We start from the raw sequence: 57,671 nt of genomic DNA on the forward strand, positions 1-57,671 counted from the left end.
CAGGTCTCATTTATACAAACAAAAAGCCCCACGCTCCACAGCCTGGGGCTTTTTGCTTATCATACTTGTATGATGCATACAATAAATTGGCGTTAGTGAAGTGGGGCGGAACGCACGTTGCAAGAGATACAGATGGTCTAGAACACCGATTCAGTAATCAGGATGAAGTAACAGACTGTTCAGTAGTAGGTGTAAAAATTTTGGCTCTTGACATGAAGATTATGGACGACGGCAGTACGGCGAAGGTCAAATAAATTTTTGCGAGAACCAATGTAACGAGCTTGATCTCCTTGCCATCGACCAATATGAGATCAAGAATGCTCCACAGCAACGCGTTCTCGGAGTTTGGCACGACCAGCAGGAGTTAATTGACGTTGTTTTAACGTGAGTTCGACAGAACTAAAAAATGGCAGGAGGTAGTGCAGGCAAATCTTTTGGGTAAATATCAATCGAAGGTTTTTTAGGCAAATAGGTATAAGCAGCTAAACCGGCCATCAGGTTAATCAAAAAGTTAAATGGACTACGATGACGGGAGTGTTCGATTTGACAGATGTTTTTCAGATGGTCATTAACCGACTCAATTACAGCACGTTTGCGTAATAGAATCTTATCAATCAGTTTTACCAAACGATTTTTCATTTTCTTCTTAGATTTAGTCACTAACTGCAACCCTCGTTCATATAGCTCCTCAAATAATTTTTGACCAGATTATCCTCTGTCACCAAACAGTTTATCAATCAAATCCTTAGTCATATCTGGGACTGGTTTTCGGTCGTCTACAAATGCTTGTGTTAGCGAAAACGCGAGTAATTCTCCACAATCATTAATAATTAAATGAAGCTTGAACCCAAAGTGCCAGCCTACAGAATTTTTGCCCCATTTAACTAATCCTTTAAACACTTTGTGAGAATGTGCCCTACAGTTATGACAAACATTAATTGGGGTGGAATCGATAAAGCTAATCCCAGTAATTTCTCAATAACGTGTATGTAAAAAGCAACATAACAGCCATTTTGCACCAGGGCATCAGTTCCACAAACCGAGTGTAGCTGACTAAATTAGGAAATGCTCCATGCCAACGAGTAAGCACATCCAGGGTATAGAATTCCTTGAAAGTCTTATATCCACTGCCATAAAATGCGATAACTATTGTCATCACAACTGAATGATGCATCCTTGACTTGCTGCGCCGTTCTCCTGCTGTCGATGGTCAATTGTGGTATTTGCTGCCTTCTTACTTTCCCATTGGTTACAGAAATCATCTACGTCGCAGAAAATTTGGGTGATGTGGAGGCGAGATACAATGGTAGACTAAGCCCTGACCCTTGTTTTTGTTAGATATTCTTAGTCTCGGCATTTTTTTGTGACTTTTTTGCTAGTTCTCAATCAATCGTAGCGATCGCCTTTTTGTATGCTCAGTTAAGCAAATTCATACATAGCAAGCTTTTTGCGCTTTTCTATCCGTCGAACTCACGTTGTTTTAATTCCTGGAACAATGGCTCATCAGCATGAATGGAAACACTTCGTCCAGTTCGGGAAGTAGTACAATGCTCCCGTTTACTCTATTTTCTCCTTCATTTTTTACTTCATTCTAGGCTGATTTTTCTTTTGTTCCTCGATTACTGAATCGGTGTTCTAGTTGTTGTAGTCAATAGCCAAGGTGTATTTGTTGGTACTCAATCCAGCGATGTTTCCAAATTTATTACAGCGAGTTCTGGAGTCGGCTTGTCGGGAACTGTTGAGATTAATTCCCCTGACAATAGTTCCATCCAAAATAGCTTCACCAAATTATCTCTAGTCATTGATACTAATGCACTCATCGCCATAGTTACATTTCACGCGGCATCAAGTGACAAGAAAACTCTTTTACTATTACAGGTTCTGGTGCTTTGATTACTAATCGTCTTGATTTGGTGTTTTAGTTTCTAGCTACAGTGACGTGAGGGGTGTCGAAACTACATCCTGTCGCTAGCGTCCGATTATCGAATCTACTGGTGTATATCGGCTGAATAATGGGCAGTTGCTATTAAGTCAAGAATGTTCTTAATTTTGGATAAAGTCGAGCTAAAATCATGACGGAAAGAAGCCCATAGCTTCTAAAATATGTGTCTCTATACAAGATGCATACATGGTTCATACAGATGATAAAATTTACAAATTTCAATAGTGCCGGTAAACTGACTGCTCTTTTGTTCCTGATAACTCTTTTCCTGACACCTTGTGTGATTGTAAATGCAGGAGAACGTGGTGTGTTAATGAAATTTGGTGAAGTACAAAACCAGATATTAGGTGAAGGACTTCACCTAATTATTCCTATAGTCAATACTGTGACAAAGTTGAGTATTAGAGTCCAAAAACAGGAAATCTCCACTGAGGCTTCTTCCAAAGATTTACAAAATGTTTTCGCTGATATAGCTCTCAATTGGCATATTATACCCCAGGAAGCAAATGCCATTTTTCAAGAAATCGGAGATGAACAAAATGTAGTTATTCGGATTATTAACCCAGCTGTTGAAGAAGTGCTAAAAGCAATAATAGCAAAGTATACTGCCGAAGAAATTATTACTAAACGAGGAGAAGTCAAAAGTGGAGTAGATGATGCATTGTCCACGCGACTGGGTAGCTATCACGTTGCAGTTGATGATATTTCTCTAGTTCATGTGCATTTTTCTGAACGATTTGGTGAGGCAGTGGAGGCAAAGCAGATTGCTGAACAAGAAGCAAAACGAGCAGACTTTATAGCATTGAAAGCAACAAAAGAGGCTGAAGCAAAAGTTAATTTAGCTAAAGGCGAAGCTGAGATGCACAGATTATTACGTGATGGTTTAACTCCAGAAATTCTGCAAAGGCAAGCAATAGAAAAATGGAATGGTAAGTTACCATTAATTGTAAGTAAGGAGGCTCCAAAATTGTTGAATTTAAGTGAATTTTTAAAATTTAATGAAAATTGATCTTCTTACTCCCTGATTGGCTCTCCACCAAGAGACTCAGAACCCCAATTTATGGAATTATGGAATAATTCAGGTTTTGTTTGTTCGTAGCTCTTCCAAACATTGCTATATCTACTACATATATATAGTATGGATGCACAGATGTGCACCCATGCTATCGATTCCTTTGTAGAAAGTGATAAACTAAATTAACTGTTGGAGAATAAAATAGGAGAATCAAGAATCTTCAACTGGATCAATAGCATAATCAACAGGGTATAAACTGTTGAAGAAATTAGACCTGTGAACAATTCTTTTTTGAGGTTATGCTCTTGAGGCTCTTTTTGAAAAATGTCCTTAGAACCGAATTGCATCAAGAGAATTCCCACAATGTTAGAGAGCCAGTATCCGATAATTGAACAAGGTAGAAGCAATTTTGGGGAAAGTAAACTACAGGCATACCCAAAAGCATAAGCTATTGGCAGATTGAATAGTAGGTCATTCCACCAACATAGTGGTGACAATAAATATCCGAGTATTAGAAAAAATCCACCTCTGAGTTTTTTGAAAATGTCTTTTTTGAACTCTACTGGAGTAGACTTTTGTAATTGCTCTAGTGCTGTGTCTGTTGTTCTATTCAACTCTTGACTAACGTTTTGGACGCTTTCCATAAAAACCCACTATTCCTATCGTCTTAATGTAGTTTAATATATAAACTAAATCAACGTCTAGTACAGGAGTGATGACATTTAGGTTTTTTGATGCTAAAGTTTTACCACTGCATAGTCTAGGCAAAATCGTAAAGAGCAAAATTGAGTTTAAATCAACTGCCACTTCACGATATCTGAATTTCTGCCAGAGACACATCAGTTAGTTCGCTTCTTGCAGAATTTTGGTTTTTCCTTTATTTATCAGATATCTATATATCTCTATATATCTCTAAATTAATACATATTTTGTTATATAGTAATCATACTTGAATCTTGCTAAGTATACTGAGCAACAAACCTTTGTATAACAAGCTTCTAGCCAATTTGATTTCTGAAAAATCAAATATGAGTCCTTATTTCCAAACTCACAAACAAGGGAGATAAAGCACAGCTTTATCAGGGTGAGGTTAAGCTGTATCTCATTCTTATTAGAAGGTATGGGCTAAACGCACCGCTACCGCTAACGGAACTCAGCACTCTTCATAGACTAGTAGAGTCTGTTTGGCCAAAGTCTGCAACGCACCCTACTAGTCTGTCAATGATATAATAGCCAACTAGCTATCTCCTTCCCTTTGCCAAAACTGCCGTAAAATCTCTCCTGGCTTTCTATCCCAGGTGTCGATATGCTCGTATATCAAATTATCTTGATTGAGTTTATACGTTGAATAGCCATTAAAAAGCAACCCTGCTTTCCAGGGAACGCGCAACACTCCCCGCACCGTCCACTTTGCTAAAATCGTGTCTTCGGCTGACTGATAAACTTCATGCACATCAAAGTAAATCTGAGTAAAAAATAGCCGAGCGTGAAATCGTAAAGTCCAAAATATAATTCGATAGTTAAATTTGTATTTGAATGTATTCACTGGGTCTTTAAAATAGATATTCCGTGTATAAATGTCATAAGAAATATCTTTTTGAAAAAGTGTCGGTAAATCTTCTTTTAAAGTATTAATTACCTTTTCCACTGGCAATTTATATTCCACGCGCCTTTTCCCTTAAAAAATCTTTTTTAACAAATTTTCCACTCGTGACCAAATAGAAGATGTCGTCTTGTGACTCACACCAACTGCACTCAAATCTGACAGAGTGGGAAATGATGCAGATTTAGCATAAGGCCCATTTCGCAAAACTTTAGCAAGGGTATTGTTATTCTCGCGCAAACCTTCGTAAAAAAAGAATACCTCTCCTTGAATGCCAAGTTGACGATTGTATTCAATTGCCTGCACCAGATATTCTGGACTAATACAGTAAGAGCCAAGCTTCATCAGTATTCCCGGTGCTAACTTGGGCAGTGTCCCATCTGTGAACTGCTGGTTTATCAGTTTATCAGCGATTGCCTGATAACTCCTAAAGTCACGGCGATAAATCTGCGGCTGAATCATATCGACTATTCCCCGCTTCAGCCATGCGGGCGAGTCTTGCAGATATTCCTGGAATGCCCAATCATGGATATTGGGTGCGATCGCTACTAATAAATTAGGATTCACCGCTTTCACCTCCTGGTAGAGACGCGCCAAAAACTCAGTCAGAATATCTGCACGCCACTGTAACCATTGTCTATCCTTGGGGTTCTGTGGGGGATTGCGATCGAATTCCTGGCGATAGCAGGTGACAGTTACCTCATCATAGCCACCTTCACAGGGTAATGCTGGCAAGCGATCGTCTCCTTGAACACCATCCACATCATAATTCTTTATAACTTCCAGCACCAAGCTCAACAAGAATTCTTGCACCTGTGCATCGAAGGCATTCAACCACTCAAAGCCGTTTTTCTTCAGTAAATTGCCGTTACAATCACGCGCAGCCCATTCCGGTTTTTTCTGTAAAAGTACACCACCATTCAAATTGTAGGAACTGGCAAAACCGTATTCAAACCAAGGAATGACTTTCAACCCAACTCGCCGCGCCTCAACTACCACCTCTTCTAAAGGGTCACGGCCTACAGACATAGGGTCAATTTCGACTCCAAAAGTCTGCTGCATTGTTTGACTAGGATATAAAGTTAGTGCCTTATTCCAAACAACTGGAAACACCACATTAAATCCCGTCTCGGCAAGCAAATCCATCGCCTCAGCAATGCGTTGCTTTGATCTGAGAACCTTACTATCAGTAGTGGTCAACCAGATACCACGAGTTTCTATTATTGCCATTTCTATAAATTGAAATTCTCGGCACTGCACCGTCTAAACATTGACTAGCCGACGATACCGCGCCTGTATTATTGTGTAAATCCCATAGGCAACCAAACCTAGTGCTACAATACCCAAAAGCCATGCTCCGTTAGGCTGTTGCGCTAGCGTCTGTAATACTTCATCCAAACCTTCTGCGGTAGCGGCGTCCGATTGCCTTGCGGCTTCAATTAAAAACCAACCGATAATACAAAATACTATACCCCGTGCTGCTAAACCAAATCTGGAAATCCTCATTACCCATTGGGCTTGTGTATTGCTTAATTCAGTTAAATTGAGTTCTTTACGAAATTTGCCACTAAAAGCTTGATAAAACTGATAGAAGCCTAGAGCAATTACAAACACCCCCACAGTTCCAACTAACCATTCACCAAAGGGTTGAGAAAGCAAACTTGCTGTCGAATCTTCAGTAGAATCACTACTATTTTTACCGCTGCCTGTACCCGTAACGATTTTCACCGCACTTAAGGCTAAACTTGCATAAATCAAGCCATTAACTGCGTACCCAATTCGTACTGCTAAACCTTTGGCATCATTACCTTTGTTTTCTGGATCTTTAATTGCCTGTACAAAACGCCAGATTACGTATCCAATCAAGCCGATTGCAACTAAAGCCAGCAACAATTTACCAAATGGCTGGTTAACGATTGTTTGGAGAGCGCCTTGGGTATCAGTTGTTTTACCACCACTGCCAAAAGCCGCCTGTGCTGCCAGTAGTCCAACGATACCGTAAACTACTCCTTTAGAAACATAGCCAAATCGTCCCAGTCGCTCAACCCACAATGAAGCATGGTTTGTCAACTGTTGTGTCATGGTAGTTGGAGAGAATTATGATATCTACCTTTTACCAAAATTTACCCACGATTTACATCTACCGTAAGGCAAATGGTCTAATCTTTTGGCAAAAATCATTATTGTAATACTGTCTTTTAATAGATGTAAGGCTGCTCGAAATAATATTAAATTTATTAAGTACAGTATTATTATTTAGTGTTATTTAATGCTGAATCTAGATTAATTATGTCTTTAATAGAAACTTCTTGGAAACACGAATATATCGCTACCAATGGGGTAAAGCTACACTACGTAACTCAAGGCGAAGGCCCTTTAATGTTGATGTTGCATGGCTTTCCTGAGTTTTGGTACTCTTGGCGGCATCAAATACCAGAATTTGCCCAAAATTTTAAAGTCGTCGCCCTTGACTTGCGTGGTTACAACGATAGTGACAAACCAAATGAGCAATCAGCTTATGTCATGGATGAATTTATCAAAGATATTGAGGGAGTAATTAAAGGATTAGGATACCAAAAATGTGTATTAGTTGGACATGATTGGGGAGGTGCGATCGCTTGGAATTTCGCATACACTCACCCCGAAAAGTTAGAACAATTAATTATTCTTAACCTGCCTCATCCTGCCAAATTTGCCCAAGGGTTACGCACTCCCCAACAGTTGCTACGTAGCAACTACGTATTCCTCTTTCAACTACCGTGGATACCAGAATTACTTTTACAATCTTCAGACTACCAAGCTATTGAAACAACTTTTAAAAGTATGGCAGTTAACAAGAGTGCTTTCACCAAAGCGGATATTGATGCTTATAAAAATGCTGCTGCAAAACGCGGTGCCCTCACAGCAATGTTGAACTACTACCGCAATATTTTTCAACAAAGAATGGTAAATCCAATTTGGGGCGTTCTGGAAGTACCAACACTGATGATTTGGGGAGAAAATGACCCTGCACTTGGCAAGGAACTAACCTACAACACCGCAGCTTATGTCAGGGATTTTCAAATCAAGTACATTCCTAATTGTGGCCATTGGGTGCAGCAAGAACAGCCGAAATTAGTTAATCAATATATGCGAGAATTTCTGAGGACTTAAGCTAAACCATCAATTAATAAGTATAAATACTTCTCTAACTAGCTATAGCAAGTAGCACCAGTTTTTGCTTTTAAAAAGATTTAATAGTGATTTAATACTGACATTTTTTCAGGAATTTTTGGTAAAAACTGCCATAAATCCGAAATTAATGGCATTTTTGACATCAGTTTTATCTGTGTTTCAGATCACAACTAACTTGTCAGGAGATAGATTGTCACAAGAGAGATTGACCTCACGAAGTTTAGTGAGATAATAGAGTTGTGAGGGACAGAACGGACGCAACTTGATTATTAAGGGGGAAAATTTATGAAACTCCAGCTATTAGTGGCCATTGCCTTAGCAACTCCCCTATTTTTCGCTAGCTCGGTTAAAGCCGAGAATCCACAGGATTTACAAAAGCTACTTTCAACTGGGGAATGTGTTAAGTGCGATCTATCAGGAGCTAACCTCAGTGGCGCTCATTTAATTGGTGCTGACTTGAGAGGCTCGAAGCTCCAAGGAGCTAACCTTGTAGGAGCTAACCTCGAAGGTGCGGACTTAACTGGTGCAAACTTGGCAGGTGCTAACCTAACATCCGCTTATGTAAGTAATGTGAATTTGAAGCAAGTTAATCTCAACGGAGTAAATTTTACTCGTGCTACGATTCACGATTCTAATGTGTATCAAGCATCAATGAACGATCTAAATCTTGATGGTGCGGAAATATTTAACACTGGAATCGGGATTGGTGGAGAAGACGCTGAAATTCCCGATTGGAAATAGGCCCAACTGATTACATAGGTTAAAATCAATACAACATAGGTTTTGGCGGGTTTTAAATCTAATAAACTAGTTTTATGCCAGAATTATCCTTAAAACCTGCCTCTACAAAAATATTAAGAAAAATGAAACCCCTCTGCGTTGTAATCACTTTACTATGAGAAAAGCAGAGGGGGTTTCTTATGGCAATACTGTTCTGTAGAGACTTGCACTGCAACGTCTCTACATTAGTTGTGAAAATATAGCGGTTCTCAATATCTTTGGCACGATTTTTATATAAGGTATTGTTACCTCTCCAAAGCTTACAAAATATCACTAAAGACTTATGCAACAACAGCGAAGACCAAGTAAGAAGAGTTTGCGATCGCTTGATTACTTGAATGTGTTTCTCGCGGATGTGCGCGATGGTGTTGGGCCATATTTGAGCATTTACCTGAAAGCTTCAGCAAATTGGAACCCTGTTCAGATTGGAATGGCAATGTCAGTTTCGACAATTGCCACAGTTATTGCCCAAACACCAGCTGGTGCATTGGTTGACAGGCTAAATCAGAAACGGATGTTGATTGTACTGGCTGCTGTGTTTGTTTCTATCGGCTGTATCGCTATGGGCTTGTTCCCCACCTTGCCTGTTGTCATCGGCTCTCAGATTATGATTGGGATTGCAGCAGCAATTTTCCCACCTGCTATTACTGCTATTACTCTGGGACTTGTAGGACATGAGAGATTAGATAGGCGGGTAGGTCGTAATGAAACATTTAACCATACAGGCAATCTGCTAGCTGCCACTCTCGCTGGTTTAGCAGGTTACTTTATTGCACGTAAGGCAATATTTTTTCTAGTTGCAGCTATGGCTGTAGGCAGTATTATTTCAGTGAGGATGATTCGTGAAAGAGAAATTGACCACGAACTAGCGCGTGGAGATGGAGAAGAAGGCGAGGAAGAAGACAAAGAAAAGCATCAACAGCGCTACGAAGGCATATTGGAATTATTAAGCGATCGCCAAATCTTATTCTTTACTGTTGCAGTAGTTCTGTTTCACTTTGCCAATGCTGCTATGTTACCGCTAGTTGGTCAAGAATTGGCACAGGGTAAAGGGACAAGTGACACAGTTTATATGTCTGCTTGTATCATTGTGGCTCAGTTAGTGATGATTCCAGTTTCTAACTTGGCTGGGCGTTTCGCACATACAGCCCGAAAACCTATATTTTTGCTAGGCTTTGCCGTCTTACCGATTCGAGGAGTGCTGTATACGCTTTCTGACAATCCTTATTTTCTCGTTTCTGTGCAAATTCTAGATGGTATTGGAGCTGGGATTTTTGGTGTACTTTCGGTGTTGATGGTAGCTGATTTGACTAAAGGCACTGGACGCTTTAATGTTACCCAAGGGATTCTCAACACTGCCATTGGCATTGGTGCGGGTTTGAGCAACGTGTTGGCTGGATTTGTGGTTAAAAGTGCTGGTTACAATGTTGGTTTTTTGATTCTAGCAGCGATCGCAGTTGTGGCTTTAGCAGTTTTTTGGTTCTGTGTACCTGAAACAAAAACAGGAGTTAATAGAAAGGCATCACGTCAAAAGCATCTAGCAAAATCATGATTGTTTTCAGATACATCATCATTGGGCTTACTTATATAGGTTTGGGTTTAGGATATCTCCCTGGTTTGCGGATGAACCGAGCCAGTATTGCTTTAGTGGGTGCAGCTTTGCTGATGGCATTCGGGGTATTAGACCTCAAAGAAGCATGGCAAGCGATAGACTATAAAACGCTGGTTTTCCTGTTTGGCATGATGGTAATCAGCACAAACTTAGCTTACGCTGGTTTTTTCCAACTAACCCTTGATACAGTTACACACTTTACCCGTAGCCCTTTGGGTTTGCTAATTGTTTTAACTTTCGGCAGTGGAATTCTCTCCGCTTTTTTTCTCAACGATACCATTGCTCTAATTTTGACTCCTTTGGTTCTCGGTTTAACCCAAACTTTGAACCTCAATCCTATTCCTTACTTACTTGCTTTGGCGGGAGCAACTAATCTGGGTTCAGTAGCTACATTAAGTGGCAATCCGCAAAATATTTTGATTGGTTCGTTCTCTGGTATCAGCTATCTTGATTTTGCAAAAGCATTGACTCCCATCGCATTAGTAAGTTTGTTGATCCAAATTGCGTTATTGTGGTGGCTTTATCCTGATGTCCGTTCTACTAAGTCTTGTCCGAGTGTAACCCCCGTGCGTTACCGCATATTTAAACCGTTACTTACTAAAAGCCTATTGATAACAGGAGGACTATTAATTGCATTCTTAATTGGAATACCCCCAGCCCAAGCAACATTCATAGCTGCCAGTTTACTTTTCATTACTAGACGAATCAAACCGCAACGAGTTTTAAATAAAGTAGATTGGGATTTATTGGTGATGTTTTCTGGACTATTTGTTGTGACTGCTGGAGTAGAAAAATTAGGAATATTGAATTTATTTAGCGGTTTAGTTTATAATCCCCTGAGCATATTAGGAATTACTGCTCTGCTTTCAAATTTAGTTTCTAATGTTCCCGCAGTATTATTACTACAACATTTACTTCCCCATCCAGATACAAAAACCTGGTTACTATTAGCAGCAGGATCTACCTTAGCAGGTAATCTAACTTTGTTAGGTTCAGTTGCTAATTTAATTGTTGCTGAGGCTGTCGCAAAACTTGGTTATCAGTTGTCATTCTGGGAGCATTTACGTTTTGGTTTACCATTGACTGTCCTGACTCTCATCCTGACTTATTTTTGGATTTAGTCATTGGTCAATTGGTCATTGGTCATTTGTCATTTGTCAAGAAGTCTACGGTACGCTGAACTAACATGGGTAGAGTATTCTGAATTCTGAATTCTGAATTCTGACTCCTGTTTTCTTTTTCGATATTCAGGTGGTTACTAAAAAATAAGGGTATTGGTTGTCAAGTTGCCAATACCCTCACGTAGATAAACTAAGTTATTACAGTAGCGTATAAGTCTAAGTTAGTGCCTGAGCAACTACTGCCGAAAGTGACTCATTCGCTGCTTGCTTCAACAATTCGGCTTTATCGGTCTGTTCCCAAGGCAAGTCTAAATCAGCCCGCCCAAAATGACCGTAAGCCGCGACGTCCTGATAAAAACGTCCGCCTCGTTCACTTGGTAAGTTGCGTAAATTGAAGGTATGGATAATCCCTGCTGGACGGAGTTCAAAGTGTTTGTTGATTAATTCCAGTAAGGTATCTTCATCCACTTTGCCAGTGCCAAAGGTATCCACTAAGATACTTGTTGGTCGTGCTACACCGATAGCATAAGATAGTTGGATTTCAACTTTTTCTGCCAACCCAGCGGCGACAATATTTTTCGCTACATAGCGAGCCGCATAAGCAGCAGAACGGTCTACCTTCGTGGGATCTTTGCCGGAAAAAGCGCCGCCACCATGTCGTGAATAGCCACCGTAGGTATCAACGATTATTTTCCGTCCTGTCAGACCAGAGTCTCCTTGAGGGCCACCAACGACAAATTTGCCAGTGGGGTTGACTAAAAAACGTGTTTCCTCATTAGGTTTAACGTCAATGTCGCCAAAAACAGGTTCGACCACTGCTGACCAGAGGTCTTGTTTAATTTTGGCTTGTACCGCCGCCTCATCCGTAATTTCCCCAATACTGGCTGTATGCTGGGTGGAAATTAGAATCGTATCAATACCTACGGGGCGTCCATCTTCGTAGACTACAGTTACTTGGGTTTTACCGTCAGGACGCAGGTATGACAATTCACCTGTTTTACGGACTGCTGCCAATCGGCGAGCAATGCGGTGGGCGAGACTGATGGGTAAAGGCATCAGTTCGGGTGTTTCGTTGCTGGCAAAGCCAAACATTATACCTTGATCGCCCGCGCCAATTTTGTCAAATTGTTCATCACTATCTTGTTCGCGGGTTTCTTGGGCGGTGTTAACGCCTTGGGCAATATCGGGTGATTGTTCGTCTAAAGCCAGCAGAACACTGGTGCTGTTAGCAGAAAAGCCATTGTCAGCATTGGTATAACCAATTTCGGCAATTTTTTTCCGGGCGAGATTGACGAAATTTACATTAGCTTTGGTGGTTATTTCACCAGTGATTAGCACCAAACCAGTATTAACTACGACTTCAGCGGCGACACGACTGCTAGGGTCTTGTGTCAATAGGGCATCCAGAATAGTATCAGAAATCTGATCGCAGATTTTATCTGGATGACCTTCTGTGACTGACTCAGAGGTAAATAAATATCGACGAGACAAAGGAAATTCCTCCATCGAGAGTTTTTTCGTTGACTAAATGTGGGCATTTAGTTCAACTACTAATTTATGAAATCATAACAATATTTATACTTGAGTCGTTAGTATCTTCTTGATATTGATAAAAACCATTAACTATAAGGTAAATATCCGTAAGCAAGATAAATGTATGCTAATTATTTTTTATTTAAAATGTATTTAATAACACAAAAAAAAAGGGGGTACCCGGAAGCGCCCCCATAAGCTTTGACACAAACACTGCTGCTTTAAACCTGAATCGCTAATTTTGCTTCCGTAGCTGTCAACCGCTCATAAGCAGCACGCATCTTCAAACCTGTAAGCACTTGGAAGAAACCAGTTCCATTATTGGAACCTGGATACTCGCGGTGCTGGAGTAACAAGTGAGTCAATTCACCCTGATATTTTGTGGATGTATTACTGAGATGGGTTTCGATGTAAATGACTTCTTCCAAGTTGTCAAATTGACCATCCACCTCTAGTACTGAGACATAGCGTCCGTAGTAAACATCTGAACCGTAGTACAGTTGCATACCAGGATAAGAACAGGTCAGCTTGCGTCCACAGGGAGTCCAATTGATTGTTGACCCTTCGTCAAATAGGTAGGTTGGATCAAAGCCTTCCTTACCTTCCCGTTGGAGCATACGTACCCGTAGGACTCTACGTTCGGTGTCGTTTTTGATCAAGTTTGTGGGCAATACCTGGAGAACCACATCGGCAAATTCTCTTTGCGGTTCGATAAACTTTTCAAAGTCAGGTTTGCGGGAATTGATTTGCGCTAACACATCTTCGTAGCGATGACCGCGTTCAGCCATATCTCGCTGGATTTTCCAGGCAATTTTGACCTCATCGCTAATGTCAAAATAAACACTGAAGTCGATTAGCGATCGCACCCGCTCATCATATAAAGGATGCAGCCCTTCAACAACTATAATGTGATTCGGCTCTATCCGCTCAGGCGGATCGATCAAGCCGGTTTCGTGGTTGTAAATCGGCTTATCAATCGCTTGACCACTTTTGAGCGCTTTAATTTGCTCATACATCAGGTCAAAATTGTTCGCCCTGGGGTCTAGTGCCGTTATCCCCGTTTCTTTGCGCTGTTTGCGATCCAAGGAGTGATAGTCATCCAAGCAGATGACTGTCATTAAATCTTCACCAAACAAATCTATCAAACGACGCAAAAACGTAGATTTACCGCAACCAGAGTCTCCGGCTACTCCAATCAGTACCACGCGTTCCGGCTTACTTGTCATAGATCTCCTCTAAAATACTAAAGTTGTGTCAATAATTTTTCACACAGCAGATTCTGAAGCCAGGAGTTTACCCCTTTGGTTTATCCTGCGTTCTTGCTACCTAGCACATCTATAAGACACCAAGCGGGTAGGCAACAAAGTAATCAGGAGGCAGCAAGCAGGAGGCAGCAACCAGGAGTAACCCACGTTTAAAAGCGTGGCACTTAAGCTGTAGATGCCTTGAATCTCGCGGCACTTTTCGCTCACTCAATACAATTCTTATTTTTAAACTGGGCTTTTGACCTAGAAATAAAAAAATTTCATTCATACTTCTTTCCTCCTGCCTTGTCTACGACACGCTGCGCGATCTGCCCTTTGCCTTCTGCCTACTCTTTTAAGTTGCTACTCGTCGGACTAGCCTGAATGTTGGTGCCGGTAAGTATTTAATCCTAGTGATATATTTGATTTTAACAGAAGGGGGTATCCCATACAAGATTGCTGTCAAGAAGAATTAGCGTGGTTCCTCAATCATTTTTTTGTTAATTTAGTTGTTAATTTAAAAATGGGGATCAGCACTGCCCATCAGCGTTGCACCTTTATCAGTCTGCTACTTGTGATTCTATAGAATCAAGACTATAACGTATAATTTATTATTGCCGCAAATTTTCTAATGTTCCTAAATTGTCATTCCTGCTCGACAATACTTAATATATTCAAAGCAAAAATCTATCCAACGAATGAGGAAACAACTTGCATTAGTCAAATTCTTGGCTGTAAATTTATGGATATGCTCATATAGAAGCGTTGACGTTATGGCAAAGTACTGATAAAAGGTTGACAGATTTTTCACATCAAGTGAAACTAATTAGAGTTGCTTGAATTACGATTCTCTATTTCGTGATGTTTGTAGCTGGAGTTGTCCTAGTTATGTAATTTTGCATTGACAGGTAATGAAGATAGCTAACAAGATTCCAAAAGAGTAGTAGATTTGGAGAAGTAAAACCAATCAGACAAAACCTTCCTCTCGTGGCATTCTCCGATTTAAACCCCTGGAGTAAGCAAGCACAAGGGCAGCTTTTAGAGGTAAACTGAGCGGTAGCTTCCACCGATCAAAGCAGCCCTTCAAAAATATCTGCTATTGTGAGTTGCTCATTGGTAATAAGGTAAAAAGCTATCTCCCTAATGGGGGTGGTAGTTAACGAAAAAAAGATTAAATTGATTCATTATTAACATTCTCCACAAGACTTATCCTTTACCTTAGAAGGTGAACAGGTGTGTTTTTTGCTATGCCTGCATGTCTTTGGTGAGTGTACTTAGCAAGGCATTAATTTAATGATGCCGTTTTTCCTTCAGGGCCAGTTTTGTGAAACGAAAATCCGGTAAACTAAAGCTGGCATGGGATGGGAATAGTTTTTTTTGAAAAACGGTTAAGTAAATTATCGGAGTGGTAGAACGAATGTACAATCAAGGTGCTGTTGAGGGTGCTGCCAACACAGAATTAGGTAGCCGCATCTTCCTTTATGAAGTAGTGGGTTTGCGTCAGAGTGAAGAAACCGATCAAACTAACTACCCAATTCGGAAAAGTGGCAGTGTGTTCATCAGAGTGCCTTACAACCGCATGAATCAAGAAATGCGACGTATCACTCGTCTAGGCGGCACAATTGTTAGCATCCAGCCTGTAACTGCGCTAGAGCCAGTTAATGGTAAAGCCTCATTTGGGAGTGCTACAAGCGTTGTCAGCGAGTTAGCTACATCTGGGGAAACTGCTAACAGTGAAGGGAATGGTAAAGCCACACCTGTAAATACTCATAGTGAAACCAAAGGTTTTACTAAACCACCAGCAGCTGAAGAACAGCTCAAGAACAAGGACAAGAAAGGCAACACCATGACTCAAGCGAAAGCCAAAAAAGACCACGGTGACGTTCCTGTTAACACTTACCGTCCCAATGCTCCGTTTATTGGCAAGGTAATATCTAACGAACCGCTAGTCAAAGAAGGTGGTATTGGTATTGTTCAACACCTTAAATTTGACCTTTCCGCCGGGGATTTGAAGTATATAGAAGGTCAAAGTATTGGGATTATTCCACCAGGATTAGACAAAAACGGTAAGCCAGAAAAACTTAGACTCTATTCCATCGCCTCAACTCGACATGGCGATGATGTAGATGATAAGACAGTATCACTGTGCGTCCGCCAATTAGAATATAAGCACCCAGAAACTGGCGAAACAGTCTACGGTGTTTGCTCTACACACCTGTGTTTCCTAGAACCAGGAGCAGATGTAAAAATTACAGGGCCTGTGGGTAAGGAAATGTTGTTACCCGATGACCCTGATGCTAATGTCATCATGATGGCAACCGGAACAGGTATTGCCCCCATGCGAGCTTATCTGTGGCGTCAGTTTAAAGATGCGGAAAGAGCAGCTAACCCAGAATACCAATTTAAAGGATTCTCTTGGCTAATATTTGGTGTGCCGACAACTCCAAACCTTTTATATAAGGAAGAACTGGAAGAAATTGAACAAAAATATCCTGATAACTTCCGCCTGACTGCTGCCATTAGTCGGGAACAAAAAAATCCTCAAGGCGGTAGAATGTACATCCAAGACCGCGTAGCAGAACATGCTGATGAACTGTGGCAGTTGATTAAAAATGAAAAAACCCACACTTACATCTGCGGTTTGCGAGGTATGGAAGAAGGTATTGATGCAGCCTTAACTACTGCTGCTGCTAAGGAAGGTGTAACCTGGAGTGATTACCAGAAGCAACTCAAGAAAGCTCATCGCTGGCACGTAGAAACTTATTAATTTGGTCATTAGTCATTAGTCATTAGTCATTAGTTTTAAACAAAGAACGAAGGGCAAAGGACAAATGACAAAGGAAGCAGGATAATCAGTAGGTAGGGCAAACGCTCTACCTACAATTGTTATTGGTGAAATTGGGTGCAAAATGGGTGTGAAACTAGGAATACTGGGATTAGGCACCGTGGGAACGGGAACAGTGCAGTTGTTGCAAGATAGCGCTGGGCGTCACCCATTGTTGCAAGAGATAGAAATTTATCGGGTGGGAGTGCGATCGCTAGATAAACCCCGTGCAGTAGAATTGTCTACGGAAGTTTTAACTACAGATTTAGAATCAATTGTCAACGATCCGGCGGTAGATATAGTTGTCGAGGTAATGGGTGGATTGGAGCCGGCGCGATCGCTTATTCTCAAAGCTTTAAGTAATGGTAAGCATGTAGTCACAGCCAATAAAGCAGCGATCGCCCGCTTCGGAGCAGAAATTTTCACAACTGCCAATCAAGCTGGCGTATACGTCATGCTAGAAGCCGCTGTAGGTGGTGGTATTCCAGTGATTCAACCCCTAAAACAATCTTTAAGTGTTAACCGAATTCATACTGTAACGGGTATTGTTAACGGTACAACAAACTACATCCTGACACGGATGCAAACAGAAGGCAGCAACTTCAATGATGTTTTAGCTGATGCCCAGCGCTTGGGTTATGCTGAGGGTGACCCGACAGCTGATGTGGATGGCTTAGACGCAGCTGATAAAATTGCCATCCTCGCATCATTAGGCTTTGGTGGACGCATCAACTTACAAGATGTTTATACTGAGGGGATTCGGCAAGTGAGCAAAACAGATATTGCCTACGCCGAAAAATTGGGATTTGTGATTAAATTATTAGCGATCGCTAAACGTGATACTCCCTCATCCCCGCTTTCGGTAAGAGTTCATCCTACTTTAGTGCCTCAAGCCCACCCTTTGGCTAGCATCAACGGCGTTTACAATGCCATTCTTGTCGAAGGAGAACCTATCGGGCAAGTAATGTTTTTTGGCCCCGGTGCTGGTGCTGGTGCAACCGCTAGTGCTGTCACGTCAGATATTTTGAATTTAGTTGCTATCCTCAAAACTAATACAGCAGTTACAAATCCATTATTAGCTTGTGGGCATCAGGAATACTGCCAAATTGCGCCGATGGCAGAATTGATAACTCGATTTTATGCCCGTTTCCTCACCAATGATCAACCCGGAGTTATCGGTAAATTGGGTACTTGCTTTGGCAACTATGGCGTTAGCTTAGAGTCAATTGTCCAAACAGGCTTTCAAGGGGAACTAGCAGAGATTGTGGTTGTTACCCATGATGTGCCAGAAGGCAATTTTAGGCAAGCTTTGGCAGAAATTCAGAATTTCTCAGCGATCGAAAGCATTCCCAGCTTACTGCGTGTACTTTGAGATTAGTCGGGAGTGAAGCTCGTCAACTTGCTTTGCTCCAATTTTTAATTACCTCAAAGGATTCTTAGCTGCGAGTAAAACTTGGTTAAGTACGCAAGCTAAACTAAAAAATAAACTTCACCCCAGCGCGAGGCTAGACTTATGACCTCTGCAACCGATCCATCCACCGCCCTCACTCCTTTCCCCGATCATACGCAGCTACCAGAGTCAGACGGTACATTTGTGAAAAATTGGCAAGAGCATCCCCAAAGCATTTTACTCACTGACTCAATTACACCTATCCTTAAACAATTGCATCCTGAAGGTGAATATTGTATAGGTCAGGACTTAGGTATTTACTGGCGCTTGACAGATCCGCCAGAACGAGGCGCAGAAGCACCAGATTGGTTTTATGTAGGAGATGTACCGCCTTTGCTCGATGGACAAACGCGGAGGTCTTATGTACTATGGCGAGAATTTATTGCCCCTTTAATTGCCTTGGAATTTGTTTCTGGGGATGGTAGTGAAGAACGAGATAAAACTCCTTGGCAGGGCAAATTTTGGATTTATGAGCAAGTAATTCATCCATCTTATTATGGCATTTATGAAGTGAATAAAGCCAACTTAGAAGTTTATGAATTAATTGGTGGACAATATCAGTTATTAGCAGCAAATGAACGCGGACATTATCCAATTACCCGCTTGGGAGTTGAGTTAGGTTTATGGCAAGGAGAATATCAAAACGCTCAATTGCCCTGGTTACGTTGGTGGGATTTGCAGGGTAATTTGTTGTTGACTGGTGAGGAAAGAGCCGATCGATTGGCTGCTCAATTGCGCTCGCTCGGCGTTGAGCCAGAGTTTTAAGTATTTGGTTTAAGGGTGCGATCGCTCTGATGTTATCAGAGCAATTGCACCAACTTTTGATTTCGCTGGGGAAAGTAAACAAGTAATACACTATTTACGTAGAGGCGCGAAATTTTGCGTCTCTGTCATTTTGCGAGATAGTAGGATTGAAGTACGCCAGTTAAAAAGCCCCATTTGCTGATGTAGTAACACCAAGCATCACTAATAACTGAGTGAACAAACAAGTGTTGATACTAAGGAGTAAGCGCTGTGACAGATTTGAGTAACTACAATGCAGAATTAGCTGATGAAGAAACTTTAGAAGAGGAATATCAAGAGGAAGAAGTTACTTTCCTGTATGATCCTGATAAAATTAATATTATAACTAGAGAACCTACAATAGAGTTATTGCTTAAAAGAATCAATGAAGAAGGACTTGATTTAGCACCTGATTTCCAACGTCATGCGAATATATGGAAAGAAGATGCTCAGAGTAGGCTAATAGAATCTATTATTATTCGTATCCCCATACCAGCATTTTATATAGATGCCACTAATGAAGATAAATGGGTAGTAGTCGATGGATTACAGCGCCTATTTGCACTAAGGCGCTTTATTCTCGACAAAGAACTCAAACTATCTGGATTAGAATATCTTACAAATCTAGAAGGTAAAACCTACGATGAAATCGATCGCAGATACCAACGTCGCCTTGAAGAAACTCAACTAACAGTATATTTGATCGAAAAAGGGACACCCCTAGAAATTAAATATAATATTTTTAAACGCATTAATACAGGAGGACTTCCTTTATATCCTCAAGAATTACGCCATGCTCTTAATCCTGGTAAGGGAACGAAGTTTTTGACTAAGCTTGCAGCATCTCCAGAATTTCAGCAAGTGGTTAAACTTGGTAATAATCGCAAAATGCGTATGGATGATCGGGAATTTATACTAGGGTTTATAGCTTTTACTTTAACTTCTTACCAAGAATATATAGACAAACGAGATACTTTTTTATCCAAAGCATTATCTAAAGCAAATAAACTTTCGGAGATAGAGTTAAATGAAATTGAAAATGATTTTAAAAGAACAATGATAGCTAGCAAGGATATCTTTGGTAAAGATGCGTTTCGTAAAATATCTAGTTATCAGAAAAAACAGTTTCCTGTAAATAAAGCTCTATTTGAATCTTGGTCAGTACTTCTGAATAAATTGAGTAATGAGCAAATCCAATTTTTGATAGATAGAAAAGAAAAATTAATCAATTTATTCAAGACATATATAGACAACGATAAATCTTTTTTAGAATCTATATCTCAGGCGACCGAGAAAGTACAGTATAGATTTAGTACTATAGAAAAAATAATTCAGGAAGTGCTTTCATGATTACTTCTCTTCGCCTGATCAACTTCAAACGTTTTGATAATCAGTTGCTTGAATTTAGACCTTTAACACTAATATCTGGACTTAACAGCACTGGAAAATCTTCTGTGCTTCAATCACTACTACTACTACGCCAATCTTATCAACAGGATTTATTGCCAAAAACTGGCTTGGCGCTAAATGGGGAATTAGTAAATATTGGTACAGCACAAGATGCCCTTTATGAGAGTGCAAAAGATAACCATATAAGCTTTGAGATTATCTGGGAAAAGCATGAAGGTATATGGGATTTTAATTACAACCCAGACAAGAAAGAAGAAGATGTTTTAAATGTAATTTCAGAACCAAATAAATCTGAAATCCGTCAATCATATATTTTTAGCAAATATTTTCACTACCTTCGTGCGGAACGAATCGGCCCACGTTCATTTAATGAAATGTCTGATTATCAAGTCAGAAGACTTAGACAAATTGGTACTCAAGGAGAATATACAGCCCATTTTCTTTACATTTATGGAGATGAACCAATTCCCATCTCTAATCTCAGCTATCCACAAGCAAAATCAATGAATCTGATAGATCAAGTGGAAGCATGGATGAGAGAGGTTAGTCCTGGTATACGTATCAAAATAGAAGCTAACTCAGCGATGGGTTTAGTGACTATCAAATATTTTTATGGAGATAGTAATCTTTACCGTGCAACCAACGTTGGTTTTGGAATTACCTACACTTTATCAATTATTGTAGCTATACTTTCATCTCCTCCTGGTACACTAATCCTAGTTGAAAACCCAGAGGCTCATCTTCATCCTAGAGGACAAGCCAAAATGGGAGAATTATTAGCACTCGCAGCTAGTTGTGATATTCAGGTTGTGATAGAAACTCATAGTGATCATGTTTTAAATGGGATTCGTCTTGCTGTTCATGGTGGTATTATTCCCCCGTATTATGTCCAGTTGCATTACTTTCAGCAACAAGACAAAGAAGGACAAGCTTTGACAGAAGTAATATCACCACGAATTAATCGCAGTGGAAGAATTGACAAATGGCCAGATGGTTTCTTTGATGAATGGGATAAGAGTTTGGAAGTTTTATTAGAACCAGTGGGAGAATAAAACGGTGGATTTAGAAATCGTTTTGAATGAACTCTCTTTACACACTTGTGCTTCTGATATTACTACAGCAAGACAATTGATGACGGAGTTAATCAACACAATATTTTCAATCAAGCCTCCCAGTGGAATGAAGAGAAAGCTTCGTACTAAAAGTGATTTTAATTACTCAGAACTTGCACCAGACTATAGAGTAGTACAGTGGCGTAATGATCCAGATGTAGATTTAGAAGCTCGAAGATTCCTTAAAACTCTTCAAGATAAAAACGATCTGCCTTTACCAGATATTCCAGATCCGGGAATTGAGGCAAGTTATCAAGGACAACAAGCTATTGGACTTTATTATGCTTTTGTGTTTAATTCCCTTGCAGTGAGCCTAAAATCTGAACCACTGTGGGATTGCAGTAGCTTGAAGTTACAGGTAACAACAGTAGATGAAGAAGAACAAGAAGAGCCATTGATTATCAGGTATGAAAATGTGTTACACGCCAGTTGTAGTAACCATGTGCAGCAACATCATGATTGGATTGACGGTTTTCAAGAGCGTATACGTCAAGGAGTTAGTGACGGCTTAGATTTATGGAACCGCAGAGGAGAATTATTCCCTTCTCTACTCTTTTGCGAAAGTGTTAGTAAGCAGATACAAAGCCTTTATACTGGAACGCCAATGCTCAGACAGGTTGTAAACAAGTTGTTTGAACTAGAAAACTACTGTAAAACTTGGACAGATGGAGCTTTTGATTTAGACCTTATTCCTAGCAAAGCGACTCCAGAAAGCGACTCTAGACTTCAAAAATTAAAGCCGAAATTAACCTTTAAGTGTCCTGATGATGTACATCGTATCTTCAGTTTGCACCTTAGAATGACTGGTGCAGGGGCTTGGCGGCTTCATTTTTCTGAAGAATTAGGGCCAGCTAAAATTCTCATTGGGTACATTGGGCCAAAAATCCAATAATCTTAAAGCTAATTAGAAAAAGCGATCGTCTACGCTTGCTAAACTAAAAAACAACCCTTACTTCTGCAAAGGTAGTCTTATGACCTCTGCAACCAATCAAGAGGGTTTTTATTTAAATTAGTCAAAGCCTTATTGGTATTTATCCCCGAAAATAGGGGATTTCAGAGATTTGCACAAGATCCATTTAGGCAAGGGTAAATTCTGAAGGGCTGAAGAGAGTGGGTGACGAGGGAATCGAACCCGCAACCAATAGATTAAGAGTCTACTGCTCTACCGTTGAGCTAGTCACCCACACGAATAATAATCGTAGCATAACCTCTGACAATTTAGCTAGTGCTATGCCCAAAAAAGGAATTAAAAGGGGAATTTGACAGTGAAGGTGGTTTGCCCTGCTGCACTCTCTACATAAATCGAGCCACCTAAATGTCTGACCATTTTCTGCACTAATGCCAATTCCAGCCCCGTGCCGCTATGTTTCCAAGGATCGTGTTTGGAAAGGTGATAGAAAGGTTCAAAAATCCGTGAGAGTTCATTGCTGGTAAGCTCTATTCCCGAATTGGTAATATTAAGCTCGACTGTATCCCCGATCAACTGAGCAGAGACTGCGATCGCTTCCCCGGCTGGGGTGTATTTGCAGGCATGGTTGAGCAGTTCGGTGACAATCCGCTCCAAATCAGTGATATCTGTCTCCAAAGGCGGCAGCGCCCGATCGACAGTCAGGTTTAACTGCTGTCGCTGGCAGATAGTGAGGTCTCGAAAAGACTCGATAATCGGGTGAAGCCAGCTTTGAAAGTCAATGGCAATCAAGGTTGGGGGATCGGGTTCGGCTTCGAGATATGTGAGTGTGAGTAGGTCGTTGATTAACTTGCTTTCTCGCCCACACTCGTTATGCAGAATCTGCAAGAGTTGCGGCACTATTTCTATTTCTGATATTTCTGCTGGTGTGAGGACACTTTCGAGAGTTTGGACTGCAAGGCTAATGCTGGTTATTGGTGTCCGCAGTTCTTGGGATAGGGTTCTGAGAAATTGGTTTTTGAGCCGATCGCTTTTTTCTAGTTCTTTTACCTGTGCCTGGTTTTGTTTGTAAAGCTGGGCTTGACGAATAGCGATCGCACATTCATTTGCTACCTGCTGCATTAGCTCAATTTCAAATTCGTCAAAAGCCTCTTGTGATGGTCTTGTCAACCAAATATTTCCCAAAATTCCTTGAGTATCAAAAATTGGACAAGCCATCTGGGACATAACTAGCAACTTTGGTTCCCATCCCGGTACAATTTCCAAAAATTGCAATGGTTGTTTTTGCAACAGCGGCTGATAAACTTCAAGATGGTCTGCAATCTGTTTGGTTAATCCTTGACACTGGGGCAAATTAATACTGTATTCGTAAGCAATAGTAACTAGAGTTTGGCAGATACTGTAGAGTTCAATTTGGCAACGCTCAAGGTTCAGTAACTTTGCTAATTCCTGGGTAAGTGTCTGCAATACCTGAGTTTGATCCAGACTGTCGCGGATTTGTTCTGTCATGCGTCGCACCAAGGCTTCAAAGTTTCGCACTTGCTGCAACTGACTGATGTGCTTCTGCTTCTGTAACTCCATCTTGGCTTTGAGATCCTGGAGTTGCTGATGCAGTTCTGCCTGTTGAACTGCAACGCCGATTTGAGTTGCCAACTGCTTGAGCAAGTCAGTTTCTGTTTGCTGCCATTGACGCGATTCACTGCAATGCTGGGCAATCAATAGCCCCCACATATCTTGCTCTTGGAAAATCGGCACTACGATATTGGCTCTTATCTGCAAAGATGTCAGGAAATCTATATGGCAAGGATGCAAGTCGGCTGCATAAATATCTTCAACAACTTGAATGCAACCTCGTCCGTAGTGTTCTGGATGTTTGCCACTCAAGCAGGGATCAGTGATGTTTTTGCCCAACAGGGGATCGCTTGTAGCTACAGTTGATTCGGCAATGATTACTCCACTGCCATCAGCCTCGAAACGATAAATCAACACGCGATCGCAATTCAAAAATTGCCGCAGTTCAATTGTAGTTTGATGCAGAATTGTCTCTAATTCTACAGATTGGTGAATCCGTCCAGCGATCGCTTCTAGCAGTTGCTCTCGTTCAACCTGGAGTCCAACTGCTTGTTCTGCTTGCTTCACAGAGGTAATATTGCTACTAGTACCAATCAATCGATAAACCTTGGAGTTAGCATCCTTTAGTGGGGTGAGAGTCGTACTCCACCAAGTGGGAACTCCTTGGAATTGCAAACATTGTTCGTAAGAAATAGTTGTGCCAAATTGCACGCAGTCCACATAATGTTGACGCACCTTTGCAGCATCAATAGCAGAGAGGATATCCTCTGGCTTTTTGCCCCGGAGATCGTCTGAGCGAATACCTATCCACCTTTCATGAGTGGGATTAAGGGCCACATATTCAAAATCTCCATCCTCCAAAACATCAACTACAAATATTGATGCCTGTACAGAATCATACATGCTGAGTAGAAACTGCTCGCTACTACTTTTTTCATTTACTTCTGTGCCAAAAAGAATTTGAGGTGGTGATAATTTTGTCAACTCCATAGTTGATTCCACTGGATTTATATTCATGCGAGAGTCCCACTCTTGTATTACTGACTCTTCTAGGCGCTCTCTTGTCGTTAAGCTTGTAGTAGATGCACTTTAGCGCCTATAGCAAAGTATTGTCAGCTGTTGCTCATCGAAATTTTGATCTTTCTCTACTTCTTGTCAGAAATCTAGGAAAGCTAATAGGAGTCAGCTTAACAAAATCCTGCTTTTTGAAGGTGAAAATACATTTGCAGGTTAGGGCAAACTTACTGAAATTTTTTAACAGTTTTTCAAGATTTTTGCATATATCTAAGTGCAAACTTCAGTATATATCAATTAATTTTATAATTCTTAATAAAAATGCGATCGCTCGCGTCTGTGGCAACTTACAATCGCAATTTGTAAGCATTGATTCCTGTGAGGATACCAACCAGTAGCCAAGTGATGCCTAATCCGATGACTTCACCTAGAAATAACTGGCTTAAGTAGCGCCAGATTGTTCCCACAGCAGAACCCACGGGGACAGCAACCGCCCAACTTGCCGCAGAGACAAATATCCATCGCCACGCTACAGGTTGGGGAATTGCTAACCATTGTGCTAATCCAATCCCAAAGCCGCCAAATGCTCCATAAACCGCCCCTGACAGGATTCTCAGGGGAAAAGTCTGAGTGCTAGGTACAATCCAACCCACAGCACCAATACCGATCGCAGTAATAATACTCCAACCCAAAAGACTTGACAAAATCCACCTGATACAAAATATAGGTTGTTTGAGTAGACAACCTTGAGGAAGTGCGATCGCAAATCCGCCAATAGTGGCCTCTACCACCCCAACATCTGGCTTTTCGCCGACTTCAATTAAGAGTAAACTCAATAAAAATCCGCCAAAAGTAGCTAAAGTCCACAACAATGTAAAGCCAAATCTAGTATTATTAGGCGCGAAGGGCATCAAAGTTTCTTTGTTTGTAATAGTCTGACAGTTTTTGCATTAAACATCTCAAAAAAACCTTTGCGTCGCTGTTGGGGTGATTCAGGTACGATGTAACCCCACAGACTCTCCCAGTAAAAAAAGGAGATACCATCAAAATTGCGATCGCGCACTACCTGAACCTGTTCTCTAACTTGTGCCATTTTTACCGGATTACCTACCGTTCCTGTTGATATCCCAATACCTACAGGAATTAGACTTTGAGCCAATTTTATCGATGGTAGTTCTAGTTGAGCGATAAAAGACTTTTTGTCATTTCGATACACCTGCAAAATTAACTCATTAACTAAACCTTTTTTTACCCAATTTTCCCAATCTTGCAAATAGTATTTATAAGCAAAAGCTTGATAGTTGGGAGACAGAGATATTTTGATTTTGGGCTTAACTGCCTTCACAGCTTGATAGATTTCTGCCATAAAATCAGTAATTTTATCTGCCCGCCACCGCATCCATTCTGGGTTAAAAGGGTCATTAGGGGGACTTTTACCTTTATGTTCTTGCTGGTAGAGTTCAATAGTGAAGCGATCGTAGCCGAACTGTACAGGCATCCCAAAATGGTCGTCAAGCTGAATACCATCCACATCATAATCCCTGACTACTTCTAAAATTAACCCTTGGATAAACTCTTGTACTTGTGGATGTAAGGGATTCAACCAAGCTTGTTTAGTTATTAAAAGATTGTCGATTTCTTCTGGTGGGGCATCTTGAATAGAATTTATACCTTCTTGCCCAATTGTCAACCAGTCAGGATAACGCCTTGCTAATTGTGAATAATGCGGCGTCATGAACCCGTATTCAAACCAGGGAATGACTCTCAAATCTTTATTTTTGGCAAGTGTTACTATTTTTGCTAAAACATCCTGTCCACCGTGCATGAAGTTCAGCAAAGGTTGAGTTTCTGAACCTGTAGTTATTTTGGCTACAGCACTTTTGTAAAAAGTATGTCCTCGATTCCAGACTACAGGATAAATTGTATTAAAGTTGAGAGTCGATAATTGATTTATGGCACGGTTAATACCCCAAGGGACAAATAGTACACCACTAGCAACATTAGTAAGCCAGACGCCGCGAATTTCTGTAGTTAAAGGACTAGTTTTTTGGGAATAAACTGGCAGTGAAGAGGGTAAAAAACCTGTTAAAGCGACTACTAATCCCAAACACAGCAAGTAAGCAACACAACGGCGAGCAACCCGATTCATTTGTAAGCGTGACCTAGTGCGATCGGAATATATATATAACTACAAAATAAAGTTGTAATCCTCCGGATGATGTAAAGAAATGATGATTCAAAATTCAGAAGTCAGGAGTCAGAATAGTTGAAATAATACGGAGCTATTTTGGTCATGAATATACTTAACTATACTAAAACCTAATAAATTAGGAATTCAAACTCCTTAACTCCTAACTCAATACGGTTCCGTTAAGCGCTACTTGTACAAAATTGTGGGTTTTTGAGACGCGATAAATCGCCGTCTCTACAAGTGTTTTGGTTTTATCTTAACTGTATTGACTCCTGACTCCTGAATTCTTTCTTACTAAAATCTTTCCACACCTTCAAATTGCTTGAGTGCCGATGCATTTGCTGCTTCACCACAAGTCCGTGGTGTGGGGAATATCTTTTCAGGATTTGCTAACCCTTTAGGATTAAAAACTTGCCGCACCCATTGCATAGTTTCTAAATCAACTTGGCTAAACATCTTTGGCATATAGCACCTTTTCTCTGCACCGATGCCATGTTCACCAGAAATACTACCACCGACTTGAACACAAAGGGTAAGAATTTTTCCACCCATTTCTTCTACTTGCTCTAATGCACCAGACACAGAATTATCATAAAGAATTAGCGGATGAAGATTGCCATCTCCAGCATGAAATACATTAGCAACACGATAACCATATTGTTTACTTAATGCCTCAATCTCATGTAAAACATAAGGCAACTGAGTCCGGGGAATTACACCATCTTGTACATAATAATCTGGACTTAAATGCCCCGCCGCAGCAAAAGCCGCTTTACGTCCTTTCCATAATTTCAATCGGGTTTCTGGATCAGTAGCAGAAGTGACATTTCGCGCACCATTCTTTTTACAAATTTCAGTAACTCGCTGCTTATTCCCTGCAACTTCCACTTCTAAACCGTCAATTTCTATTAGCAAAATAGCAGTAGCATCGCGGGGATAACAATTAGTTGCGACAACATCTTCAACTGCATTAATGCTAAAGTTATCCATCATTTCCATACCACCAGGAATAATCCCGGCGCTGATGATGTCAGAAACAGTTGCTCCCGCAGCTTCAATACTTGTAAAATCTGCCAATAGTACACAAATTGATTCTGCACTTTTAAGAATTCGCAAAGTAATTTCTGTAGCAATCCCTAAAGTGCCTTCAGAACCAACAAAAACACCTGTTAAATCATAACCAGGCATTTCTGGAATTTGTCCACCTAAATCGATAATTTCCCCTTCTGGCGTGACAATTTTTAGTCCTAAAACGTGGTTAGTAGTAACACCGTATTTAAGACAATGTACGCCACCAGAATTTTCGGCAATGTTGCCTCCAATAGAGCAAATAATTTGACTGGAAGGATCAGGAGCGTAGTAAAATCCAGCACCACTAACGGCTTGTGTTACCCAACTATTAATCACCCCTGGTTGTACAACTGTCCGTTGATTTTCTAAATCAATGCTGAGTATTTGACGCATTAATGAAGTGACAATTAAAACAGAATGTTCTACTGGTAAAGCGCCGCCAGATAGACCAGTGCCAGAACCGCGTGCGATGAAGGGTATAGAATATTGGTTGCATATCTTTACCACTTGGGCAACTTGTTCTGTAGTTCTGGGTAAAACCACCAAAGCCGGACGTTGGCGATAACCAGTTAAACCATCGCATTCATAGGTAATAAGTTCTTCGCGGCGTTGCACCACACCATTTTTGCCAAGGACAGCCTCGAATGCTTTGAGAATGGGTTTCCAGTTGTATTGTTTCTTATCTTGGGTAAGCATAGTTTTTTCAAATTCAAGGTAGATGTTGCAGGCTGGTTAGTATAGCTGTAATTACTATTGTTGCAAGAATAGCAGTCAAAAGTGAGTAAAAGGCGATGTCTGACGACAAGCCGCTTTGCGTCTACGCATTTGATGTAGAGTAAGTGCGATCGCATGATTTTGTCTCTTAAGTATGTTAAACGATGCTAGAATCCAATATTTTATTAATTGTGCTGTTGAAAGTAACATAGAGTAAGATATTCAACAAGAGAGGGTAAAATGACTTTCCAAGTTGTAGATACCACTTCAAAATTAATTGCCAAGCTGCAAACCCTAGCACCCGAACAGCAACAAGAGGTGCTGGATTTTGTTGAATTTCTGTCACAAAAATATAATCAGCCCCAACAATCACCCCAGAAACGGGTACTAGGTTTAAACCAAGGTAAGATTTGGATAAGTGATGATTTTAATGAACCTTTACCTGATGAATTTATGGTTAGGTGAAAGTTAGGGATGAAACTGTTATTAGACACTCACGTAATTATTTGGTCAGCAGGAAACCCAGAAAAACTATCGCAAATAGTTAGAAATTTATTAATTGATAGTAAAAACTTTTGGGTAGTTAGCATGGCGAGTGTTTGGGAATTACAAATAAAATCTCAACTTGGTAAGCTAAATTTAAGCTCGTCGCTTCCTAATTTCATAGAAGCTTAACAGCGAGTGAATAATTTACAAATATTACCTATTGAATTGGCTCATATCTTCTATGCTTTAGAAGCTTTACCAAGTCATCACCGCGATCCTTTTGACCGAATTTTAATTGCTCAGGCAATAGTTGAAAAGATACCTTTATTAAGTGTAGATGTAATCTTTGATGTATATCCAGTTCAAAGGATATGGGAGTAAAAACAAAAATTCTATAGGCGGAAATAGCGATCGCATCCATTTTCAGCTAGCATCAAGTTCTGTAAGCCAATGGTGTCCAGGATGACACACTGTTATTGCTTGCTTAAGCCAAACTTGACGTTCTTCATCTAGTAACCTCCAACCTCCAATCAATTAACCTAGAAATAACGCTCTTAATACTGGATAAAATCATGGTTAATCAACTTTTAATCAATGATGATGATTACTATGTGCCAGATGCCAACCAGCTAGTAACTGAAAATGATACACCTGTGGACAATTTCGGGTCTGCCAAACAACAACGCCTTTTAGTCGGATCTCTTTACAGTTTTCTACAAAACCAAACTTTTTTAGCTGAAGCTAATGTAGGTATTTACTACACAGACCTTCAGCCCCCCATTGTCCCTGATGTCTTTCTCAGCTTAGATGTCCAAGTACCTGAAAAATGGTGGGAAAAACAAAATCGTTGTTATATGGTTTGGCGTTTTGGCAAACCTCCAGAGGTTGTTCTCGAAATTGTTTCTAACAAAGAAGGTGATGAACTGGGCAAAAAGCTGGAAATTTATGAACACATGCGGGCTAGTTACTACATCGTAATATGACCCAAACCAGCAATTAGGAGAAAAAGTCCTGCGCGTTTATGAGCTTAGAGGAAGGCGCTATTTTGAAACTTCAGAAAATTGGTTAGAACAGGTTGGTTTAGGCGTGACTTTGTGGGAAGGTAAATTTGAAGATAGACAAGATACTTGGTTACGCTGGTGCTACCAAGATGGAACTGTTTTACCAACTGGAGATGAACGCGCTTCCTTAGCCGAACAACGTGCCCAAATCCTAGCAGACAGGCTGCGTGCTATGGACATTGATCCCGAGACTCTCTAGAAGCTTCACGCAAAGATGTAAGAAGTTTGCATCTTTGTATGAGTAAAAAAGCATCAAGTACTTGTAGAATTAATAAACTCATTTATACGATACCAAACCTTCTCTAATAAATCAGGATCATTCGCATCAAACCATTCAATTTGTGGATATGCTCGAAACCAAGTACGTTGTCGCTTGGCAAATTGTCGTGTATGCAAAATTGTTAATTCTTTAGCTTCATCTAAGGAAATATCTCCAGCTAAATACTGCTTGATTTCTTGATAGCCCAAAGTATTCAACAAAGACAAATCAGCGCCATATTTTTGACAAAGATACTTCACCTCAGCAACCAAACCATTTGCTATCATTTGTTCAGTACGCTCTTTAATTCGAGCATCCAACTTTTCAACATCGCAATCTAAGCCAATTTGCAAAATTGGATAGTTCGGTGGATTCTCCCCTTGCTGTTCCGAAATTGGACGCCCAGTCACGTAAAATACTTCTAATGCTCGTAAAGTCCGCACTAAATCATTTCCATGAATCTTTTGTGCGGCAACTGGATCAACTTGTTGTAAAATTGCGTAGAGTTGTGGTTGTCCGAGAGATTCAAGTTGCGATCGCAATTCCATCTGTGGTGCAACTCTCGGAATTTTCATCCCTTGGACAATGGAACGGATGTATAAACCAGTACCACCGACGAGAAACAGTGGTGTAACACCGACAGAAGCAATTAAAGCTTGTGTTTGTTCCTGGTAGTCTGCTACTGTCATCGTGTCTGTTGGCTCGCAGATATCTATTAGATAGTGCGGCACAAATTTTTGTTCAGCCACAGTTGGTTTCGCCGTCCCAATATCAAATTCACGATAAACTTGACGAGAATCAGCACTAAGAATTACAGAACCTAACCGCATTGCCAAAGCCAAAGCCAAACCCGATTTCCCCGTTGCCGTCGCCCCACAAATCATAATTAATTTAGTCATTAGTCATTAGTCATTAGTCATTAGTTATGGGGCATTGGGAAAGAAGAGGCAGAAGGCAGAAGTTTTTAAATTTTGAATTGATTTCTCCCCCTGCTTCCCCTGCTCCCCCGCCCCTCTGCTCCTCTGCCCCCTCTTGCACGGTAGTGCAACCCCAGTATAAACTTCTCTAGAAAATGCCCTACAGACGCCAGCAAGGCTTTTGTGTTACAATTTTGGAGTGTTTTTACTTTTATTTGCCTTTAGGCGATTTTAACCCCACGCATCAGGAGAGTTTACATGACGAGCAGTTACAGTGCCGATCAGATTCAAGTTCTGGAAGGTCTGGAAGCCGTCCGCAAAAGACCAGGAATGTACATCGGTACCACTGGGCCGCGAGGACTCCACCATTTAGTTTACGAGGTGGTGGACAATTCAATCGATGAGGCTTTGGCGGGTTATTGCACTCATATAGAAGTGGATATCAACGCTGATGGTTCGGTGACTGTAACAGATGATGGTCGCGGTATTCCCGTCGATACTCACTCGCGCACCGGAAAATCGGCTTTGGAAACCGTAATGACAGTACTGCACGCCGGTGGTAAGTTTGGCGGCGGTGGTTACAAAGTTTCTGGAGGATTGCACGGGGTTGGTATTTCTGTTGTTAATGCCCTCTCTGAGGTTGTAGAAGTTACAGTTTGGCGAGATAAAAAGGTTCATCTCCAACGCTATGAACGGGGTATCCCAGTTAGTGAACTGCAAGTAAAGCCATACAAAGAAGCTAGAACTGGAACTTCTGTCACCTTTAAGCCAGATACCCAAATCTTTACAACTAGCATTGAGTTTGATTACATTACTTTATCAGGTCGCCTACGGGAATTGGCGTATCTGAATGCAGGTGTCAAAATTACCTTTACTGACCACCGTCTAGAACTACTAAAAAGCGATACACCGAAAGTAGAATCCTACAATTACAAGGGTGGTATTAAAGAATACATCGCTTACATGAACCGTGAAAAGCAGCCGCTGCATGAAGAAATTATCTATGTGCAGGGAGAACGCAACAATGTACAAGTGGAAGTTTCCTTGCAATGGTGTACTGATGCTTACACGGATAATGTACTAGGTTTTGCTAACAATATTCGCACGGTAGATGGTGGTACGCACTTAGAAGGGTTGAAAGCAGTTCTGACGCGGACTTTAAATGCGATCGCCCGCAAGCGCAATAAAATTAAGGAGAATGAACCTAACCTCAGTGGCGAACACGTCCGTGAAGGTTTGACAGCCGTAATTTCCGTTAAAGTCCCCGACCCAGAATTTGAAGGACAAACCAAGACTAAACTCGGTAACACCGAAGTACGGGGAATTGTGGATTCTTTAGTGGGAGAAGTCCTCACTGAGTATCTAGAATTTCATCCTGCGATCGCAGATTCAATTTTAGATAAAGCGATCCAAGCTTTCAAAGCCGCAGAAGCAGCGCGTCATGCACGGGAATTAGTTCGACGCAAATCCGTACTAGAATCTTCGCCATTACCTGGTAAGTTGGCAGATTGCAGTTCTCGTGACCCTAGCGAATCTGAGATATTCATCGTGGAAGGGGACTCAGCAGGTGGGAGTGCAAAACAAGGACGCGATCGCCGTACTCAAGCTATCTTGCCTCTACGCGGTAAAATTCTTAACATTGAAAAAACCGACGACGCTAAAATCTATAAAAATAACGAAGTTCAATCGTTAATTACAGCACTTGGTTTAGGTGTTAAAGGTGATGAATTCGATTCCACCCAACTGCGTTATCACCGCATAGTCATCATGACGGATGCTGACGTAGATGGAGCGCACATCCGGACTTTATTGTTAACATTCTTCTATCGATATCAACGAGCGCTCATCGAACAAGGCTTTATTTATATTGCTTGTCCGCCGCTGTTTAAAGTAGAACGGGGACGTAATCATGAGTATTGCTATAGCGATCGCGAAAAAAATCAAGCGATCGCCAAATTCCCTGCTAACGCCAACTACACCATCCAACGCTTCAAAGGTTTGGGTGAAATGATGCCACAACAACTCTGGGACACCACAATGAACCCAGAAACCCGCAAAATGAAGCAAGTCGAAATTGAGGATGCCGCCGAAGCCGATCGCATCTTTACAATTTTAATGGGCGATCGGGTTGCACCCAGACGAGAATTCATCGAAACCTATGGCTCTAAACTCAACTTCACCGATCTAGATATCTAATATCAGCAGTCCTAAATCATTCCTAAAAAACAAGATCCCCGATTTTTCAAAGAAGTTGGGGATCTTTAACTTTGAAATATTACTTGACATTCCTGCAAAAGATTTTGCTAAAGAATTTATATCCAAAATTTCTGTAAAAACTACCTCTTTTGGATGATGACAAGCTATGTAATTTATAAATTTATTGTATTAATATTTTTGATGCTACAAATTATGTCGTTAGAGTAAGTGACTATATCTACAAATTCATTAACTATTATTAATAATTCCTTATTTAACTGGATTCTACACAAAGCTATGAAAGCGAGCAAAGGCATAGTAGGAAAAGCATTGTTCAATATTATTGGCATCGGTAGCTTAGTTGCTCTGTCTGCCTGCGCTCAACCTGTTGCAGAAACTCCTACAGCAACTGTCCCTTCAACAACTGTCCCGCCGGTCACGCCAACTCCTACTGCCACTATTGCCACCCAAAATTTAGCAGAATTGGCAAAGTCAGCAGCTAGTCAAGGACAGTTCAAAACTCTCATCCAAGCAGTGCAAGCTGCCGGATTAACTGAACAATTGGCTGCACCAGGCCCTTATACAGTATTTGCACCTACTGACGCTGCGTTCTCTGCTTTACCAAAAGCTACTCTAGACCAACTCTTACAACCAGCAAACAAAAAACAATTAGTCAAGCTTCTGTCCTACCACGTCATACCTGGGGGAATTACCTCCCAGCAATTGCCATCTGGAGAAGTTAAAACAGTTGAGGGTAGTCCCGTTAAAATCACAGTCGATCGTGCCAGCAACTCAATCACAGTCAACAACGCTAAAGTGAGTCAGCCAGATATCCCAGCTAGCAACGGCATTGTGCATGTAGTTGACCAGGTACTTCTGCCACCTAATTTCTCTGCAAGTCTAAACACCACCCCAACACCACGGTAGTTCAGCAAAGTTCATAGTCTCCAGTTTTCAACTTTGAAAGCCACCGTGATTTTGAACTAGTTGCTAACAATCAATTAAAAATTTAAGTTGACTTATCACTTGTGTGACAAGTCAACACTACAAAAAATACAAATATTCCAAGTTTATCGCTTGATAAACCATATAATTTGCTGATTGTCAAGATTGTCGAAACAATCGAGCATTGATTGTTAGCAAAACTACCAACTTTATTGGAAAGTTAGTTCAGATAATACTCTTTGCTCTGACTCGCTGATTAATTTGAACCACCAGCTAGAAACACATTTGTTATGCTTTAAGAAAATAACTGAATATCATCTATCTAACAGCAATTAATAAGTACTTTGAGGATTTATCATCATAAGATGACAGAAACTTACCGAAATAAAAGTATTGAAAATTACAATTGATTTACGCAAAAAAGCTTTGTAGCTAAATCATCAGGTAATTTGCTGGGTTCTCTGTGTTCGAGGTAATAGCTGTTGGAAATACACACCATAAGCCTGAAAACTTGTTAATATCTTCATGTAGTGCCGTGGCGATTGCGATCGTATCGTATGTATCTAATGTACTTTTGCCTAAGATAAGATGAGATTGGCAAGTTCACAGGACAAATTGTTTTTGAATTGATTAAAATATCCTTGTATACAATAAGAAAAGTTTGTCAAGTTTCATAGGGCTGAAATCGCCACAGTGCGCTAACGTGTGAATAAGACCGAATTAGTAAACCTAAATTGATCTCCGATCAGGTCGATTCTGCCACCGCCTCGACTCCTCAGTTAAGGTAGTTAGTACGCAGAAGGTTAACTGCTTTTAGGCAAGCACCACCACCGTTGTTGTATTTACCCAAGGACAAGACCCGTTTTAGTCTAAGGGATGCTTAATTTATGAAGGAAATGTAAAAATGGGTAGGTTAAGACTAATAGTCTGAGTTAACATAAAATGCACTCTTTCTCAGTAATTAATGTTGTGTAACATACATGAGATTCCGCAGGAGCAAGCGTACTTACTTCCTAATGTAATAAGAGCGTCACTGCGATTCCGAAAAGTGGAGAAAAAATTTCAGGGTATAAATCCCGTTTTCAATGTCTTTTTGGTGAAAGTAGCTAAAAGTTACTTAATGAATTCATGATTAATACACAAAAAGAGTGCAATTTCTGTGAAACAGGCTACAATCGGAAGAGTCTTTATACGAAAATCTGCCAATAGTCTGAACTCATTTGTATAGAGTGGCAATTTTTTTGATAAAGGCAAGTATTTTTTTTGACCTAGTTAGTTGAAAGCAATATGTGATAGCAACACATATAACATTTACTAAAGTGAGCAAGTCACCTTTAGTATTTGCTTAAACTAAAGTAAAAACCCTCCTACGGAGGTGTAAAACGTCCGAAAATATCTCTGGCAAATCTGCCAAAAAACTTATTTTCGGTTGGCAATTGGCTCGTTTAAAAGAGCAGTAAACACATCTTGAGTAATTGATTCTGCAAGGAGCATGAGGAACGCGGCATGAACCAGGCTAACAACGTACTCGAAAGCATATATCAGCCTGACCTAGAAATAATGAATCAGCCTGAGCTCGAGTTAGAAGAACTCTTAATAGACGACGAAGAGGACTTGCTGATCATCGATGAAGGTGACGAGGAATTTTTAGAGCCTCAGTCTGATGAGGACGACGCAAAGTCTGGAAAAGCCGCTAAATCGCGTCGTCGGACACAAAGCAAGAAAAAGCACTATACCGAAGATTCAATTCGGCTTTACTTGCAAGAAATTGGTAGAATTCGTCTGTTGCGGGCAGACGAAGAAATTGAATTGGCTCGTAAAATAGCCGATTTGCTGGAATTAGAGAGAGTCCGCGAAAGACTTTGTGAGCAATTAGATCGCGATCCTCGAGATAGTGAATGGGCAGAAGCAGTACAACTGCCACTACCAGCCTTTCGTTATCGCCTCCATGTTGGTCGTCGGGCGAAAGACAAGATGGTGCAATCTAACCTCCGTCTTGTAGTTTCAATTGCTAAGAAGTACATGAATCGTGGTTTGTCGTTCCAGGACTTAATTCAGGAAGGCAGTCTCGGTTTGATTCGTGCCGCTGAAAAGTTTGACCACGAAAAAGGTTATAAGTTTTCTACATACGCTACATGGTGGATTCGTCAAGCAATTACCCGCGCGATCGCAGATCAATCCCGCACAATTCGTCTTCCAGTTCACCTTTACGAAACCATTTCTCGGATTAAGAAAACTACCAAGTTGCTATCTCAAGAAATGGGTCGCAAACCCACTGAAGAAGAAATCGCCACTCGGATGGAAATGACCATTGAGAAGTTGCGGTTCATTGCTAAATCTGCCCAGTTACCTATCTCATTAGAAACGCCTATTGGTAAAGAAGAAGATTCTCGATTGGGCGATTTTATTGAATCCGATGGTGAGACACCAGAAGACCAAGTTTCCAAAAATCTTCTGCGCGAAGACCTTGAAAAAGTCCTCGACAGTCTCAGCCCGCGCGAACGCGATGTTCTCAGACTACGTTACGGCTTGGATGATGGTCGGATGAAAACCCTTGAGGAAATCGGCCAGATTTTCAACGTCACCCGCGAACGGATTCGTCAAATTGAGGCGAAAGCACTTCGCAAGTTACGTCACCCAAATCGTAACAGCGTTCTCAAGGAATATATTCGGTAGTCAATTAGTCAATTAGTCAATAGTCATTAGTGAATAAACAACTTACAAATGACAACTGACAAATGACAAAAAAATAAAACCTGGTAGTGAATTAGCACTCCAGGTTTTTTTATTTATAGGTCATCTTGAATATTAAAACTTACAGGATGCCCCAAAAATGTAGGAAGCCTTGACCAGAAAAAACTTCAACCAAAACGGCAGCTGAAAAGCCAATCATTGCCAACCGACCGTTCCAAATTTCTGCTTGTGGGGTAAAGCCCCAACGCCAAGCGTTGCGATCTTCAATTACAGGAGTAGTGACTTTTGTTGTGCTTGCATTTGTCATGGTTAGAACTCCAAACTTAATTCTTAAGGTTTATTGCCTTATGTAAACTAATATAACAAATATTTTGAGAAAGGAAACATTTTTTATACTTTTGTTTCCATACCTTGACATGAATAAAAATAACTATTTATACAGATTAAAACATCAGCCTTCAGTGAGATTTACTGACGTAAAAGAAATGTTATTTAAACTTTTAGCTTTATAATCATCTCATACTGTTGAAATTAATTATCAACTATTTTAGCTAAACTGCTTGATTCTAAATATATTTTGCATTTAAAAATAAAAAACTACTGATAATTAAAGTCAATACCAAACAATTTCCATTTCTTTTGCAGTCGAGACAAAACTAAGCTTCTCGTAGACGCGTTTACCATCCTCAGTAGCGTGAAGCCAGAGGCGTTTTGCCTCAGTTGCTCTCACAAAGCTGATAATTTCCTTTAATAATGCTGTAGCAATTCCCTGTCCTCGCCACATCGGAATTGTATAAACGTTCATAAAGTAGGCTTCTAAGCCTGAGAGATTGCCATTGTAAGGGGGTCGTTGAAAAAATACCAAGCCGGTAGTGCCAACAATTTGACTATCCACTTCAGCTACCCAAGCTAAAAACTCACCCGACGGCATTTTTTCGCCAAGATATTTTCGAGTTGCTTCTACTAGGTTTGTGGTGTCAGAGTCTCCTTTAATCTCGCCAGCCTCCCGCAAGAGTTCGAGACGCAGCTCGATTAGCGCCTCTAAGTCCTGCAAGTTGGCTTGTCGCAAGTTAAACATCACCCTAATTTACGATCGCACTTCAGCAACCGTAATGATTTTTTCATCGCGGTTGAGTTGGAGGATGCTTTCACCTTTAACATCTCTACCTAAGAGCGGCACTGTTTCCACAGGTATTCGCACTACCCGCTCTTTATTCGTCACTAAAGCTACTTCGCCAGATGCGATCGCCATAACCATACCAGCTAAGTTGTCAGTTTTGCTGGCAAACTTCAGCGTTTGCGTCCCCAAATCACCGCGATTAGCCGCTCTCAACTGACTCGCAGCCATCCGCTTGGCATATCCTTCTTGAGTAACTAGCAGCAGTTGGTCATCTTTACCGACAGTGACACAGCCAACCATTTGCTGATTTTTCAATAAGCGAAATGCTTGTAAACCCATCGCTGTGCGACCCATGACCGGCAATTGTTCATCATTGACTGCAAAGCGCAACATTCGCCCACCAGAACTAGCTAAAATCAGATGCGCTCCTGGAGCGGTGAACTGGGTAAATGACAATTCATCATCGTCTTTAAGCTTCAAAATCGTGATGCCGCGCCGAGTCAGGTTAGTGAATTCTCCCAAAGACAGACGCTTGATTCGTCCTTGTTTTGTTAAGAGAATCATCTGTCTAGTTTCGAGATTTTCCGGTAGCAAAAAGCGGCTGACCACAGCTTCTTGAGCGCCTTGAGCAGTATTACTGAGCATGGTAATCAAAGGTTTTCCCCGTGGAGAACGCCCAGTAGTTGGGGGAATTTCTCCCACATTCACCGGATACACTTTGCCGCCACCAGTTAGTATTAGCAAGTCTTTCCCTGTGTCAGTTAAAACAGTTTGGATAATAAAGTCATTATCGTGTAGACCATTTTCAGCTTTTGACTTTCTCCCAGATGGCTGAGTGCGGCGGACATAACCCCGTTGGGTAAATTCTAAAATTGCTTCTTCTACTGGTTCCGAAGATTTAAATTCCTCCTCCTCTGCCCCTCTGCCCCTCTGCCCCTCTGCCCCTCTGCCCCTCTGCTCCTCTCCCTTAGACTTCTGCTCCTCTCCAATTTTCGTCCGCCGGGGATCGTTGTACTTGCGCTTGAGCGATCGCAAATCTTTTTTCAGCGCCTTGAGTAATTCGCGGCGATCGTTGAGTAATTGCTCCAATAAGCTAATTTGTCCACTGATCTGCTCAAATTCTTGCTGCAAATTTTGCTGTTCTAAACTAGTGAGGCGGCGCAACGGCATAGCTAGAATTGCATCTCCTTGTACCTCAGTCAAATCTAGTTGGCTACAAAGGTTAATTTTTGCTGTACTGCCATCGGGAGCTTGCCGCAAAATTTGAATTACCTCATCCAAATTAGACAGCGCTTTCAGCAAACCTTCTACCAAATGCACACGACTTTGGGCCTTAGCCAACTCGTAATTGTAGCGACGGTTCAGCGTCTCTTCTCGGAATTTCAAAAATTCCTGCAACAGTTGGCGCAAACTTAACTGGCGGGGTTGTCCATCCACGATTGCGAGGAGAATTGCCCCAAAAGTCATTTGTAAAGCAGTTTGGTGATATAAATGCTGGAGAACTTCTTGGGGATTGGTATCGCGTTTGAGTTCAATTACCACCCGCATCCCTTCGCGATCGCTCTCATCCCGAAGATCGGAAATTCCTTGCAAGCGTCCTTGATTTACTAAGTCCGCGACCTTCTCAATCCAGGCAGCCTTATTCACTTGATAAGGCAATTCTGTAATGATAATTGCCGTCCGGCGCTTGCTTCCCCTAGCGGCTGGAATTTCTTCCAGAGTTGCGACTCCCCGCAACAGAATTCCACCTTTACCTGTGGTGTATGCTTCCCGAATTCCCGCTTCACCAACTATTTCCCCACCAGTGGGAAAATCTGGCCCTGGAATTAGCTCAAATAATTTTTCATCTGGCAAATCTGGGTTGTCGATTAGGGCAATTAACCCATCGACAACTTCCCCCAAGTTGTGGGGTGGAACATTCGTCGCCATTCCCACGGCAATCCCAGAACAGCCATTGAGTAACAGAAACGGCAACTGAGCAGGTAAAACCGTTGGTTCTTGCTGGGAATTATCGAAGTTCCCGACAAATTCCACAGTTTCTTCACCAATTTCTGTCAGCATTCCCTCATGGCTGATGGGTGCAAGGCGCGTTTCTGTGTAGCGCATCGCCGCTGGCGGGTCATTATCGACACTGCCAAAGTTACCATGTCCTGCTAGCAAGGGATAGCGGCTAGAAAAATCCTGCACCAGCCTGACTAAAGCATCGTAAACTGATTGGTCGCCGTGGGGATGGTATTTACCCAACACATCACCCACTACACGGGCACATTTTCGATAGGGTCTATCTGGTACTAAACCGAGTTCGTGCATTGCATACAAAATGCGCCGATGCACTGGTTTTAAGCCATCACGCACGTCTGGTAGCGCTCGCCCGACAATCACGCTCATGGCATATTCTAGATAAGACCGTTGCATCTCGGTGTGCAGGGCTGTTGGAATTACCTGTCCCGTTGAGAGAAGGTTTAACTGTTTTGCCATGAGTTTTTTCCCTGAAATTTAACTACACAAAAGCCGATGGAACTCAACACTGCGGCAACCACAGCATAACGGATTAAATGATATTCATAACAAAATTTTGATAGTCACAGAAGAAAAAGCAGTAGTATCATCCTTGATGACGAAAATGCACATTGACTATTAAAAAGGATGCACACGAGTATAATCTACATAAACTTAGTAGCCATGATACTTACCATGATTGCAAATCTTTAATTTTGTATTCTGGAATTCTTGAATCTCCTCACCTCTATAACTAAAATTCTCATGAAAACTGTTTTAATTGTCGAAGACGATCTAATTAATGCTCGTGTTTTTTCCAAAATTTTGTCCAAGCGTGGTGGCTTGGGTGTAAAACACACTGAAAATGTCGAAGAAGTCATCAAAATTGCCCAATCAGGAGAAGCCGACCTGATTTTGATGGATGTTTCTCTTTCCAGAAGTGTTTACCAAGGCAAGTCCGTTGATGGAATCAAGATTACACAAATGTTAAAATCCGATCCAAAAACAGCAAACTTACCTGTGATTCTGGTGACGGCACATGCTATGGAAGGCGATCGCGAGAATTTTCTCAAGCAAAGCGGTGCTGATGGCTACATTTCTAAGCCAGTTGTTGACCATCAACAGTTCGTTGACCAAATCATCGCACTTCTACCCACAGACGAGAACTAAAAATTAACGACTATTTCAGGAATACTCGCCCGCCAATGTTTTTGGGCGACTAGTTCCTGCATTTATCTAGTATAGATGTACTACAAAAAGATACTATTAGGCAAGTGGCAATAAGAGAGTTAGGAGTTAGGAGTTATGAGTTGAAATATTTAACTCCCAACTCCTAACTTTTAACTCCTAACTCCCCACTCCTATTGAGTAGGCTGTTTTCTAGGCGTAGGCGCTGATGATGAGTTTTCTCGTTGCTGTATGGCTGCTTGAATACGTGGTAATTCTAGGAATTTTTTCGTATCAGACAGTAGACGATCGCCCCAGAGATTTTCTTTGAGGAAATTTAAATTAGCATAGCGCGAATCGATACGGAGTGCAGTTTCTCCCAAGGTTAATCCTTGTTGGCGATCGCCTTTAGTATACAGTGCCACGGCTAAGGCCAATAAAGGTTCTGCGGCTTGTTTATCAAGGGTTACAGCAGATTGCCATCGCTTAATCGCTTCGGGGATATTACCCTGTTCGTAATTGATTAAGCCAATATTGTTGAGTGCGGGCCAGAATTTTTTATCTTGGGAGACAGCTTTATCGTACTGTGCGATCGCATCTGGCAATTTACCCAGTAAAAAGTAAGCATTACCCAAATCAAATAAACCCTCTGGATCGTTGGGTTTTAATTTCAAACCATCTTGATAATTGACAACAGCAGCCTGGTAATTTTTCTGCTGAAAATTAGCTGAACCCAAAGCAAACAGAATATCACCATTTTTAGGGTTGATAGATTGTGCTTTTTTCAGACTAGCGATCGCTCCGTCAAACTCTTTCGTTTGCAGTTGCAATCCACCTAAGAGCAACCACACTTTATCATTCCCAGGAGCCAGTTGACTAGCCAGCCGCGCTCGTGGCAAAGCTAATTCAACCTGTTGAAACTGAGCTAGTTGAGCCGCCTCTTGTGCCAAGCTCAACCCCTGCTTCTCTAACTTTGTCGCATCTAGTTGCAGTGTATGGGGTATTAATGCCTGCGCGTTAGCGGCTTTTGGCATACTCCACAAACTACAGACCATTAAAAGAGAAATCAAACGAACATGTTTAGGCACATTACCGCCTTTAAGCCACTAATCAAAGAATCTTTCAGCTAGCTTAAACGATCTGCGCTCTTGACGGTAGCAAAATCTTACGTCATTAGTTCTTGACATACCCATAATCAAACCAATACATTAATAAGTAATCACTCACTTATTTATGGCTCGGATACCCAGAATCACCAATCAGCAAATCTTAGAAGCCGCTAGACAAGTTTTCCTACAACAAGGATTTGGTGCTTCAACATTAGAAATTGCTCACCAGGCTGGCATTTCTGAAGCTTCAATTTTCAAGCGATTCTCAACGAAAGAAGAATTATTTTTTGCAGCGATGGGAATTCCAGAAAAACCCCTCTGGGTGAGCGAGTTGGAATCTCTTTGTGGTAAAGGCGATCTCAAAGAAAACCTCATCAAGGTTTGTCTCCAGATTATGGAATTCCATCGTGAGGTGTTGCCTCTGATTGTAATGCTGCGATCGCGAGGGAATGCGCTCCCAGAATTTGGAGGTAAAGAACCAAGACCCATGCAAGATGTCAAAGCACTGACTGCTTTCCTAGAGCGTGAGATCAACCAAGATCGGCTTCGCCCTTGCGATCCCCAGACAGTGGCTCATATCTTACTAGGATCGCTGATGAACTACGTTTTTGTAGAGCAGATATTGTCTCAAGTCAGTATAGCAACTACCGAATTACCATTAATTTCTGGCGATCGTGCCACAGAAGCATCAACATTTGTCCAGAATATTGTGGATATTGTTTGGCAAGGAATTGCACCAAGCCAAGATTAAGTGGGGATGAGGGAGCAGGGGAGCAGAATTATTGATTAATTCCCAATGCCCAATGCCCAATACCCAATACTTCTCTACTAGATGCTACGCGTAGCTTGCTTCCCCGGAGGGGTACGCTCAGTACAAGTGCCCAATGCCCCATTCCCTATTCAAAAAACTTATGACTTTGGTCATACATCAGTCTGGAATTACTAATGACTTTGGTCATACATCGGTTTAGAGATTTTGAGCAATAATTGTAATGTATGAATTTATACGACGAGGTAAATATTAGACATCTTGATGCCAAAACAAAAGCAACTGTCTAAATTGCTGAATTTGAACCTAATCATAATAGAACTTTAATCTAAATAAGGAATCAATTCCATGTTGAAATCAAATCGTTTATCGATAGTTTTAGCTGCTACTGCTGCCCTGCTCGTTGTTCCCACTCTCTTGACTGCGCCTGCAAATGCTGAGACGAAAGCCCACGTTGTTGCTCAAAGCGATCAAGGTCGGGATCGCGACGGCAGATCCAACTATAGAGAAGACAGAAACGCTGGAGACAGGGGCAATTGGAACCGCGATGGCAGATCCAACAATACTGTAGAAATCAGAAATTCTAGAGACAGGGGCAATTGGAACCGCGACGGCAGATCCACCAATACTGTAGAAATCAGAAACCCTAGAGATCGCGATAATTGGAACCGCGATGGCAGATCCAACAATACTGTAGAAATCAGAAACCCTAGAGATCAGGATAATTGGAACCGTGACAACCAATCCTATAACAGAGTAGTCAGACTTGGTAATGGTGATATCAGATATCCCAATGGGCAAATTATTCCTGCTAGATCCATAGCCAGATTGCGTAATCAAGGTTACTTCCGACTTCCCAACGGGGATATTCTTCTTCCTAATCAGGAAATTGTTCCGGCTGGGAGATTAGTTAGAGTGCGTGATGATTACTTCAGACTTCCTAGTGGATTGGTACTGCAAATAAACCTTTAAAACACTAAAAACTCAAAATCATTGTCGGTATAAGGCTACCAGGCTATATTAGCCGTGAATAACTAGCTCGGTAGCCGTTCCTTATAGATAAAATGGATATGAAAATTGATACACCAAATGCCGTAGATTCCTCAGTTTTAGTTCCAGAGGTAAAGAAAAAAAAGGGCAGACGTAATTGGCTCTCTTGGCTAATTGCTTTTTGCCTTTTGGGTGGAATTGGCTATGCCGTTTATTACCAAGCAACGGTTGTTTCCCGTCAACAAGCTAGCCGTCGGGTGCTGACAAAGCCTGTAGAAAGACAGAGTTTAACAATCACAGTTTCAGCGAACGGAACGATAAAACCTGAGCGGTCAATTAACCTCAGCCCGAAAAATTCCGGCATCTTGAAAAGCCTGCTGGCGAAAGAAGGAGATATCGTCAAACAAGGACAGATTGTCGCTTACATGGATGATTCCAACCTGCGGGGGCAACTCACCTCTGCTCAAGGACAATTAGCACAAGCCGAGGCGAATTTGCAAAAAGCGATCGCAGGCAATCGTCCTCAAGATATTGCTCAAGCACAAGGAGTATTAGACGAAGCCCAGGCGAATTTACAAAAGGTACAAGCAGGTAATCGCTCTCAAGATATTGCCCAAGCACAGGCACGTTTGCAAAGCGCTCAAGCCGCCCTTCGCCAAGCAGAAGATGATTTTGTTCGCAATCAGCAACTTTACAATGCAGGCGGTATTTCCCTTCAGACTCTTAACCAAAACCGTTCTAATCGTGACAGCGCCCAAGCTAACGTAAATGAAGCACAGCAAGCACTGGGGTTGCAAAAAGCTGGGTCACGTCCAGAAGACATCGAGCAAGCACAAGCTGTAGTGAAGCAGAGACAGCAAGCTTTGGCACTTCTGAAAGCCGGAACGCGCCAAGAAGATATTAATGCAGCCCGCGCCCAGGTAACATCGGCTCGTGGTTCGCTGCAAAACATCCAAGCCGAAATCAATGACACGATCATTCGCGCACCCTTTGATGGGGTAGTGACAAAGAAATTTGCCGATCCCGGCGCTTTTGTGACACCTACAACTGCTAGTAGTGAAGTAGCTTCTTCTTCTTCTTCTTCAATCTTGTCTTTAGCTTCCACAAATGAAGTCGTTGCCAATTTAGCGGAAACAAATATTTCCAAAATCAGCCTTGGTCAAAAAGTCTCGATTAAAGCAGATGCCTACCCAGGAAAGACCTTTGAAGGTAAAGTCAGCCAAATTGCTGCCCAAGCAATAGTAGAGCAAAACGTCACCAGTTTTGAAGTGAGAGTATCACTTTCAGATCCTCAAAGACTACTGCGGTCTGGGATGAATGCAGAAGTAGATTTTCAAGTCGGTCAAGTTCAAAATGTTCTAGTAGTGCCAACAGCCTCAGTGGTGCGCCAACAAAATGCCACAGGTGTATATGTGGCTGGAGCAGATAACAAACCTATCTTTACTCGCATTGAGACTGGCGTTACCGCGAATAACTTTACTGAAGTTAAGTCTGGATTGACAGGAAACGAGAGAGTATTGCTCAGTTTCCCACCAGGATCGCGCCCGCAATCAACACCACGAGGAGGAGTTCTGCCTGGTCTTGGAGGAGGCGGTGGCGGTGGCGGTGGTCGTTCAGGCGGTGGTCGTTCAGGCGGTGGTGGCGGTGGTGGCGGTGGTGGTAGTCGTTCAGGCGGTGGTTCCCCTTAAAGTGAGTTTTAACAATAAAAAATTCAGGAGTCAGGAGTCAGAATTCAGCATGAATTCAAGTTTGACTGGCGGGTAAATATGTGGGTTTAATTCCTCCACTAATTGATTCTGAATTCTGGATTCTGAATTCTGCATTCTTCTTTAAATAAAACATTATGTTTAAGAGATTTAAGGGCTTTTACAAAGCTAAGAATACCCGCACAGTACCATTGCTGGAAATCTTGACAATGGCGGCAGAGACTTTGTGGAGTAACAAATTACGCACAGGTCTAACTATGTTGGGTGTGATTATTGGGATTTCTTCAGTCATTGCCATTACTTCTGTCGGTCAGGGAGTGCAAAAGGGTGTAGAGCAACAGATACAAGCATTGGGTACAGATGTGATCCAAATCTTGGCCGGTGCGGCAAGAAGCGGGAATGTCCGTCAAGGAGTAGGTTCTAGCAGTACCTTAACTTGGGAAGATGCTAAGGCGATCGCTACACAAGCGCCATCAGCACAGATGGTTTCTGCTTATCTCCAACGGACTGCTCAAGTTGTCTATGCAGGACAAAACACCTCAACAACTATTTATGGCACTGATTTGAACTACCCAGAAGTCAGAAATACTCACCCCCAACAAGGGAGATATTTTACCCAAGAAGAACTAGATACTGCCGCACAGCTTGCCATTCTTGGCCCTACAGTTCAAAAAACACTCTTTGCACAGGGTGTAAATCCGATCGGTGAGAAAATTCGGATTCAGGGAGAGGCTTATGAAGTAATTGGGGTGATGGAACCTAAAGGCGCTCAGGGACCGATGGATCGAGATGACCAGATTTTTATTCCTCTAACTAGTATGTCGAAGAGACTTGTTGGGAATAATGCTTTGGTGGGCGTTTCTGTAAGTGGAATTTTAGTCAAAGGCGCTAATCAGGAGCAGTTAGAAGCCGCTCAGTTTCAAGTTACCAATCTCTTACGGTTGCGTCATAACATTTATCCGCCACAAGCTGATGATTTTCGACTGACCAATCAAGCTGATATTGTTAGTACCTTTACTAGTATTGTGGGTTTATTTACAGTAATGGTGGTAGCGATCGCAGGAATTTCCTTAGTGGTTGGTGGAATCGGTATTGCTAACATTATGCTAGTTTCCGTGGTTGAGCGGACGCGAGAAATTGGGATTCGCAAAGCCGTAGGAGCCACCAATTCGGCAATACTTAATCAATTTTTAGCCGAAGCGATCGTGATTTCCATTGTTGGCGGATGTATTGGGATGGCAACTGGCGTTTTATTAGCCTTTATAGCTGCAAACAGTTTCAAATTTCCCTTTGTAATTTCTTTCTGGTCGATCATTGCTGGCTTTGGACTTTCATTGAGCGTTGGCTTAGTCGCTGGGGTGATTCCAGCACGGAATGCATCTAAATTAGATCCAATCAACGCTTTAAGAAGCGACTAAATAATTCATAATTCGTAATTCCTAACTCTTATGCCAACAATGATTTGGATGGAATCTATTACTAAAACCTACTACTTAGGAGAAGTTAGTGTTCCGATCCTCAAGGGAATTGAACTCTCTATTGAGGAAGGGGAATATGTCTCAATTATGGGTGCGTCAGGTTCAGGTAAATCCACGCTGATGAATATTTTGGGATGTCTGGATCGTCCGACAACTGGAGACTATATTTTTGAAGGTAGAAACCTGACGACTTTTGATGATGATGAATTAGCCTATATCCGTAACCAAAGGATTGGTTTTGTTTTCCAACAATTTAACCTATTGGCGCGGGCAACAGCGTTGGAAAACGTCATGTTGCCAATGGTTTACGCTAACTTGCCCAAGCCAAAACGCCGGGAAAGGGCATTAGAAGCCTTAGAAAAGGTGGGATTAGGGGGACGCATCGCTAACCGTCCCAGTCAACTCTCTGGCGGACAACAACAACGGGTTGCGATCGCTCGTGCTTTGGTCAACCGACCTGCATTAGTTTTGGCAGATGAGCCAACAGGAGCTTTAGATACTGAAACCTCCCATGAGGTAATGAATTTACTGACTGAACTTAATGACCAAGGGATCACAATTGTGATTGTCACTCATGAACCTGATATTGCTGCTCAAACCCAAAGGATTATCCGAGTTCAGGATGGTTTGATTGTCGGCTAATTTGTTAAGATCAACCCTTGGAGGAGTAATTTAAGATTAAAATCTCTGTAGGTCAATCAGGATGAAAACTTTTGACTCGACTTTATCCATTTTTGTCGTAACGTGATCGCTTAAGCTGAAACCTTTGTAGGGCAGTAGTTTTACTTTTTTAACTTCATCTATAATCTGTGACGTGGAAAAAGTATTTGCCAAAAAGCTAGGGTTTTTGCCGGATAAAGAAAGCGAGTTCTTAATTTTGGATAAAGTCGAGCTTTTGATTATATCCTCAAAAAAACCTAATTAATTACTATATCTAGATTATGAATTTCAGCTTATTCTTCGTGCATTTTACCTGGGTTACTGTCGCGTTCGCGATTCTTTTTCCAAATGCAGCAAGTGCAGCAACTCCGCTAAAAACACAGAATTCCTCAAGCTCTGTACAAGTTCCCGATCGCCTCAACCCCAGCCCCAATCCTCTGCAATTTCCGACTAAACCGGAGGAAGTAAGGATTCAGGGAACTGTACCAATCAGTTTGGCACAAGCTTTGGAACTCGCAAAACGCAATAATCGAGACTTACAGGTAGCTATATTACAGCTAGAACGCACTCGCTCGGCGCTACGGGAGTCTCAAGCTGCCTTATATCCTACTCTTGGTATTAACAGTAGTGTGACTAATAGTGGTAATGGTTTTAGTAACAATTCATCTCAAGGCAGCACCTCTTTTAATGGTTCAGCACAACTGAATTATAATCTCTATACTTCTGGGAACACAGTAGCGGCTATCAGAGCCGCAGAGGAACAGCTACGGATAGATGAATTAAATGTTGAAAGTCAGTCTTTGATAATTAGGTTGAATGCCACTACTCAATACTACGATTTGCAACAAGCAGATGAGCAAGTCAGAATTAATCGATCTGCTGTGCAAAATGCCCAGGCTAGTTTGCGGGATACTCAAGCTAGAGAACAGGCTGGAGTGGGGACACGGTTCGATGTGCTGCAAGCTCAGGTGAATTTAGCAAACGCCCAACAACTACTTACTAATGCGATCTCACAACAGCAAATTGCCCGTCGTCAGCTTGCCACGTTGTTAAGTTTATCGCAGTCAGCTGAGATCAGTGCCTCAGATCCCGTACAATTAGCGGGTCTTTGGCAGCAGACGGTAGAACAAAGTATTGTCCAAGCGTTTCAAAATCGTCCAGAGTTGCAACAGTATTTGGGACAACGTAATATTTACGAGCAACAGCGACGGCAGGCACTTTCACAGCTAGGGCCGCAAGTTAGTTTGGCAGCCAACTACAACCTGTCAGATCGGTATAATGATGGGATCAGCATTACTGATGGCTATTCATTGGGACTTAACGGAAATCTGACTTTGTTTGATGGCGGAGCAGCAAGAGCAAGGGCGGCTCAGTCAAGAGCTAATATTGCGATCGCAGAGACTCAATTTGCTAACCAGCGCGACCTAATTCGCTTTGATGTAGAACAGTACTATGCTCAATTGCAATCCAATTTAAATAATGTGCAGACTTCTAGTGTGGCTTTAAATCAAGCCAGGGAAGCTCTGAATTTAGCAAGATTGAGGTTCCAAGCTGGTGTAGGCACTCAAACAGAGGTGATTGATGCTGAAAATGACCTGACAAGAGCAGAAGGTAATCGCGTCGCAGCTATTTTGGATTACAATCGCGCTCTAGCTAATTTGCAAAGATCGGTAACATCTAGGGCTTCGCGCTAAGACCAAATTATTAGACATCTGGTGAAATTAAATATGCATTATCCAGAACTTTTGTAGAGACATAGCACTGCTACGTCTCTACATTCTTTTTTGCAATGTCTATGAAATAAATGTATAGCTGTAGTTAGATATGTTAGGACAGTGTTGATTGCTCAAAACTTTAAAGCAACTGGGTTTATACTCAGAATTCAGCACTCATCACTCATCACTCAGCACTCATCACTCTTATGGCGCAGTAATTACTGCTACTGGGCAATGGGCTTTACTCAGAATTGCATCGACTCTATGACCGAAGAAAACGCGACCTGTAACCATGCGGATATTACTCCCTAGAATAATTAGGTCAACCTCCTGAGTTTTGGCAAACTTGAGGATTTCCCTTTCCGGGCTGGTTCCTTGAAGAATATAGGTTTTGACATCAGCACCCAGATTGCGGCCAATGGCTGCTTGCTGTTCAAGCATATCGTGAGCAATTTCCTTCACTGGAGCTAGCGATCGCTGTTCGTAAAGAATATACTCAACCTGTGGCAAATTAATCACGTTAACGATCATCACTAATGCCCCGGTTTGAGCTGCGATCGTACTTGCCATTTCTACGGCATTTTTACTATATTCTGTCCCCACCGTTGGCACCAAAATCTTTTTCAGCTGTTGTTGAGGAATTTTGCATATCTCGTCTTTCGGTTGGGGTAGATGCGACTTCACCACCATCGTTGCACAAGGCGCTTCTTGGACAACCCGATCGACAAGCAAATTAAACAATGCTTTCTGGGGGCGGATCTGTTCCGAAGCTCCCAGTACAATCAAGTCATAGTTTTTGTTTGCTTCATTCAAAATTACCTCCGCTTTATTACGCCCCGACTCCGTTTTTGTTTGCAAGGTGGTATCAGCAGGTAGCTGCATTTCCTCAGTGACAGCAGCTAGAGCTTGCTCGGCAGCAGTATCTTTAACCTGGGTTGCCTCCATCCGGCGTGCTTTGCTTTGAGGTTGCTTATCACTCAGGGCATATAGAGATGTAACTTCTATTGAGTTTTGGCGAGCCATGTAACCGACTAGTTGCGCCGCCAATTGGATGTTGGGTCCACCACTAGTAGGTATTAAGATACGGTGAATCTGCTTAATAAAGCTGCGGCTATCCTGTTCTTCTTGTTCCAAACGTCGAGCTTCCTCTTCACCCATAACCACTTTTGATAAAGTCCAGCGCAGCAGGGGTGGAGCCATTAGGGAAGTGACGATCGCTACCATGACAATAATCGAATACATCTGGGGATTCAGCACTCCCAAAGATAAACCAATGGTGGCAACGACGATTTCCATCGCCCCGCGAGCATTCATCCCGGAACCCATCGCCAAACCTTCCCAATGACTCAAGCCACCCGCACGAGAACCAAGGTAAGCACCTGTAAATTTACCAACACAAGCAACAGCGAGAACAATCAAGCCAAATATCAACGTTTGAGGGACTAACAGAGCTAGCAAATTAACTTTCAAGCCGGCTGAAGCAAAGAAAATTGGCGCTAGAAAGGCTGCTGTGAAGACTTCTAGCATGTGTCCAGCTTCATTGCTAAAGCGGCGGGATTGGCCTGCTAGAATCCCCATTACAAAAGCACCTAATGCCGCTTCTAGACCTAATCCGTGGGTAAGTGCTGCTGCCGAGAGCGCAAGAATCAGCACAACCGACATACTAGCGGCGATGCCGCCAACGTAGTCATCAACCCAGCGCAAAATCTGGTCTACAATGGTACGCCCAATTGTAAAGGCGATCGCTAAAAATAATATGGCCGCGCTTACAGAGTGGAAAATTGTCCCCAGGTCAAATTTGCCACTACTAGCTAAACCTGAAACCACAGAAAGTAAAATCCAGCCGATGGTGTCGTCAGTCATCCCAGCAGCTAAGGTAACTTGACCAATGTCACGGCGAATCAGGTTTAAGTCCATCAGCACCTTTGCAATTACTGGGACTGCCGAAATACTCATTGCTGTGGCGATAAACAGACTAAATACCAATCGCTTTTCTGGGTCGGCTAAAAAACTATCTGGTAATAGCCAGCCCAGCCCAAATCCAGTGATAAAGGGGATAATAATTCCGCCCAGTGAAATCAAAAGAGCCGTTTTACCCTTACGAAGAATCAGCTTGAGATCCGTCTCCAACCCAGTCACAATCAGCAAAAATAACACACCTAACCAAGAAATCACCGAAAGTAAATTAGACTGTTCTTGACTTTTGGGAAAGATGTGCGCCTGTAAGTCTGGAAGGAGCAAACCAAATAGAGAAGGGCCAAGCAGCACACCCGCCAGTAATTCTCCAACAACAGGCGGTAGGTTAATTCGGCGCATCAACTCACCTAATCCCCGCGCTACGAAAAGCAACAGTGACAGTTGTACTAGCACCAACAGCAGTTCATGATGACCGAGAGGTTTAATTACACCGTCACCTACTACTTTCTGTGCAGCGAGTACAGGCACTAATATCAGGGACAGGTTTTGCATATAAGCGTCCAAAGGTTGGATTACAAATTTTTTAAGAGGCTGTTTAAGTAAATCCTGAAAATATTTACTTCCACATCGGTCTAGAAGCTTAAACTGTGATTGTCATTATTAACCGCAAGATTATCATGCGCGATCGCCCGAAGCTGTCAGTTCAGGAACAAAGCTCATCAACTTATTTTCGAGCGCGAACAAAGAACTTTGTAGTGTCTATCCAAAGACCTCGATCGGTTGCTAGTTTCTCAATTTCTGCTTTGTACTCAACTTGCAATTGATTTAATTGTTCTGGTGATAATTTTGACAACAGAGGATTGCCTTTAAAATTTATATTAATTACTGTCATTGATAATCTGTTATCACTAAGAGGGTGATAACGTCCTGATGGTTCAATCTTAATTTCGATATCTCTAAAACCTGCCTGATTAAGCAATTTCCGACATTTTTCTGGAGTTCCCAGTGGTTCAAGGATATGTGGTAGCGATACACCCAAAACTCTAGCGCAGATCCTCTGCTGAAGAGATGCCATAATAGCAGTTTCGGGAGGACAGGTAAATGCCACATACCCTCCTGTTTTCAAGTAGCCGTACCACTTTTGCAAAGTAGCAAGGATATCAGGAAAAAGTACAATTGCCTCACAGCAAAAGACAACATCAAAACTACTATCACTAAAGTTGAAATATTCTGCATCTGCCTCAATCAACTCGATATTTTGTAATCTTGCTGCTGCAATCTTAAGTCTTGCTTGATGCAACATTCCAGGGGTCATATCAATCCCAATAACAGAGCCATCTGAACCAACTTTTTCAGCTGCGGGTATCGCAACTAAACCTGTTCCAGTCGCCACATCAAGGATTTTCTGTCCCGAATGTAGTGGAACAAATTCAAGTAGAAGCTTGGCTTCTAGAGGATGGCGAGTGTCTTTCTCATGGTCATAAGTCGTTCTACTACCATAAAATTCTTTTAGTTGCTGCTTATAACTATCTTGATCAGTCATAACCAAATGTCAAATTTTCTCCACTTTATAGTAACTCTTGTTGCGATCTTGAGTTGTTCGCTGCTGAACCCAACCCTGACAGCACAAGCCGCGTCTTCATCTACCACTGTTTACAAACAACGGATAATCCACAGTCCAGATGGTATTGGCAAATACTACATGGGGCGCGAAATCGCCCAAGTTATGGGATACACTGGCGCTGGCTGGCTAGAACGTCCCAGCCGAGAGGGAGAGGAACAGCCAAGTAAGGTAGTCAGCCTCCTCAATCTGAAACCTAATGATGTGGTGGCGGATATTGGCGCTGGTACAGGTTACTTAAGCTTTCGTATCGCGCCGTTATTAACAGCAGGTAAGGTGTTGGCTGTAGATGTTCAGCCTGAAATGTTGGAAATTATTGAGTTATTCAAAAAAGAGAAAAATATCACCAATGTTGAGCCGATTTTAGCCACTTTTACTGACCCCAACTTACCATCTGAAAGTATCGATTTGGCGTTGATGGTAGATGCTTATCATGAACTTGAGTATCCTCAAGAAGTAATGCAAGGAATTGTGAAAGCACTTAAACCAGGTGGTCGGGTGGTGCTGGTTGAGTATCGGGGTGAAAATCCCTTTATTATGATTAAAGGTCTGCACAAGATGACTCAAAAGCAAGTCCGTAAAGAAATGCAAGCTGTTGGTTTGGTTTGGCGGGAAACTAAAAACTTGTTACCTCAACAGCATTTAATGGTATTTGAGAAACTTGATTCTAGCGATTTATTAACAAAATGAGGCTTGGGTAGTATTTCCGTAGAAGAATATGTACCAAGCCATAATAAAGTAAGACTCTTTGCCAGAGCAGAAAATCATGGTCAACCTATCACTCAAGCAACGAATTCCTCCTTTAGAGAATGGCGATCGCCTCACTCGCTACGAATTTGAACGACGCTATCAGGCAATGTCCCATCATCAAAAGGCAGAATTAATTGAAGGAGTTGTATATTTGGCATCCCCATTACGCTTTGAAAGTCATGCTGAACCACATGGTCATCTAATAGGTTGGCTGGGAGTTTATGAAGCATTAACTCCTAGTGTGAAATTGGGAATTAAGCCAACAGTCCGATTAGATCGAGACAATGAACCGCAACCTGATGGAGTGCTATTAATCACACCAGCATCTCAAGGACAATCTCGTTTGAGCGATGATGATTATATAGAAGGTGCGCCAGAACTGGTAATAGAGATAGCAGCTAGCAGTGTTGCTATTGATTTACATGACAAGAAAAAAGTTTATGGTCGGAATGGGGTAAAAGAATATATTGTTTGGCAAATATTTGAAAACAAATTAGATTGGCTTCGCCTGCAACAAGGAGAATATATATCCTTAGAAGTAGACGAAGATGGAATTATCAAAAGTCAAGTTTTTCCTGGTTTGTGGTTATCAATGAGCGATTTACTTGCTGGCAATATGCAGCAAGTATTGGCTGTGTTGCAGTTGGGATTAAATTCGCCAGAACATCAAAGATTTGTGCAGCAGTTGTCTAGTTAGAATTCAGGAGTCAGAATGGGCTACGCCCCGCTGCGCTAACAGGAGTCAGAATAGTTAAAGAATCTGGAAAAGATTTGATGACTATTTTGGCATCAGTCTATTTTTTGGGGAATAAGACTGGCGCTTTTGGTTACACTATCCCAAACAATCCAGTTAAAAGAATTATCTAAATCATCAGGGCTGTTTGAAACTTTAAAATATAGCTTTTCTTCACGTTTTCTTTCAATGGCAAAGTCGGCATTTTGAGCATAAGCGACTATAAAACCTTTGTCTCGCAAACAATACATCGCCCAGGCTTTCAATGATTGCTTGTATGGTTCGTGTGGAATTGGCGGTTTTGCGATCGTGTCTTCAATTACTTTAAATATTTCCGTGGTTTTAGCGGCCATAGTTTTACTGACAAATAATTATTTAATGGACATCTGGATCGCAACGAATTTCAATCATAAAGCCATCTGGATCGTAAAAATACACTCCTCTACCAGTAGGACGAGTGACTGGGCCATGTGCGATCGCTATTTTATTTTCCCCGATCACTGTCACCGCGCGATCGAATAACTGCGGATCGATATCAAAGGCTAGATGGTACGCTCTGGTGAAGGTCTTTTCTGGGTCTGGATTTGGTGGTGATAATTCTGGTTCCCCAAATAAATCCAGGATTGTACCATCGGGGGTGATGAAGTTGGCTACTTTCCCAGATGCGACAAGTTCCACCAAAGTTGCGGGTACTTCGTCGCCTGTGAGTTCGTGCAAACCCAGGATTGTGCCATAAAAGTAGCGGGAAGCTTGCATATCCTTAACGTTGAGGGCAATGTGATGCACTTTACGCAGATTTCCTGGCGCAAGGACACTGTTCATGGATTGGGTGCTAGATAGCATAATCAAATAAATCTCAATACTTAGATAGAAGTTGAACTTTTTTTTAAAGTTTACTATTCCTAATAAAAATCTATCATGGCTTTTGATTATTCTTTAGACTTTAAAATTATTGATTTTCGCCAACATGCTGAACTCTATCGTGTTGGGAAGGGTGAGCAGGGTGTACTTTTGGTTGAACCATACAAATCAGAAATCCTTCCCTACTGGCGATTCAAAACTCCTGAGATTGCTAGAGAGTCGAGTGAAAAAATCTATGAGATGTTTCTTGATTATTTAGATAAAGATGATTTTGTCGGCGCAGATATGGCACGAAAGTTTATCCAAATGGGCTATACTCGCTCTCGCCGTTATGCTAATCATAAAAGCGGCAGGAAGTATAAACAAAATTCAGAAGATTCAGGTTCCAAAAAAGAGATTCTTCCCTATGAAGTAGATCCAGTTAAAGCGGAATCGGCAGCAATATTTAAAGCCAAGTGGGTACAAGCAAAGACAAATGAGAAATATCAAGAGCTTTTAGCCAAGCATAAGCAGATGTACGAAGTAGACTAGCTGTCTGTCAAGTTGAAGTTATTTTTGTGAGAATCTCCGTGTTGCTCTTGAAGACTCTTGAAGACTTGTGAATGAGCCTTTGAACTCCTTTAATGAGTTTTTGAACTCCTTTAATGAGCCTTTGATCTCCTTTAACGAGTATTTGAACTCCTTTAATGAGTATTTGAACTCCTTTAATGAGTATTTGAACTCCTTTAATGAGTATTTGATACTCGTGAACGTGTTATTGTTGCCAATTAATTTTAGATTAACGCGATCGCATTTCCCCACTTAGCAATCCAATAATAATCATAGTTGCCTAAGCGATCGCATTTCCCCTTCACCAAGCCAACAAAAATCATACTGTGCAACAATAGCTGTAGCTTAGTGGGAGTACAAACTATGGACTGGAAACAGTACATTCATTCAGACCCCAAAATTCTGCTGAGTAAGCCGACTGTGAATGTGAAAGGAACTCGTTTATCTGTAGAGTTCTTATTGGGTTTGTTTGCTGCGGGATGGACAGAACAACAAGTGCTAGAAAATTATCCTACTTTCACCTCAGAAGCACTAAGAGCGGTGTTCGCTTTTACAGCAGAGTGTATGCGTGAAGAATCTTTGTACACTCTACCGCTTTTGTCTAAGGCGGGATGATGCGGTTTCTAGCAAATGAAAACTTTCCTCTGATGAGCGTTAGATATTTGCGCTCTGCTGGTTACGATGTAGCCTATAGAAGTGAAGACGCGCCAGGTGCAGAAGATTCTGAGGTTCTGACGCGTGCAGTTCGTGAGGGGCGAATCATTCTGACATTTGACCGAGATTATGGCGAATTAATTTACCGCCTGCGGATGCCATCACCAGTTGGTGTTGTTTATTTTCGTTATTTTCCTGCTACACCAGAGGAGCCAGCTGAAGACTTGCTACGTCTGCTGAGTAT

General features: G+C 41.6%; 51 protein-coding genes, 1 tRNA gene and 3 pseudogenes (1 of these 55 running past the window's edge). 31 read left to right on the plus strand and 24 right to left on the minus strand.

Translation table 11 applies throughout. The features are described 5' to 3' along the window. Window positions 1-254, plus strand: a 254-nt coding sequence (locus HWQ43_RS14830) for a hypothetical protein (protein ID WP_292735086.1), incomplete at its 5' end; no start/stop codon positions are given. Here HWQ43_RS14830 and HWQ43_RS14835 read toward each other — a convergent pair. The 4 genes and pseudogenes from HWQ43_RS14835 to HWQ43_RS14850 form a co-directional block, all read right to left on the minus strand. Then, window positions 180-395, minus strand: a pseudogene (locus HWQ43_RS14835) (IS5/IS1182 family transposase); the annotation flags it as partial. The gene HWQ43_RS14830 and the pseudogene HWQ43_RS14835 sit on opposite strands and share 75 nt — an antisense overlap. Window positions 396-399: 4 nt before the next feature. Then, window positions 400-972, minus strand: a pseudogene (locus HWQ43_RS14840) (IS982 family transposase). Beyond that, window positions 959-1,174 (minus strand): hypothetical protein, encoded by a 216-nt coding sequence (locus HWQ43_RS14845; RefSeq protein ID WP_292734899.1) that lies wholly within the window; start codon window positions 1,172-1,174, stop codon window positions 959-961. The pseudogene HWQ43_RS14840 and the gene HWQ43_RS14845 overlap by 14 nt, the downstream one beginning before the upstream one ends. 502 nt (window positions 1,175-1,676) lie before the next feature. After that, window positions 1,677-1,820, minus strand: a complete 144-nt coding sequence (locus tag HWQ43_RS14850) for a hypothetical protein (protein ID WP_292734902.1) — start codon at window positions 1,818-1,820, stop codon at window positions 1,677-1,679. Between the two features lie 321 nt (window positions 1,821-2,141). On the opposite strand from HWQ43_RS14850, the gene HWQ43_RS14855 reads away from it, so the two are divergent. Continuing rightward, window positions 2,142-2,951: a prohibitin family protein gene (locus HWQ43_RS14855; protein WP_292734906.1), complete on the plus strand. Its 810-nt coding sequence runs from the start codon at window positions 2,142-2,144 to the stop codon at window positions 2,949-2,951. A 188-nt stretch (window positions 2,952-3,139) separates the two neighbouring features. Here the strand turns inward: HWQ43_RS14855 and HWQ43_RS14860 are convergent, their stop codons facing one another. The 4 genes from HWQ43_RS14860 to HWQ43_RS14875 form a co-directional block, all read right to left on the minus strand. After that, complete coding sequence (locus HWQ43_RS14860; protein ID WP_292734909.1) at window positions 3,140-3,601, minus strand: hypothetical protein; 462 nt, start codon at window positions 3,599-3,601, stop codon at window positions 3,140-3,142. 593 nt (window positions 3,602-4,194) lie between these two features. Next, complete coding sequence (locus HWQ43_RS14865; protein ID WP_292734911.1) at window positions 4,195-4,623, minus strand: DUF2358 domain-containing protein; 429 nt, start codon at window positions 4,621-4,623, stop codon at window positions 4,195-4,197. A 12-nt stretch (window positions 4,624-4,635) separates the two neighbouring features. Next, window positions 4,636-5,790, minus strand: coding sequence for a family 10 glycosylhydrolase (locus HWQ43_RS14870; RefSeq protein ID WP_292734914.1), 1,155 nt, complete (start codon window positions 5,788-5,790; stop codon window positions 4,636-4,638). Window positions 5,791-5,823: 33 nt separating this feature from the next. Beyond that, on the minus strand, window positions 5,824-6,642 hold the full coding sequence (locus HWQ43_RS14875; protein ID WP_292734917.1) for a DUF1206 domain-containing protein: 819 nt from the start codon (window positions 6,640-6,642) through the stop codon (window positions 5,824-5,826). Window positions 6,643-6,849: 207 nt separating this feature from the next. Between HWQ43_RS14875 and HWQ43_RS14880 the strand changes: the two genes are divergently transcribed. From HWQ43_RS14880 to HWQ43_RS14895, 4 genes are all read left to right on the plus strand, one after another. Further along, window positions 6,850-7,713, plus strand: a complete 864-nt coding sequence (locus tag HWQ43_RS14880) for an alpha/beta hydrolase (protein ID WP_292734920.1) — start codon at window positions 6,850-6,852, stop codon at window positions 7,711-7,713. 306 nt (window positions 7,714-8,019) lie between these two features. After that, window positions 8,020-8,475 (plus strand): pentapeptide repeat-containing protein, encoded by a 456-nt coding sequence (locus tag HWQ43_RS14885; protein ID WP_292734923.1) that lies wholly within the window; start codon window positions 8,020-8,022, stop codon window positions 8,473-8,475. A gap of 322 nt (window positions 8,476-8,797) precedes the next feature. Then, entirely contained in the window at window positions 8,798-10,066 is a 1,269-nt protein-coding gene (locus tag HWQ43_RS14890; RefSeq protein WP_292734926.1) for an MFS transporter, read from the plus strand. Continuing rightward, window positions 10,063-11,247 carry an anion transporter gene (locus HWQ43_RS14895; protein WP_292734929.1) on the plus strand — a complete coding sequence of 395 codons (1,185 nt, stop codon included), beginning with the start codon at window positions 10,063-10,065 and terminating at the stop codon, window positions 11,245-11,247. The genes HWQ43_RS14890 and HWQ43_RS14895 overlap by 4 nt, the downstream gene beginning before the upstream one ends. A gap of 216 nt (window positions 11,248-11,463) precedes the next feature. On the opposite strand, the gene metK is transcribed toward HWQ43_RS14895, so the two are convergent. Beyond that, window positions 11,464-12,738 (minus strand): methionine adenosyltransferase, encoded by a 1,275-nt coding sequence (metK, locus tag HWQ43_RS14900; protein WP_292734931.1) that lies wholly within the window; start codon window positions 12,736-12,738, stop codon window positions 11,464-11,466. A gap of 263 nt (window positions 12,739-13,001) precedes the next feature. After that, window positions 13,002-14,006, minus strand: a complete 1,005-nt coding sequence (locus HWQ43_RS14905; RefSeq protein WP_292734934.1) for a phosphoribulokinase — start codon at window positions 14,004-14,006, stop codon at window positions 13,002-13,004. A gap of 1,435 nt (window positions 14,007-15,441) precedes the next feature. On the opposite strand from HWQ43_RS14905, the gene petH reads away from it, so the two are divergent. From petH to HWQ43_RS14935, 6 genes are all read left to right on the plus strand, one after another. Further along, window positions 15,442-16,791, plus strand: coding sequence for a ferredoxin--NADP reductase (petH, locus tag HWQ43_RS14910; protein WP_292734939.1), 1,350 nt, complete (start codon window positions 15,442-15,444; stop codon window positions 16,789-16,791). Between the two features lie 142 nt (window positions 16,792-16,933). Next, complete coding sequence (locus HWQ43_RS14915) at window positions 16,934-18,220, plus strand: homoserine dehydrogenase (RefSeq protein WP_292734942.1); 1,287 nt, start codon at window positions 16,934-16,936, stop codon at window positions 18,218-18,220. Window positions 18,221-18,361: 141 nt separating this feature from the next. Further along, on the plus strand, window positions 18,362-19,063 hold the full coding sequence (locus HWQ43_RS14920) for a Uma2 family endonuclease (RefSeq protein ID WP_292734944.1): 702 nt from the start codon (window positions 18,362-18,364) through the stop codon (window positions 19,061-19,063). Between the two features lie 249 nt (window positions 19,064-19,312). Continuing rightward, window positions 19,313-20,431, plus strand: a complete 1,119-nt coding sequence (locus tag HWQ43_RS14925) for a DUF262 domain-containing protein (protein WP_292734947.1) — start codon at window positions 19,313-19,315, stop codon at window positions 20,429-20,431. Next, the gene (locus tag HWQ43_RS14930; RefSeq protein ID WP_292734950.1) at window positions 20,428-21,543 is read left to right on the plus strand and encodes a DUF3696 domain-containing protein; all 1,116 of its coding nucleotides are present in this window, start codon (window positions 20,428-20,430) and stop codon (window positions 21,541-21,543) included. The genes HWQ43_RS14925 and HWQ43_RS14930 overlap by 4 nt, the downstream gene beginning before the upstream one ends. 4 nt (window positions 21,544-21,547) lie before the next feature. Next, a complete protein-coding gene (locus tag HWQ43_RS14935; RefSeq protein WP_292734953.1) occupies window positions 21,548-22,495 on the plus strand; it encodes a hypothetical protein in 948 nt (315 codons plus the stop codon). 219 nt (window positions 22,496-22,714) lie between these two features. Here HWQ43_RS14935 and HWQ43_RS14940 read toward each other — a convergent pair. From HWQ43_RS14940 to glcD, 5 genes are all read right to left on the minus strand, one after another. After that, a tRNA-Lys gene (locus HWQ43_RS14940) sits at window positions 22,715-22,786 on the minus strand. A 63-nt stretch (window positions 22,787-22,849) separates the two neighbouring features. After that, window positions 22,850-25,099: a GAF domain-containing protein gene (locus HWQ43_RS14945; RefSeq protein ID WP_292734956.1), complete on the minus strand. Its 2,250-nt coding sequence runs from the start codon at window positions 25,097-25,099 to the stop codon at window positions 22,850-22,852. Window positions 25,100-25,443: 344 nt separating this feature from the next. Continuing rightward, window positions 25,444-26,007, minus strand: a complete 564-nt coding sequence (locus tag HWQ43_RS14950; protein WP_292734959.1) for a hypothetical protein — start codon at window positions 26,005-26,007, stop codon at window positions 25,444-25,446. Then, window positions 26,007-27,245 (minus strand): glycoside hydrolase family 10 protein, encoded by a 1,239-nt coding sequence (locus tag HWQ43_RS14955; protein ID WP_292734962.1) that lies wholly within the window; start codon window positions 27,243-27,245, stop codon window positions 26,007-26,009. Before HWQ43_RS14955 ends, HWQ43_RS14950 begins: the two co-directional genes overlap by 1 nt. 336 nt (window positions 27,246-27,581) lie before the next feature. Then, a complete protein-coding gene (gene glcD / locus HWQ43_RS14960) occupies window positions 27,582-29,054 on the minus strand; it encodes a glycolate oxidase subunit GlcD (protein WP_292734965.1) in 1,473 nt (490 codons plus the stop codon). Window positions 29,055-29,312: 258 nt separating this feature from the next. On the opposite strand from glcD, the gene HWQ43_RS14965 reads away from it, so the two are divergent. The 4 genes and pseudogenes from HWQ43_RS14965 to HWQ43_RS14980 all read left to right on the plus strand — a co-directional run bounded on the left by HWQ43_RS14965 (window position 29,313) and on the right by HWQ43_RS14980 (window position 30,818). Continuing rightward, window positions 29,313-29,537, plus strand: coding sequence for a DUF2281 domain-containing protein (locus HWQ43_RS14965; RefSeq protein WP_292734968.1), 225 nt, complete (start codon window positions 29,313-29,315; stop codon window positions 29,535-29,537). A gap of 9 nt (window positions 29,538-29,546) precedes the next feature. Further along, window positions 29,547-29,747, plus strand: a complete 201-nt coding sequence (locus HWQ43_RS14970; protein ID WP_292734971.1) for a type II toxin-antitoxin system VapC family toxin — start codon at window positions 29,547-29,549, stop codon at window positions 29,745-29,747. Between the two features lie 6 nt (window positions 29,748-29,753). Next, window positions 29,754-29,939 (plus strand): type II toxin-antitoxin system VapC family toxin, encoded by a 186-nt coding sequence (locus tag HWQ43_RS14975; RefSeq protein ID WP_292734974.1) that lies wholly within the window; start codon window positions 29,754-29,756, stop codon window positions 29,937-29,939. A 191-nt stretch (window positions 29,940-30,130) separates the two neighbouring features. Beyond that, window positions 30,131-30,818, plus strand: a pseudogene (locus HWQ43_RS14980) (Uma2 family endonuclease). Window positions 30,819-30,871: 53 nt separating this feature from the next. Here the strand turns inward: HWQ43_RS14980 and miaA are convergent. After that, window positions 30,872-31,777 (minus strand): tRNA (adenosine(37)-N6)-dimethylallyltransferase MiaA, encoded by a 906-nt coding sequence (gene miaA, locus HWQ43_RS14985; RefSeq protein WP_292734977.1) that lies wholly within the window; start codon window positions 31,775-31,777, stop codon window positions 30,872-30,874. 276 nt (window positions 31,778-32,053) lie between these two features. Here miaA and gyrB point away from each other — a divergent pair, with 276 nt between their 5' ends. The 3 genes from gyrB (at window position 32,054) to rpoD (ending at window position 37,612) form a co-directional block, all read left to right on the plus strand. After that, complete coding sequence (gene gyrB, locus HWQ43_RS14990) at window positions 32,054-33,991, plus strand: DNA topoisomerase (ATP-hydrolyzing) subunit B (protein ID WP_292734980.1); 1,938 nt, start codon at window positions 32,054-32,056, stop codon at window positions 33,989-33,991. A 297-nt stretch (window positions 33,992-34,288) separates the two neighbouring features. Beyond that, window positions 34,289-34,918 (plus strand): fasciclin domain-containing protein, encoded by a 630-nt coding sequence (locus tag HWQ43_RS14995; RefSeq protein WP_292734983.1) that lies wholly within the window; start codon window positions 34,289-34,291, stop codon window positions 34,916-34,918. 1,524 nt (window positions 34,919-36,442) lie between these two features. Next, complete coding sequence (rpoD, locus tag HWQ43_RS15000) at window positions 36,443-37,612, plus strand: RNA polymerase sigma factor RpoD (protein WP_094353188.1); 1,170 nt, start codon at window positions 36,443-36,445, stop codon at window positions 37,610-37,612. Between the two features lie 139 nt (window positions 37,613-37,751). Here rpoD and HWQ43_RS15005 read toward each other — a convergent pair whose 3' ends face one another. The 3 genes from HWQ43_RS15005 to gyrA form a co-directional block, all read right to left on the minus strand. Then, on the minus strand, window positions 37,752-37,937 hold the full coding sequence (locus HWQ43_RS15005; RefSeq protein WP_292734986.1) for a chlorophyll a/b-binding protein: 186 nt from the start codon (window positions 37,935-37,937) through the stop codon (window positions 37,752-37,754). Between the two features lie 306 nt (window positions 37,938-38,243). After that, on the minus strand, window positions 38,244-38,708 hold the full coding sequence (locus HWQ43_RS15010) for a GNAT family N-acetyltransferase (protein WP_292734989.1): 465 nt from the start codon (window positions 38,706-38,708) through the stop codon (window positions 38,244-38,246). Window positions 38,709-38,717: 9 nt separating this feature from the next. After that, the gene (gene gyrA, locus HWQ43_RS15015) at window positions 38,718-41,228 is read right to left on the minus strand and encodes a DNA gyrase subunit A (protein WP_292734993.1); all 2,511 of its coding nucleotides are present in this window, start codon (window positions 41,226-41,228) and stop codon (window positions 38,718-38,720) included. Between the two features lie 285 nt (window positions 41,229-41,513). Here gyrA and HWQ43_RS15020 point away from each other — a divergent pair, with 285 nt between their 5' ends. Next, window positions 41,514-41,918, plus strand: a complete 405-nt coding sequence (locus HWQ43_RS15020) for a response regulator (protein WP_289796406.1) — start codon at window positions 41,514-41,516, stop codon at window positions 41,916-41,918. Between the two features lie 191 nt (window positions 41,919-42,109). On the opposite strand, the gene HWQ43_RS15025 is transcribed toward HWQ43_RS15020, so the two are convergent. After that, a complete protein-coding gene (locus tag HWQ43_RS15025; RefSeq protein WP_292734998.1) occupies window positions 42,110-43,003 on the minus strand; it encodes a tetratricopeptide repeat protein in 894 nt (297 codons plus the stop codon). Window positions 43,004-43,148: 145 nt separating this feature from the next. Here HWQ43_RS15025 and HWQ43_RS15030 point away from each other — a divergent pair, with 145 nt between their 5' ends. The 6 genes from HWQ43_RS15030 (at window position 43,149) to HWQ43_RS15055 (ending at window position 50,321) form a co-directional block, all read left to right on the plus strand. Further along, complete coding sequence (locus tag HWQ43_RS15030) at window positions 43,149-43,775, plus strand: TetR/AcrR family transcriptional regulator (RefSeq protein WP_292735001.1); 627 nt, start codon at window positions 43,149-43,151, stop codon at window positions 43,773-43,775. A 366-nt stretch (window positions 43,776-44,141) separates the two neighbouring features. Continuing rightward, window positions 44,142-44,765: a hypothetical protein gene (locus tag HWQ43_RS15035; protein WP_292735004.1), complete on the plus strand. Its 624-nt coding sequence runs from the start codon at window positions 44,142-44,144 to the stop codon at window positions 44,763-44,765. 98 nt (window positions 44,766-44,863) lie between these two features. Then, complete coding sequence (locus HWQ43_RS15040) at window positions 44,864-46,471, plus strand: efflux RND transporter periplasmic adaptor subunit (RefSeq protein ID WP_292735007.1); 1,608 nt, start codon at window positions 44,864-44,866, stop codon at window positions 46,469-46,471. Between the two features lie 155 nt (window positions 46,472-46,626). Beyond that, a complete protein-coding gene (locus tag HWQ43_RS15045) occupies window positions 46,627-47,907 on the plus strand; it encodes an ABC transporter permease (RefSeq protein WP_292735009.1) in 1,281 nt (426 codons plus the stop codon). Between the two features lie 30 nt (window positions 47,908-47,937). Then, window positions 47,938-48,609 (plus strand): ABC transporter ATP-binding protein, encoded by a 672-nt coding sequence (locus HWQ43_RS15050; RefSeq protein WP_292735011.1) that lies wholly within the window; start codon window positions 47,938-47,940, stop codon window positions 48,607-48,609. A gap of 299 nt (window positions 48,610-48,908) precedes the next feature. Next, complete coding sequence (locus HWQ43_RS15055; protein ID WP_292735013.1) at window positions 48,909-50,321, plus strand: TolC family protein; 1,413 nt, start codon at window positions 48,909-48,911, stop codon at window positions 50,319-50,321. Window positions 50,322-50,546: 225 nt separating this feature from the next. Here HWQ43_RS15055 and HWQ43_RS15060 read toward each other — a convergent pair whose 3' ends face one another. Together HWQ43_RS15060 and HWQ43_RS15065 are read right to left on the minus strand one after the other, a co-directional pair. Continuing rightward, window positions 50,547-52,811: a cation:proton antiporter gene (locus tag HWQ43_RS15060; protein ID WP_292735015.1), complete on the minus strand. Its 2,265-nt coding sequence runs from the start codon at window positions 52,809-52,811 to the stop codon at window positions 50,547-50,549. Between the two features lie 172 nt (window positions 52,812-52,983). Then, complete coding sequence (locus HWQ43_RS15065; RefSeq protein WP_292735018.1) at window positions 52,984-53,802, minus strand: methyltransferase domain-containing protein; 819 nt, start codon at window positions 53,800-53,802, stop codon at window positions 52,984-52,986. A 6-nt stretch (window positions 53,803-53,808) separates the two neighbouring features. On the opposite strand from HWQ43_RS15065, the gene HWQ43_RS15070 reads away from it, so the two are divergent. Both HWQ43_RS15070 and HWQ43_RS15075 read left to right on the plus strand, forming a co-directional pair. Then, entirely contained in the window at window positions 53,809-54,570 is a 762-nt protein-coding gene (locus tag HWQ43_RS15070) for a class I SAM-dependent methyltransferase (RefSeq protein WP_292735021.1), read from the plus strand. Window positions 54,571-54,646: 76 nt separating this feature from the next. Next, window positions 54,647-55,327, plus strand: a complete 681-nt coding sequence (locus tag HWQ43_RS15075; RefSeq protein WP_292735024.1) for a Uma2 family endonuclease — start codon at window positions 54,647-54,649, stop codon at window positions 55,325-55,327. Window positions 55,328-55,419: 92 nt separating this feature from the next. Here HWQ43_RS15075 and HWQ43_RS15080 read toward each other — a convergent pair whose 3' ends face one another. Both HWQ43_RS15080 and HWQ43_RS15085 read right to left on the minus strand, forming a co-directional pair. Then, on the minus strand, window positions 55,420-55,716 hold the full coding sequence (locus HWQ43_RS15080) for a hypothetical protein (protein WP_292735027.1): 297 nt from the start codon (window positions 55,714-55,716) through the stop codon (window positions 55,420-55,422). A 22-nt stretch (window positions 55,717-55,738) separates the two neighbouring features. Then, window positions 55,739-56,206 (minus strand): VOC family protein, encoded by a 468-nt coding sequence (locus HWQ43_RS15085; protein ID WP_292735030.1) that lies wholly within the window; start codon window positions 56,204-56,206, stop codon window positions 55,739-55,741. Between the two features lie 75 nt (window positions 56,207-56,281). Between HWQ43_RS15085 and HWQ43_RS15090 the strand changes: the two genes are divergently transcribed. The 3 genes from HWQ43_RS15090 to HWQ43_RS15100 all read left to right on the plus strand — a co-directional run. Further along, window positions 56,282-56,755 (plus strand): DUF4385 domain-containing protein, encoded by a 474-nt coding sequence (locus HWQ43_RS15090; protein WP_292735033.1) that lies wholly within the window; start codon window positions 56,282-56,284, stop codon window positions 56,753-56,755. Between the two features lie 381 nt (window positions 56,756-57,136). Next, window positions 57,137-57,388 (plus strand): DUF433 domain-containing protein, encoded by a 252-nt coding sequence (locus HWQ43_RS15095; protein WP_292735037.1) that lies wholly within the window; start codon window positions 57,137-57,139, stop codon window positions 57,386-57,388. Continuing rightward, window positions 57,385-57,671: the 5' portion of a DUF5615 family PIN-like protein gene (locus HWQ43_RS15100; RefSeq protein ID WP_292735040.1), read on the plus strand. The gene runs 70 nt beyond the window's last position; the window shows 287 of its 357 coding nt (coding positions 1-287); it begins with the start codon at window positions 57,385-57,387; its stop codon lies off the right edge, out of view. The genes HWQ43_RS15095 and HWQ43_RS15100 overlap by 4 nt, the downstream gene beginning before the upstream one ends.

Source organism: Nostoc sp. JL31, from assembly GCF_017114965.1.
GTDB classification, from domain to species: domain Bacteria; phylum Cyanobacteriota; class Cyanobacteriia; order Cyanobacteriales; family Nostocaceae; genus Nostoc; species Nostoc punctiforme_A.

Excerpts from the sequence above, each read along its gene's own strand:
- HWQ43_RS14875 (WP_292734917.1), bottom strand. The coding sequence starts at position 6,642 with ATGACACAACAGTTGACAAACCATGCTTCATTGTGGGTTGAGCGACTG.
- HWQ43_RS14845 (WP_292734899.1), bottom strand. The coding sequence starts at position 1,174 with ATGCATCATTCAGTTGTGATGACAATAGTTATCGCATTTTATGGCAGT.
- glcD (WP_292734965.1), bottom strand. The coding sequence starts at position 29,054 with ATGCTTACCCAAGATAAGAAACAATACAACTGGAAACCCATTCTCAAA.
- HWQ43_RS15020 (WP_289796406.1), top strand. The coding sequence starts at position 41,514 with ATGAAAACTGTTTTAATTGTCGAAGACGATCTAATTAATGCTCGTGTT.
- HWQ43_RS15090 (WP_292735033.1), top strand. The coding sequence starts at position 56,282 with ATGGCTTTTGATTATTCTTTAGACTTTAAAATTATTGATTTTCGCCAA.
- HWQ43_RS14890 (WP_292734926.1), top strand. The coding sequence starts at position 8,798 with ATGCAACAACAGCGAAGACCAAGTAAGAAGAGTTTGCGATCGCTTGAT.
- HWQ43_RS14860 (WP_292734909.1), bottom strand. The coding sequence starts at position 3,601 with ATGGAAAGCGTCCAAAACGTTAGTCAAGAGTTGAATAGAACAACAGAC.
- HWQ43_RS14895 (WP_292734929.1), top strand. The coding sequence starts at position 10,063 with ATGATTGTTTTCAGATACATCATCATTGGGCTTACTTATATAGGTTTG.
- HWQ43_RS14955 (WP_292734962.1), bottom strand. The coding sequence starts at position 27,245 with ATGAATCGGGTTGCTCGCCGTTGTGTTGCTTACTTGCTGTGTTTGGGA.
- HWQ43_RS14885 (WP_292734923.1), top strand. The coding sequence starts at position 8,020 with ATGAAACTCCAGCTATTAGTGGCCATTGCCTTAGCAACTCCCCTATTT.
- HWQ43_RS15040 (WP_292735007.1), top strand. The coding sequence starts at position 44,864 with ATGAAAATTGATACACCAAATGCCGTAGATTCCTCAGTTTTAGTTCCA.
- petH (WP_292734939.1), top strand. The coding sequence starts at position 15,442 with ATGTACAATCAAGGTGCTGTTGAGGGTGCTGCCAACACAGAATTAGGT.
- HWQ43_RS14920 (WP_292734944.1), top strand. The coding sequence starts at position 18,362 with ATGACCTCTGCAACCGATCCATCCACCGCCCTCACTCCTTTCCCCGAT.
- HWQ43_RS15085 (WP_292735030.1), bottom strand. The coding sequence starts at position 56,206 with ATGCTATCTAGCACCCAATCCATGAACAGTGTCCTTGCGCCAGGAAAT.
- HWQ43_RS14880 (WP_292734920.1), top strand. The coding sequence starts at position 6,850 with ATGTCTTTAATAGAAACTTCTTGGAAACACGAATATATCGCTACCAAT.
- HWQ43_RS14870 (WP_292734914.1), bottom strand. The coding sequence starts at position 5,790 with ATGGCAATAATAGAAACTCGTGGTATCTGGTTGACCACTACTGATAGT.
- HWQ43_RS15065 (WP_292735018.1), bottom strand. The coding sequence starts at position 53,802 with ATGACTGATCAAGATAGTTATAAGCAGCAACTAAAAGAATTTTATGGT.
- HWQ43_RS14950 (WP_292734959.1), bottom strand. The coding sequence starts at position 26,007 with ATGCCCTTCGCGCCTAATAATACTAGATTTGGCTTTACATTGTTGTGG.
- HWQ43_RS15035 (WP_292735004.1), top strand. The coding sequence starts at position 44,142 with ATGTTGAAATCAAATCGTTTATCGATAGTTTTAGCTGCTACTGCTGCC.
- HWQ43_RS14915 (WP_292734942.1), top strand. The coding sequence starts at position 16,934 with ATGGGTGTGAAACTAGGAATACTGGGATTAGGCACCGTGGGAACGGGA.
- HWQ43_RS15010 (WP_292734989.1), bottom strand. The coding sequence starts at position 38,708 with ATGTTTAACTTGCGACAAGCCAACTTGCAGGACTTAGAGGCGCTAATC.
- HWQ43_RS14930 (WP_292734950.1), top strand. The coding sequence starts at position 20,428 with ATGATTACTTCTCTTCGCCTGATCAACTTCAAACGTTTTGATAATCAG.
- rpoD (WP_094353188.1), top strand. The coding sequence starts at position 36,443 with ATGAACCAGGCTAACAACGTACTCGAAAGCATATATCAGCCTGACCTA.
- gyrA (WP_292734993.1), bottom strand. The coding sequence starts at position 41,228 with ATGGCAAAACAGTTAAACCTTCTCTCAACGGGACAGGTAATTCCAACA.
- HWQ43_RS15080 (WP_292735027.1), bottom strand. The coding sequence starts at position 55,716 with ATGGCCGCTAAAACCACGGAAATATTTAAAGTAATTGAAGACACGATC.
- HWQ43_RS15045 (WP_292735009.1), top strand. The coding sequence starts at position 46,627 with ATGTTTAAGAGATTTAAGGGCTTTTACAAAGCTAAGAATACCCGCACA.
- gyrB (WP_292734980.1), top strand. The coding sequence starts at position 32,054 with ATGACGAGCAGTTACAGTGCCGATCAGATTCAAGTTCTGGAAGGTCTG.
- HWQ43_RS15075 (WP_292735024.1), top strand. The coding sequence starts at position 54,647 with ATGGTCAACCTATCACTCAAGCAACGAATTCCTCCTTTAGAGAATGGC.
- HWQ43_RS14905 (WP_292734934.1), bottom strand. The coding sequence starts at position 14,006 with ATGACAAGTAAGCCGGAACGCGTGGTACTGATTGGAGTAGCCGGAGAC.
- HWQ43_RS15005 (WP_292734986.1), bottom strand. The coding sequence starts at position 37,937 with ATGACAAATGCAAGCACAACAAAAGTCACTACTCCTGTAATTGAAGAT.
- HWQ43_RS15030 (WP_292735001.1), top strand. The coding sequence starts at position 43,149 with ATGGCTCGGATACCCAGAATCACCAATCAGCAAATCTTAGAAGCCGCT.
- HWQ43_RS15055 (WP_292735013.1), top strand. The coding sequence starts at position 48,909 with ATGAATTTCAGCTTATTCTTCGTGCATTTTACCTGGGTTACTGTCGCG.
- HWQ43_RS14945 (WP_292734956.1), bottom strand. The coding sequence starts at position 25,099 with ATGAATATAAATCCAGTGGAATCAACTATGGAGTTGACAAAATTATCA.
- HWQ43_RS15095 (WP_292735037.1), top strand. The coding sequence starts at position 57,137 with ATGGACTGGAAACAGTACATTCATTCAGACCCCAAAATTCTGCTGAGT.
- HWQ43_RS14970 (WP_292734971.1), top strand. The coding sequence starts at position 29,547 with ATGAAACTGTTATTAGACACTCACGTAATTATTTGGTCAGCAGGAAAC.
- HWQ43_RS14965 (WP_292734968.1), top strand. The coding sequence starts at position 29,313 with ATGACTTTCCAAGTTGTAGATACCACTTCAAAATTAATTGCCAAGCTG.
- HWQ43_RS14855 (WP_292734906.1), top strand. The coding sequence starts at position 2,142 with ATGATAAAATTTACAAATTTCAATAGTGCCGGTAAACTGACTGCTCTT.
- HWQ43_RS14995 (WP_292734983.1), top strand. The coding sequence starts at position 34,289 with ATGAAAGCGAGCAAAGGCATAGTAGGAAAAGCATTGTTCAATATTATT.
- HWQ43_RS15070 (WP_292735021.1), top strand. The coding sequence starts at position 53,809 with ATGTCAAATTTTCTCCACTTTATAGTAACTCTTGTTGCGATCTTGAGT.
- HWQ43_RS15060 (WP_292735015.1), bottom strand. The coding sequence starts at position 52,811 with ATGCAAAACCTGTCCCTGATATTAGTGCCTGTACTCGCTGCACAGAAA.
- HWQ43_RS15050 (WP_292735011.1), top strand. The coding sequence starts at position 47,938 with ATGCCAACAATGATTTGGATGGAATCTATTACTAAAACCTACTACTTA.
- HWQ43_RS14850 (WP_292734902.1), bottom strand. The coding sequence starts at position 1,820 with ATGAGTGCATTAGTATCAATGACTAGAGATAATTTGGTGAAGCTATTT.
- miaA (WP_292734977.1), bottom strand. The coding sequence starts at position 31,777 with ATGACTAAATTAATTATGATTTGTGGGGCGACGGCAACGGGGAAATCG.